Source organism: Pseudoalteromonas sp. P1-26, from assembly GCF_001401795.1.
In the GTDB taxonomy this organism is placed as follows: domain Bacteria; phylum Pseudomonadota; class Gammaproteobacteria; order Enterobacterales; family Alteromonadaceae; genus Pseudoalteromonas.
Genome location: NZ_LKDX01000001.1, coordinates 1 through 56,834, shown reverse-complemented (window position 1 = coordinate 56,834; position 56,834 = coordinate 1). Strand labels below are relative to the sequence as shown.

Annotated in this window: 61 protein-coding genes (1 of these 61 running past the window's edge); 41 read left to right on the top strand and 20 right to left on the bottom strand. The window is 42.6% G+C overall.

Annotated elements, in window-relative coordinates:
* Both AN394_RS00300 and greB read right to left on the bottom strand, forming a co-directional pair.
* Nucleotides 1-190, bottom strand: the 5' portion of a protein-coding gene (locus tag AN394_RS00300; RefSeq protein WP_054562854.1) for a hypothetical protein. 116 nt of this gene lie to the left of the window's left edge; 190 of the gene's 306 nt are visible here — the first part of the coding sequence; it begins with the start codon at nt 188-190; its stop codon lies beyond the left edge, outside the window.
* A 114-nt stretch (nt 191-304) separates the two neighbouring features.
* On the bottom strand, nt 305-787 hold the full coding sequence (greB, locus tag AN394_RS00295; RefSeq protein WP_054562853.1) for a transcription elongation factor GreB: 483 nt from the start codon (nt 785-787) through the stop codon (nt 305-307).
* A gap of 166 nt (nt 788-953) precedes the next feature.
* Between greB and ompR the strand changes: the two genes are divergently transcribed.
* Nucleotides 954-1,673 (top strand): two-component system response regulator OmpR, encoded by a 720-nt coding sequence (gene ompR, locus AN394_RS00290; RefSeq protein ID WP_054554428.1) that lies wholly within the window; start codon nt 954-956, stop codon nt 1,671-1,673.
* A 5-nt stretch (nt 1,674-1,678) separates the two neighbouring features.
* Nucleotides 1,679-2,974 (top strand): two-component system sensor histidine kinase EnvZ, encoded by a 1,296-nt coding sequence (gene envZ / locus AN394_RS00285; RefSeq protein ID WP_054562852.1) that lies wholly within the window; start codon nt 1,679-1,681, stop codon nt 2,972-2,974.
* A gap of 113 nt (nt 2,975-3,087) precedes the next feature.
* On the opposite strand, the gene AN394_RS00280 is transcribed toward envZ, so the two are convergent.
* On the bottom strand, nt 3,088-3,669 hold the full coding sequence (locus AN394_RS00280) for a hypothetical protein (protein WP_054562851.1): 582 nt from the start codon (nt 3,667-3,669) through the stop codon (nt 3,088-3,090).
* Between the two features lie 164 nt (nt 3,670-3,833).
* Complete coding sequence (locus tag AN394_RS00275; RefSeq protein WP_055020520.1) at nt 3,834-5,876, bottom strand: glycoside hydrolase family 97 protein; 2,043 nt, start codon at nt 5,874-5,876, stop codon at nt 3,834-3,836.
* A gap of 160 nt (nt 5,877-6,036) precedes the next feature.
* On the opposite strand from AN394_RS00275, the gene AN394_RS00270 reads away from it, so the two are divergent.
* The 3 genes from AN394_RS00270 (at nt 6,037) to AN394_RS00260 (ending at nt 9,546) form a co-directional block, all read left to right on the top strand.
* Nucleotides 6,037-6,654 (top strand): methylamine utilization protein, encoded by a 618-nt coding sequence (locus AN394_RS00270; RefSeq protein WP_054562849.1) that lies wholly within the window; start codon nt 6,037-6,039, stop codon nt 6,652-6,654.
* Nucleotides 6,641-7,870, top strand: a complete 1,230-nt coding sequence (locus tag AN394_RS00265; protein ID WP_055020519.1) for a hypothetical protein — start codon at nt 6,641-6,643, stop codon at nt 7,868-7,870. The genes AN394_RS00270 and AN394_RS00265 overlap by 14 nt, the downstream gene beginning before the upstream one ends.
* Before the next feature lie 74 nt (nt 7,871-7,944).
* A complete protein-coding gene (locus tag AN394_RS00260; RefSeq protein ID WP_054562847.1) occupies nt 7,945-9,546 on the top strand; it encodes a methyl-accepting chemotaxis protein in 1,602 nt (533 codons plus the stop codon).
* A gap of 57 nt (nt 9,547-9,603) precedes the next feature.
* On the opposite strand, the gene speE is transcribed toward AN394_RS00260, so the two are convergent.
* Nucleotides 9,604-10,467 carry a polyamine aminopropyltransferase gene (speE, locus tag AN394_RS00255; protein WP_055020518.1) on the bottom strand — a complete coding sequence of 288 codons (864 nt, stop codon included), beginning with the start codon at nt 10,465-10,467 and terminating at the stop codon, nt 9,604-9,606.
* Between the two features lie 198 nt (nt 10,468-10,665).
* Here speE and speA point away from each other — a divergent pair, with 198 nt between their 5' ends.
* The 4 genes from speA to AN394_RS00235 are packed head-to-tail and all read left to right on the top strand — an operon-like array spanning nt 10,666 to nt 15,645.
* Complete coding sequence (gene speA / locus AN394_RS00250; protein WP_055020633.1) at nt 10,666-12,546, top strand: biosynthetic arginine decarboxylase; 1,881 nt, start codon at nt 10,666-10,668, stop codon at nt 12,544-12,546.
* A gap of 21 nt (nt 12,547-12,567) precedes the next feature.
* Nucleotides 12,568-13,446 carry an acyltransferase gene (locus AN394_RS00245; RefSeq protein ID WP_055020517.1) on the top strand — a complete coding sequence of 293 codons (879 nt, stop codon included), beginning with the start codon at nt 12,568-12,570 and terminating at the stop codon, nt 13,444-13,446.
* A gap of 28 nt (nt 13,447-13,474) precedes the next feature.
* Nucleotides 13,475-14,398, top strand: coding sequence for an acyltransferase (locus tag AN394_RS00240; RefSeq protein ID WP_055020516.1), 924 nt, complete (start codon nt 13,475-13,477; stop codon nt 14,396-14,398).
* Nucleotides 14,395-15,645, top strand: coding sequence for a mechanosensitive ion channel family protein (locus tag AN394_RS00235; RefSeq protein ID WP_054562843.1), 1,251 nt, complete (start codon nt 14,395-14,397; stop codon nt 15,643-15,645). Before AN394_RS00240 ends, AN394_RS00235 begins: the two co-directional genes overlap by 4 nt.
* On the opposite strand, the gene chrA is transcribed toward AN394_RS00235, so the two are convergent.
* Nucleotides 15,642-16,778 (bottom strand): chromate efflux transporter, encoded by a 1,137-nt coding sequence (gene chrA / locus AN394_RS00230; RefSeq protein ID WP_055020515.1) that lies wholly within the window; start codon nt 16,776-16,778, stop codon nt 15,642-15,644. The genes AN394_RS00235 and chrA overlap by 4 nt on opposite strands.
* Before the next feature lie 123 nt (nt 16,779-16,901).
* Between chrA and AN394_RS00225 the strand changes: the two genes are divergently transcribed.
* Entirely contained in the window at nt 16,902-17,681 is a 780-nt protein-coding gene (locus AN394_RS00225; protein WP_082401673.1) for an ABC transporter substrate-binding protein, read from the top strand.
* Between the two features lie 80 nt (nt 17,682-17,761).
* The gene (locus AN394_RS00220) at nt 17,762-18,394 is read left to right on the top strand and encodes an OmpA family protein (protein ID WP_054562840.1); all 633 of its coding nucleotides are present in this window, start codon (nt 17,762-17,764) and stop codon (nt 18,392-18,394) included.
* Nucleotides 18,395-18,455: 61 nt separating this feature from the next.
* On the opposite strand, the gene AN394_RS00215 is transcribed toward AN394_RS00220, so the two are convergent.
* Nucleotides 18,456-20,228, bottom strand: coding sequence for an ABC transporter transmembrane domain-containing protein (locus tag AN394_RS00215; RefSeq protein ID WP_055020514.1), 1,773 nt, complete (start codon nt 20,226-20,228; stop codon nt 18,456-18,458).
* Nucleotides 20,229-20,305: 77 nt separating this feature from the next.
* Between AN394_RS00215 and AN394_RS00210 the strand changes: the two genes are divergently transcribed.
* The 6 genes from AN394_RS00210 (at nt 20,306) to AN394_RS00185 (ending at nt 29,571) form a co-directional block, all read left to right on the top strand.
* Nucleotides 20,306-20,710 (top strand): DUF3224 domain-containing protein, encoded by a 405-nt coding sequence (locus AN394_RS00210; protein ID WP_054562838.1) that lies wholly within the window; start codon nt 20,306-20,308, stop codon nt 20,708-20,710.
* Between the two features lies 1 nt (nt 20,711).
* Entirely contained in the window at nt 20,712-20,891 is a 180-nt protein-coding gene (locus tag AN394_RS00205; RefSeq protein ID WP_054554414.1) for a DUF4177 domain-containing protein, read from the top strand.
* Complete coding sequence (locus AN394_RS00200) at nt 20,891-21,508, top strand: LysE family translocator (RefSeq protein ID WP_054562837.1); 618 nt, start codon at nt 20,891-20,893, stop codon at nt 21,506-21,508. Before AN394_RS00205 ends, AN394_RS00200 begins: the two co-directional genes overlap by 1 nt.
* A gap of 187 nt (nt 21,509-21,695) precedes the next feature.
* The gene (locus tag AN394_RS00195) at nt 21,696-24,590 is read left to right on the top strand and encodes a TonB-dependent receptor (protein ID WP_055020513.1); all 2,895 of its coding nucleotides are present in this window, start codon (nt 21,696-21,698) and stop codon (nt 24,588-24,590) included.
* Nucleotides 24,591-24,612: 22 nt separating this feature from the next.
* Nucleotides 24,613-28,929, top strand: a complete 4,317-nt coding sequence (locus AN394_RS00190) for an alpha-1,6-glucosidase domain-containing protein (protein WP_055020512.1) — start codon at nt 24,613-24,615, stop codon at nt 28,927-28,929.
* A 99-nt stretch (nt 28,930-29,028) separates the two neighbouring features.
* Entirely contained in the window at nt 29,029-29,571 is a 543-nt protein-coding gene (locus AN394_RS00185) for a PH domain-containing protein (protein WP_055020511.1), read from the top strand.
* Here the strand turns inward: AN394_RS00185 and AN394_RS00180 are convergent.
* Both AN394_RS00180 and AN394_RS00175 read right to left on the bottom strand, forming a co-directional pair.
* Nucleotides 29,568-29,912 carry a rhodanese-like domain-containing protein gene (locus AN394_RS00180; RefSeq protein WP_054562833.1) on the bottom strand — a complete coding sequence of 115 codons (345 nt, stop codon included), beginning with the start codon at nt 29,910-29,912 and terminating at the stop codon, nt 29,568-29,570. The genes AN394_RS00185 and AN394_RS00180 overlap by 4 nt on opposite strands.
* A 1-nt stretch (nt 29,913) precedes the next feature.
* Nucleotides 29,914-30,102 (bottom strand): DUF2892 domain-containing protein, encoded by a 189-nt coding sequence (locus AN394_RS00175; RefSeq protein ID WP_054562832.1) that lies wholly within the window; start codon nt 30,100-30,102, stop codon nt 29,914-29,916.
* A gap of 133 nt (nt 30,103-30,235) precedes the next feature.
* On the opposite strand from AN394_RS00175, the gene AN394_RS00170 reads away from it, so the two are divergent.
* From AN394_RS00170 to AN394_RS00160, 3 genes are read left to right on the top strand one after another with little or no spacing between them, the layout of a single operon-like run.
* Nucleotides 30,236-30,541: a metalloregulator ArsR/SmtB family transcription factor gene (locus AN394_RS00170; RefSeq protein WP_054562831.1), complete on the top strand. Its 306-nt coding sequence runs from the start codon at nt 30,236-30,238 to the stop codon at nt 30,539-30,541.
* Nucleotides 30,542-30,544: 3 nt separating this feature from the next.
* A complete protein-coding gene (locus tag AN394_RS00165; protein ID WP_055020510.1) occupies nt 30,545-33,832 on the top strand; it encodes an efflux RND transporter permease subunit in 3,288 nt (1,095 codons plus the stop codon).
* The gene (locus AN394_RS00160) at nt 33,822-34,883 is read left to right on the top strand and encodes an efflux RND transporter periplasmic adaptor subunit (RefSeq protein ID WP_055020509.1); all 1,062 of its coding nucleotides are present in this window, start codon (nt 33,822-33,824) and stop codon (nt 34,881-34,883) included. Before AN394_RS00165 ends, AN394_RS00160 begins: the two co-directional genes overlap by 11 nt.
* On the opposite strand, the gene AN394_RS00155 is transcribed toward AN394_RS00160, so the two are convergent.
* Genes AN394_RS00155 through AN394_RS00145 form a run of 3 tightly spaced genes read right to left on the bottom strand, consistent with a single transcriptional unit; the run spans nt 34,876 to nt 36,808 of the window.
* Nucleotides 34,876-35,553 (bottom strand): nitroreductase family protein, encoded by a 678-nt coding sequence (locus AN394_RS00155; protein WP_055020508.1) that lies wholly within the window; start codon nt 35,551-35,553, stop codon nt 34,876-34,878. The two genes, AN394_RS00160 and AN394_RS00155, sit on opposite strands and share 8 nt — an antisense overlap.
* Nucleotides 35,554-35,582: 29 nt before the next feature.
* The gene (locus tag AN394_RS00150; protein ID WP_235576226.1) at nt 35,583-35,945 is read right to left on the bottom strand and encodes a DUF5329 domain-containing protein; all 363 of its coding nucleotides are present in this window, start codon (nt 35,943-35,945) and stop codon (nt 35,583-35,585) included.
* Nucleotides 35,946-35,953: 8 nt separating this feature from the next.
* A complete protein-coding gene (locus tag AN394_RS00145; RefSeq protein ID WP_055020506.1) occupies nt 35,954-36,808 on the bottom strand; it encodes an endonuclease/exonuclease/phosphatase family protein in 855 nt (284 codons plus the stop codon).
* A 175-nt stretch (nt 36,809-36,983) separates the two neighbouring features.
* Here AN394_RS00145 and AN394_RS00140 point away from each other — a divergent pair, with 175 nt between their 5' ends.
* Together AN394_RS00140 and AN394_RS00135 are read left to right on the top strand one after the other, a co-directional pair.
* On the top strand, nt 36,984-37,298 hold the full coding sequence (locus AN394_RS00140) for a Bor family protein (RefSeq protein ID WP_054554401.1): 315 nt from the start codon (nt 36,984-36,986) through the stop codon (nt 37,296-37,298).
* Complete coding sequence (locus AN394_RS00135; RefSeq protein ID WP_054562825.1) at nt 37,295-37,618, top strand: Bor/Iss family lipoprotein; 324 nt, start codon at nt 37,295-37,297, stop codon at nt 37,616-37,618. Before AN394_RS00140 ends, AN394_RS00135 begins: the two co-directional genes overlap by 4 nt.
* Here AN394_RS00135 and AN394_RS00130 read toward each other — a convergent pair whose 3' ends face one another.
* From AN394_RS00130 to AN394_RS00115, 4 genes are read right to left on the bottom strand one after another with little or no spacing between them, the layout of a single operon-like run.
* Nucleotides 37,619-38,857 (bottom strand): ABC transporter permease, encoded by a 1,239-nt coding sequence (locus AN394_RS00130; protein ID WP_054562824.1) that lies wholly within the window; start codon nt 38,855-38,857, stop codon nt 37,619-37,621.
* On the bottom strand, nt 38,850-39,557 hold the full coding sequence (locus AN394_RS00125) for an ABC transporter ATP-binding protein (RefSeq protein ID WP_054562823.1): 708 nt from the start codon (nt 39,555-39,557) through the stop codon (nt 38,850-38,852). The genes AN394_RS00130 and AN394_RS00125 overlap by 8 nt, the downstream gene beginning before the upstream one ends.
* Nucleotides 39,557-40,723, bottom strand: coding sequence for an efflux RND transporter periplasmic adaptor subunit (locus AN394_RS00120; RefSeq protein WP_054562822.1), 1,167 nt, complete (start codon nt 40,721-40,723; stop codon nt 39,557-39,559). The genes AN394_RS00125 and AN394_RS00120 overlap by 1 nt, the downstream gene beginning before the upstream one ends.
* Nucleotides 40,724-40,771: 48 nt before the next feature.
* The gene (locus AN394_RS00115; protein ID WP_054554396.1) at nt 40,772-41,482 is read right to left on the bottom strand and encodes a YIP1 family protein; all 711 of its coding nucleotides are present in this window, start codon (nt 41,480-41,482) and stop codon (nt 40,772-40,774) included.
* Nucleotides 41,483-41,652: 170 nt separating this feature from the next.
* On the opposite strand from AN394_RS00115, the gene AN394_RS00110 reads away from it, so the two are divergent.
* Nucleotides 41,653-42,546: an aldo/keto reductase gene (locus AN394_RS00110; protein WP_054563032.1), complete on the top strand. Its 894-nt coding sequence runs from the start codon at nt 41,653-41,655 to the stop codon at nt 42,544-42,546.
* A 64-nt stretch (nt 42,547-42,610) separates the two neighbouring features.
* Here the strand turns inward: AN394_RS00110 and AN394_RS00105 are convergent, their stop codons facing one another.
* The 4 genes from AN394_RS00105 to AN394_RS00090 form a co-directional block, all read right to left on the bottom strand.
* Nucleotides 42,611-43,288 (bottom strand): TorF family putative porin, encoded by a 678-nt coding sequence (locus AN394_RS00105; protein ID WP_054562821.1) that lies wholly within the window; start codon nt 43,286-43,288, stop codon nt 42,611-42,613.
* A 288-nt stretch (nt 43,289-43,576) separates the two neighbouring features.
* Nucleotides 43,577-44,743, bottom strand: a complete 1,167-nt coding sequence (locus AN394_RS00100) for a hypothetical protein (RefSeq protein ID WP_054563031.1) — start codon at nt 44,741-44,743, stop codon at nt 43,577-43,579.
* 151 nt (nt 44,744-44,894) lie between these two features.
* Nucleotides 44,895-45,095, bottom strand: coding sequence for a helix-turn-helix transcriptional regulator (locus tag AN394_RS00095; protein WP_054562820.1), 201 nt, complete (start codon nt 45,093-45,095; stop codon nt 44,895-44,897).
* Nucleotides 45,096-45,103: 8 nt separating this feature from the next.
* Complete coding sequence (locus AN394_RS00090) at nt 45,104-45,523, bottom strand: hypothetical protein (protein WP_054562819.1); 420 nt, start codon at nt 45,521-45,523, stop codon at nt 45,104-45,106.
* A gap of 230 nt (nt 45,524-45,753) precedes the next feature.
* On the opposite strand from AN394_RS00090, the gene AN394_RS00085 reads away from it, so the two are divergent.
* From AN394_RS00085 to rplQ, 18 genes are all read left to right on the top strand, one after another.
* Nucleotides 45,754-47,697, top strand: coding sequence for an AsmA family protein (locus AN394_RS00085; protein ID WP_055020632.1), 1,944 nt, complete (start codon nt 45,754-45,756; stop codon nt 47,695-47,697).
* A 275-nt stretch (nt 47,698-47,972) separates the two neighbouring features.
* Nucleotides 47,973-48,341, top strand: a complete 369-nt coding sequence (gene rplN / locus AN394_RS00080) for a 50S ribosomal protein L14 (RefSeq protein ID WP_010378257.1) — start codon at nt 47,973-47,975, stop codon at nt 48,339-48,341.
* A 10-nt stretch (nt 48,342-48,351) separates the two neighbouring features.
* The gene (gene rplX, locus AN394_RS00075) at nt 48,352-48,666 is read left to right on the top strand and encodes a 50S ribosomal protein L24 (RefSeq protein ID WP_054554391.1); all 315 of its coding nucleotides are present in this window, start codon (nt 48,352-48,354) and stop codon (nt 48,664-48,666) included.
* Nucleotides 48,667-48,682: 16 nt separating this feature from the next.
* Nucleotides 48,683-49,222 (top strand): 50S ribosomal protein L5, encoded by a 540-nt coding sequence (gene rplE / locus AN394_RS00070; RefSeq protein WP_054554390.1) that lies wholly within the window; start codon nt 48,683-48,685, stop codon nt 49,220-49,222.
* 10 nt (nt 49,223-49,232) lie between these two features.
* On the top strand, nt 49,233-49,538 hold the full coding sequence (rpsN, locus tag AN394_RS00065; protein WP_054554389.1) for a 30S ribosomal protein S14: 306 nt from the start codon (nt 49,233-49,235) through the stop codon (nt 49,536-49,538).
* A gap of 21 nt (nt 49,539-49,559) precedes the next feature.
* A complete protein-coding gene (gene rpsH / locus AN394_RS00060) occupies nt 49,560-49,952 on the top strand; it encodes a 30S ribosomal protein S8 (RefSeq protein WP_054554388.1) in 393 nt (130 codons plus the stop codon).
* Nucleotides 49,953-49,965: 13 nt separating this feature from the next.
* Nucleotides 49,966-50,499: a 50S ribosomal protein L6 gene (gene rplF, locus AN394_RS00055; protein WP_054554387.1), complete on the top strand. Its 534-nt coding sequence runs from the start codon at nt 49,966-49,968 to the stop codon at nt 50,497-50,499.
* 9 nt (nt 50,500-50,508) lie between these two features.
* Nucleotides 50,509-50,859, top strand: coding sequence for a 50S ribosomal protein L18 (rplR, locus tag AN394_RS00050; RefSeq protein ID WP_036974021.1), 351 nt, complete (start codon nt 50,509-50,511; stop codon nt 50,857-50,859).
* Nucleotides 50,860-50,868: 9 nt separating this feature from the next.
* The gene (gene rpsE / locus AN394_RS00045) at nt 50,869-51,375 is read left to right on the top strand and encodes a 30S ribosomal protein S5 (protein ID WP_036974018.1); all 507 of its coding nucleotides are present in this window, start codon (nt 50,869-50,871) and stop codon (nt 51,373-51,375) included.
* 3 nt (nt 51,376-51,378) lie between these two features.
* Nucleotides 51,379-51,561: a 50S ribosomal protein L30 gene (rpmD, locus tag AN394_RS00040; RefSeq protein WP_016710201.1), complete on the top strand. Its 183-nt coding sequence runs from the start codon at nt 51,379-51,381 to the stop codon at nt 51,559-51,561.
* A 4-nt stretch (nt 51,562-51,565) separates the two neighbouring features.
* Nucleotides 51,566-52,000, top strand: a complete 435-nt coding sequence (gene rplO, locus AN394_RS00035) for a 50S ribosomal protein L15 (protein ID WP_054554386.1) — start codon at nt 51,566-51,568, stop codon at nt 51,998-52,000.
* A gap of 10 nt (nt 52,001-52,010) precedes the next feature.
* On the top strand, nt 52,011-53,339 hold the full coding sequence (secY, locus tag AN394_RS00030; protein ID WP_036974013.1) for a preprotein translocase subunit SecY: 1,329 nt from the start codon (nt 52,011-52,013) through the stop codon (nt 53,337-53,339).
* Between the two features lie 22 nt (nt 53,340-53,361).
* Complete coding sequence (gene rpmJ, locus AN394_RS21565; RefSeq protein WP_002959476.1) at nt 53,362-53,475, top strand: 50S ribosomal protein L36; 114 nt, start codon at nt 53,362-53,364, stop codon at nt 53,473-53,475.
* A 128-nt stretch (nt 53,476-53,603) separates the two neighbouring features.
* The gene (gene rpsM, locus AN394_RS00025) at nt 53,604-53,960 is read left to right on the top strand and encodes a 30S ribosomal protein S13 (protein ID WP_054562818.1); all 357 of its coding nucleotides are present in this window, start codon (nt 53,604-53,606) and stop codon (nt 53,958-53,960) included.
* A gap of 13 nt (nt 53,961-53,973) precedes the next feature.
* On the top strand, nt 53,974-54,360 hold the full coding sequence (rpsK, locus tag AN394_RS00020; RefSeq protein WP_036974009.1) for a 30S ribosomal protein S11: 387 nt from the start codon (nt 53,974-53,976) through the stop codon (nt 54,358-54,360).
* Between the two features lie 21 nt (nt 54,361-54,381).
* Complete coding sequence (gene rpsD, locus AN394_RS00015; RefSeq protein WP_036974007.1) at nt 54,382-55,002, top strand: 30S ribosomal protein S4; 621 nt, start codon at nt 54,382-54,384, stop codon at nt 55,000-55,002.
* 24 nt (nt 55,003-55,026) lie between these two features.
* Entirely contained in the window at nt 55,027-56,013 is a 987-nt protein-coding gene (locus AN394_RS00010) for a DNA-directed RNA polymerase subunit alpha (protein WP_004589198.1), read from the top strand.
* A gap of 39 nt (nt 56,014-56,052) precedes the next feature.
* Nucleotides 56,053-56,454: a 50S ribosomal protein L17 gene (gene rplQ, locus AN394_RS00005; RefSeq protein WP_004589197.1), complete on the top strand. Its 402-nt coding sequence runs from the start codon at nt 56,053-56,055 to the stop codon at nt 56,452-56,454.
* Nucleotides 56,455-56,834: the final 380 nt, after the last annotated feature.

Sequence of the window (56,834 nt, the reverse complement as noted above, 5' to 3'; positions counted from 1 at the left end):
CAGGTGTATGTTTATCGAGGTCGGTATCTAAGTTGGCAGGGTCTGCACTATCACACGCAATAAAGTGAGCGGTTGGCGTAACACTGTCTGAATGGCTCTCTATATCACTGGCGTAAGATATCAAACTCACACTAATTAATAGTGCGAATACAATGGCATTACTCATTATGCGTTGTATTGCGTTTGACATACTTACTACCTTCTAAAACTCAAGTAATGATTTATCTTGAGTACCTTTAGTTATAGATCACATTTTTAGACTAAACAATCACTAATTAACGCTTTCTGAATTTTCTGGCAAAAATTATTTCGCATCCGGATAAGTTATCTCATTGATATACCATTCTTTTGCGCCTTCAGGCGTGTTCACCGAAAAGTCATCATCAACCTGTTTGCCAAGTAGCGCTCGAGCCATAGGTGCATCAATCGAAATGTAATCTTTGCGCTCGTAAATTTCGTCGGGGCCAACAATACGAAAGCGCTTTGTTTCGCCTTGCTCATTCTCAATTTCGACCCAAGCACCAAAAAACACTTTTCCCGCTTGCTGTGGGTTGTAGTCAACAATTTTAAGATCTGGCATGCGTTTACGAAGATAGCGTACACGGCGATCTATCTGTCGTAAAACACGCTTATTAAATTGATAATCGGCGTTTTCAGAACGGTCGCCTAAGCTTGCTGCCCAAGTAACAATTTTGGTAATTTCAGGGCGCTTTTCATGCCATAAGTAGTCATGTTCTTGTTGTAATTGCTGATACCCTTCTCGGGTTATTAAATTTGTCTTTGCCATTTTATTCAGCCTAAAAAGAAAACCAGCCGCAAGGTATAAAAGTCTTTTACCTTTGTCGAGTCGGATTTTGAAATGTTCAGTAACAATCTAAGCGCGTAATTCGTTTTTTATTCTTAACTTTTTCATTTATATTAATAAGTAACATATTACAAAAAGAATGAAAGTTATGGGACACGAAACGACAAAAGTATTGGTTGTTGATGACGATATGCGCTTACGTAGTTTGCTAGAGCGTTACCTTGTAGAACAAGGCTTTATTGTTCGCTCAGCAGCAAATTCAGAGCAGATGGATCGCTTATTAGAGCGTGAGAACTTCCATTTGATAGTATTAGATTTAATGTTACCAGGTGAAGATGGGTTATCAATTTGCCGTCGTTTACGTCAAAAAGAAAATGACATTCCAATTGTAATGCTTACAGCCAAAGGCGATGAGGTTGACCGTATAATCGGTTTAGAGCTTGGTGCTGATGATTACATCCCTAAACCATTCAACCCACGTGAACTGTTAGCGCGTATTAAAGCAATTTTACGTCGTCGTGCTAAAGAAGTGCCAGGTGCGCCGGCTGCCGAAGAAAACGAAATTAGCTTTGGTGACTTCACACTAAACCTTGCGACCCGCGAAATGAGCCATGGTGATAAAACAATGTCGTTAACCAGTGGTGAGTTTGCGGTATTAAAAGCGTTAGTGACTCATCCTCGTGAACCGCTTAGTCGCGATAAATTGATGAACTTAGCACGTGGCCGAGATTACAGTGCGCTTGAGCGCAGTATCGATGTTCAGGTTTCACGCTTACGCCGTATGATTGAAGTGGATGCCGCTAATCCTCGTTATATACAAACAGTATGGGGCTTAGGCTACGTATTTGTGCCAGACGGTGAAAAATAACAGTAATGGGCATGTTTCCACGTAGTGCGTTTGGACAAACGGTATTTTTGGTTGCGGCTCTGCTGTTAATCAATCAAATTGTCTCTTATATCACGGTCAGTTTTTATGTTGTTAAACCAACTATAGAACAAGTAAACCTCATCCTTTCGAAACAGGTGAAAACCGTGTTTATCGAATGGGAAGAAGGGGTTGAGGTAAGCAAGGAAGCCTCAGACAAGTTTTTTGAGATCACCGGCATCGAAGTGATGACCCAACGTCAAGCGATGAGTGAGGGGTTGGCTGAAACTCGTGAGTATTCAATGCTATCGCGCAGTATGTCGAAAGAACTCAATGGCTCTGCTCGGGTACGAATAAGCCAAACCGATCCACTTGTTTATTGGGTTGAAGCACCGCAAGCACCTGGTTATTGGGTGCGCGTGCCGCTCACCGGCCTGCAAGAAAACAACCTGAAGTTCTTAACCTTTTATTTATCGAGTATTGGCTTTTTAAGTGTACTCGGTGGGTGGTTGTTTGCCCGCCATCTCAATAGACCTTTAAAGGCACTGCAACAAGCCGCTGTTAAAGTAGGGGTGGGTGACTTTTCTACCAAGCTTGAAGAGCAAGGCTCTACTGAAGTTATTGAAGTAACCCGTGCGTTTAACCAAATGTCGCGTGGTATTGCAGCTCTTGAGAATGACCGTCGGTTATTAATGGCAGGTGTTTCCCATGACTTGCGTACGCCGCTTACACGTATTCGCCTTGCCACCGAAATGATGTCGGATGATGAAGATTACCTGCGTGAAGGGATCATTCATGATATTGAAGACATGAATGCCATTATCGACCAATTCATTGAATATTTACGCCACCACAAACGTGAAGAACTTGAGCTAGAAGACTTAAACGCGATTGTTTCTGAAGTTGTCGAAGCTGAACAAAAACATCATCGCACTATTACTTTTAAAGAGAATCCGAGCTTAAGCGAAGTGCCAGTGAGTATGGTAGCGATAAAGCGTGTTGTTACTAATATGATTGAAAACGCAATTCGCTATTCAGATGGTGATATAGAGGTTGAAACCCGCGTGAGCAGTAATAAAAAGTTTGCCATGGTCGTGGTTAACGATCACGGCCCGGGGATCCCAGAAAGCGAACTTGAAACTGTATTTGAACCGTTTAAACAAGGTGATGCCGCTCGCGGTAGCGAAGGCAGTGGCTTAGGCCTTGCGATAATTAAACGTATTGTCGATATGCACGGCGGCCGAGTACAACTACTTAATCGTCCAGAAGGTGGCCTAAGCGCGCAAATCTATTTGCCTTTTTAAAAGTATTTAGCTTTAAGCCTTAAGCTATAAGTTTCAAGCAGCCCGAGTGGGCTGCTTTTTTATGGGTGGAGATTTACAGAGCAGTTAGTTACTTATAATTTAAGTTGCCACAGTTATGAGTTATCAATAAAACTAGTTTTAAAGTGCTTTCTTGCTTTGAAAGGTGCTGAAGCAATGATGAAATTTAAAGAAAGTAACAAGATAACTATTAAGATAGTTAGCCAGTTTAAAGCCATCTGAATGAGAGTTGGTGGTTTATAAAAGCCAAAATGCATGAAGTCGGCAATTAAAATTTTATTCTTATAAATTAAGCTGTTACAAAAATTGCCAAGTGCAAAAAAAGATACACTAACCAGAAATAGCATAGCAGTTATAGTTGCCACTTTGAGCTTTAAAATATTTACCTTTATATATTTCGTTAAAAAATATAGAAATACTAAAAACGCAATACTGCTTACAAAGAGCGTGGCACCTAGCCCTAGAGTTAGTAGATTTGAAACCACCCATACTGGCTTTACAGTTATTGGCAAATCATTCGGATTTATGTCGTCAGTCACTAAAAAGATGTAAATAGACATATAAGTCAAAATACTGATTACAGTGATCGGAATATGCCAAAGTAATTCACGCTTTTCTTTTTTTCGAGCTGTTTTATGTGCGGTATTTCTCTGTGCAAGTCTTTCTAAAGGGTCCATTCTTTACTTACCTGAGTAATCATTCAAAAAATTTACCTTTGAGAAAGGTGATTTGCAAGTAACCATAGCCAATACTCGTCCTCCTATTTCTCAAAACAATAAAAAAGCGCGACATCAAATGCCGCGCTCTTTTTTCTTGAAGCTTAAAACTTACAGCTTTTAGCTTAGATTGCTTTAAATCGAATCGCTGTGCCGCCGCTGGTGGCAAGCTTTAACGTTAGCTTATCATCAGCAGTAACAATGCGTTTTTCTACTTTTAAGTCGTAAGGGTTATTTACCCATTCGGCTTTGTCACCGTCACGGTAGATTTGCGCTTCAAACTTTTTACCTTTATCTAAGAAGTCTAACTTCACTTCTAAAGTGCGAGCTTTTTCGTCTGTAACAGCACCTAGATACCAGTCGTTACCTGAGTATTGATCACGCTTGCGTTCTTTACGTGCAAACACAACGTAATCGCCAACTTCACCTTGTAGTGCAATACTTTGTTGCCAATCAGTTGGTACATCCTGAATAAACTGGAATGCATCTGGCTTCGCTAAGTAGTTACGTGGTAAATCTGCCGCCATTTGAATTGGGCTGTACATTACAACGTATAGCGCTAATTGCTTCGCTAGGGTTGTTTGTGGGCGGTTGGTATCAGCACCTAAACCGTTAAAGCCCATATCAAAAATACCTGGCGTAAAATCCATTGGGCCTGCAAGCATACGGGTGAAAGCTAGCATTGGAATATGCTCTGGTGGGTTCGGTGGTGTCCCCCATGCGTTAAACTCTTGACCACGGGCACCTTCACGAGCAATCCAGTTCGGGTATGTACGACGTAGGCCGGTATCTTTCACAGGCTCATGTGTGTTGATACTAATTTTATGCTTTGCAGCTAGTTTTACGTTGTGTAGGTATTCATTAACCATGAACTGACCATCGTGCCATTCTTTGCGTACAATGCCGTTTTCATCGATACGCTTGATGTTACCACCGTCGGCGACATAACCTGTTTTAACTTGGCTTACATTTGATTTTTCGTATAACGCAAATGCATCTTCCATTTGGTTACGGTAGTTGCTCACGTTGCCCGAAGTTTCGTGGTGACCAATTAATTGTACGCCTTTTTCTTTGCCGTAACGTGTCAGCTCTTCAATATCAAAGTCGTCGTAAGGTTGTGTGAAGCTAAATACGTCACCGTTAAAAAACCAGTCGCCATCCCAGCCAATATTCCAGCCTTCAACTAACACGCCATCGAAGCCATATTTAGCAGCGAAGTCCATGTAATACTTAGTGTTTGCAGTGGTTGCTCCATGAATTTTACCGCTACCCCAAGTATTTTCATTGATGTGCATACCCCACCAAATACCTACGTATTTACCGGGTTTTACCCAAGATACATCACCCAGTTTATTTGGTTCGTTTAAGTTTAAGATGATATCTGAGTTGATTAAATCAACGGCTTCATCACCAATTTGAATTGTACGCCAAGGAGTATTAAATGCGCCTTGTTTTTTGACCGCTACACCGTCTGACCAAGGTGTTAGATCGGCTTGGAAGGTACCATCACGACGTTGATTTAAAACCATGCCTGCATAATCAACAAGGGCAGCTTCGTGAATACTGATATGCACACCCTCTTTATTTTTTATAGTAAATGGTGTGTGCACAAGTGCTGCTTTATGAAGTGGGGTGGTGTTATAAACATATTCATAACGGTTCCAACCACGAGCGGGGATCCACCAAGCTGTTGCATCTGATGAATCTGTAATAGCAAACTCTGTAAGCTCTTTAGTGATTTCTACATCATCATAGCCAGCTTGTTTTGGTAATTCGTATCGAAAGCCTACACCATCATTAAAAGCACGAAAACGTACCGTAAATGTGCCACCTTGTGGTTGTGGTTTTTTAAAGGTAACAGCGACTTCGTTATGGTTATCAACCACAGTTTGGCGTTCACCCCAAGGTTGCTCCCAGCTGCTTTTTACCGAATCAGTGGTTTGGCTGCTAATTTTATAACCTTCACTCATTGCTGGTTGTTGTTTAAAAACAAGGCCTAACGAAGAGTTAGCAATGACTTGTTTACCGGCAAAGCTGATTTCGTAGCTAGGTGTGTGTTGCTCATCTGAGATAGTTACTTTGATCTGCCCATCAGGTGAACTGACGGTTGTGGTTTGTGCTAGGCAAGTACCTGAAAAGGCTGCTAACATTAAGGCAGTTAATCGCATTGTTGTTCCTTGGCGGCTTATGATTATGGATTGTTGTCATGTATTCACATATATCCTTAAAGCATAAAGTGACTTGCTGGTTAATACGAGAGATCTGCATACGTATTCAACAAAGTGAACGCGGCGATATCCAGCCCAGCACCTAAAAAGGTTTAGCAAAATGACAAGAATAACCCTCTTGCTACTACTATTGTTTAGTCAATGTTTATTGGCACAGCAAATACAGATAGTTGATAAGCAGAATCAACCTGTCAAAAATGCAGTGGTTTGGCTTAAAGGCTCAAAACAACTCACATCTCTTGATAGTCATTACACGATGAGCCAAAAAAAACGTGCCTTTGTGCCTCATGTGTTGGCAGTGCCACAAGGGGCTAATGTTGAGTTTCCTAACCTTGATTCAATCATGCACCACGTTTATTCATTTTCTAAAGCAAAGCAATTTGAGTTAAAGCTTTACCACGATAAACCAGAAAAACCGATTAACTTTGCACAATCGGGGGTTGTTGAGCTTGGCTGTAACATTCATGACTGGATGCTGGGTTACATTGTGGTTGTAGATGGGGGTATTTATGGGCAAACAGATGAGCAAGGTATGGTTGAGTTAAGCTTACCAGAAGGTAAGTTTACTTTGGCTGTTTGGCATGACCGCTTTAATGATATCAGCACACCAGAAACCATCGATATGACTAACAATGCAAAGTCATTGAGCTACCAGCTAAAACAAGCCTTATTACCAAAACTAGAATTAAGCAGTGACGAGTTTGATGATTATGAATAAATGGCAAGCTTTAGCACTGGCGAGTGTTTTTGGGTTGCCTGCAGTGGCATTTGCTGAGCATGATGGGCTGGTAACTGTTTCGGCTGTGCGTGGTGACCAACTAGCGAGCTATCAGCGCAAAGGAATTGGCTTATACCGTTATGACCAAGAGCATGATGGTGTTGTGATATCCCAAGCTATGCTGAGTAGTCGTTTTGAGTTAACGAGTGATTGGTCTGCGCATACAGTGCTTAACGCCCATCCTGATCCTGAACTAACAGTCGGTTTTACTCAGGCTTATTTACAATATCAACCGCTCACTGCAAGTCGTTACAAATGGGCTGTTAAAGCGGGTGGCTTTTATCCAAAAATGTCACTTGAAAACCCACAAAGTGGTTGGATGTCACCTTATAACTACACTAATTCTGCGATTAATAGCTGGATTGGCGAAGAGGTGCGGGCCTTTGGTTTAGAGGCAAACATCAAGCGCCCAGGTAGAAAATTTAGAAGTAACCATAGCTTTGAAGGCTTTGCTGCGGTTTTTAAAGGTAACGATCCAGCTGGAACACTCTTGTCATGGCGAGGGTTCGCTATGCATGACAGGCAAACCACATTCAATGAACAAATCGACTTTGCTATTCCACATTCTTTTGAGTGGACGCAGTTAGATAAGCAAGCTGAGTATGTTGAGCCTTTCGAAGAAGTCGATGGGCGCTTTGGTTATTACGTCGGTGCACATTGGGATTATCAAAAAAAATCGCAATTACGTGTTTATTATTATGACAACAATGGCGATCCAGGTGCGTTGAATACCCGTACTGGTCAGTATGCGTGGGATACACGTTTTTTAAGCGCGGCATGGTTATATAAGTTTAATAAGCAAACCCGCATTATTGTTCAGATCCTTGATGGTAAAACTGCGATGGGTACAAATCGTGGGGTAGACAATGATTTTTATAGTCATTTTGTTCTATTAAGTCACAAGTTGGACCAGCATCGTCTCACAATTAGGTATGATTATTTTAAGGTTAGCGATCATGATGATTGGCAATTTGATCCTAATCAAAGTCGTGGAGAAGCTTTAACCGCAAGTTGGCGTTATCAACTGTCGACCAAGTGGCAAGTAGGTGCTGAATATTCAGTGCTGAGCAGTGACGCTCAAAATAGACCTGGTATGGGATTTAATGAGCATAACTCGCAGCAGCAATTACAACTTTCAGCGAGCTGGCACTTTTAATTTCATACACTTTTTCAGTTTTTCTACTAACATTCTAATGAACGTGCTGATTAGAATTTGAATTAGGATAATGTATGAAGTTACAAAGCATTCGCGTCAAAAGTTCTTTGCCTATTGTGCTACTCGGCATTGCTATCGTCATTTTAATTGCTGGCTATACCTATCTAATTAACCTTCAAAAAGAAGCGATTGATGCACAGTCAGAACGCTTCTTAAATGCGGTCTCTGTGGTTGTTAATGCTGACCGAGACCTATACCAAGCTAAAGTGGCAGAGCTGCAACTCGTTACCCTAATGAAAGGGGATAAAGGCCAACTTACTGACCATCAAGAAAATGCCGAACAGGTTAAAGACCGTTTCAAGCAATATTTATCTTATATGTCGCCATATTCTGAGGTGACCGGTCAGTTTCGTAACTTTGATAGCGCATTTGACGCTTGGTATGCAGCATCAACAGCTCATATTAATAACCCAGCAAATGCTTCACAAAAACAAGCGTCTGAGCAAAGCTTTTCAGCACTACGTGATATTTTAGATAAAGCCGGAGAAGCGGCAGACAAAACCTCTCAAGCAGAGACAGAAAAGCTGATGGATAAAGTAATAGGCTTTAAAGTGATGCTTATGGTGATGATTGCTGTGGTTTTAGCTGTTGCTGGTTGGTTTAGTTATTTTGTGCCGCGCCAGCTTACAAAACAAATTAACTTTGTCACAGAGCGGATTAACGAAATAGCCTCTGGAGATGGTGATTTAACAGGTCGTATCAATGTTAAAACGCAAGATGAGTTTGCTGAGTTAGCAACCGCATTTAATCGTTTTTTAGATAATCTGCAGCAGTTAATCAAAGATATTTTAGAGCAAGCGAAAGAGCTACACAATCTAGGTAACGACTTAGATAACTTTGCTAATCAAAACCATCAAGTTAATCAAAAGCTCAGCCAAGCTTCTGAGTCGATAGTCAGTGCTGTACATGAAATGAGTGTAGCAAGTCGCGAAGTAGCTAATGTGGCGCAAAACTCATCTCACGAAGCCGATAATTCACAACAGCTAGCTAAACAAGGTTTAGCTGCGGTTGATAATTCAAGCCGTAAAATTATTGCGCTATCAGACAACATGGAGCATGCCAGCCAGCGTTCAACTGAGTTACAACAAAGCTCAGACAACATTGCTAAAGTGCTTGAAGTTATTCGTGCTATTGCTGAGCAAACTAATCTACTTGCACTGAATGCAGCAATTGAAGCGGCCCGCGCCGGAGAGCAAGGGCGAGGTTTTGCGGTAGTAGCTGATGAGGTTCGTACCCTTGCGACTCGCACGCAAGATAGCACTAATGATATTCAAACTATGGTCGAGCAGTTTGCTACAAGCGTAGAACAGTCGCTGCAAGCTATTAACAGTGGTAAGCAATATGCCGATGAAGCGGTTGAGTCATTCACACAAACCAATGATGTGCTTAACTCAATGCAAGAGTCATCAGTTAAGGTAAATGATATGGCGATGCAGACAGCGCAAGCGACTGAAGAGCAAACTGCTGTGGCAGATGAAATTAGCCAAAATTTATCAGACTTAAATGACCAAACCCAACAAGGGGGCGGCTTAGCAAGTTCAACACAAGAAGTGGCTAATCGTATGAACCAACTCACTGATGAGCTCAATCATTTAGTGAATCGATTTAAAGTCTAATTATAAACCAACAAAAAAGGGCTCAATGAGCCCTTTTTTACATCTAGCTAAAAACGCTTACTTTTTCTCAAAAGCACGTTTCATATAATTTGGTGTCGCTAATGCGCCGTGGTGAATACCTGCATTATAGTACTCTGTGCTTTGCGCCAGTGTATTTGCATCATCTTCACGAAACCCTGCGAATGCTTCTGACTTACGAGCAAGGGTTACTGACCATAAACCGCTTGGGTAAATTGGCTGTGGGAAAGGCAGCGTTTGTAGGTCAACAAAACCCACTTCTGTCATTGCATCACGCATTTCTACTAATAGTGGCATATGCATAAGTGGTGATTCACTTTGCTGAATTAAGATGCCCCCTGAGCGAAGTGCAGTTAAACAGCTAGTATAGAAAGCGTGGTTGAATAAACCTTCGCCCGGACCAACTGGATCTGTTCCATCAACAATTACTACATCGATTGATTCTGGCGCTGCTTCACGCATGTACTTGATGCCGTCGTCAAACATCACTGTTGCGCGAGGATCTTGGTTTGATTCACACAGCTCAGGGAAGTATTTAAGTGACATTTGTGTCACGACTTCGTCGATATCAATTTGCGTTACGCTCTCAACACCTGGGTGTTTTAAAACTTCGCGTAAAGTACCGCAGTCACCACCACCAATGATCACAACATTTTTTGGATTTGGGTGTGCAAGCAATGCCGGATGGCTGATCATCTCGTGATAAAAAAAGTTTTCACGGCTACTTACCATAGTACAACCGTCAATAATCATCAGATTACCGAAGTCAGTTGTTTCGTACATTTCTACTTTTTGAAATGGCGATTGCTGTTCATCAAGCTTTTTAGTAATGCGTAATGAAAAGGCACTACCATCACGGTCACTAATTTCAGTGAACCAGTTGTTTTGATCTAAATTAGCCATCTTGCTTATACACTTTTGGTTAATGGTAAAAAAGGGGGGCAATTTTGCCAGTGCTTGACCAATTGCTCAATCAAATTTTAATCAGTATAGCGAATATTTTTTATCACTTTGGCATATAGCGCAATTTTTGTTAGCGTGGTCAGCCCTAGCGTATTAAAATGTGCGTTTATATTTAATGAAATTACAGAAGATATAGCCATGACTTGGGGTTTAGACAAAGCACGCGATACATACAATGTTGCTCATTGGAGTGACGGTTACTTTGACATTAACGCACAAGGTGAGCTGGTGGCTTACCCTGATGGCGATCAAACAAAAGCTGCGGTGTCTTTATCTGAACTAACCGAGCAATTCAAAAAGCATGGTCTTACTTTACCTGTACTAGTACGCTTTACCGACATTTTACAAAATCGTGTTGATACCCTAACGAGTGCTTTTACCAAAGCCTGTAATGCCCGTGAATACCAAGGTAGTTATACCTGTGTTTACCCAATCAAGGTTAATCAGCAGCGCTCTGTGGTTAGTAAACTACTTGCTCATCCAAGTGGTTTAGTCGGCCTTGAAGCCGGCTCAAAGCCTGAACTTATGGCGATTTTAGGTGTAGCACAAGAGCCAATTACCATTGTTTGTAATGGCTACAAAGACAGTGAGTTTTTACGTTTAGCCTGTATCGGTCAAGGCATGGGCCATAAGGTTCATATTGTTGTAGAAAAACTGTCTGAACTAACCACCTTATTGGCTGAAATTGATGACTTAGGTATTGAGCCATCAATCGGTATTCGCATTCGCTTAAACTCGGTTGGTAAGGGCAAATGGCAGAATACCGGTGGCGAAAAAGGCAAGTTTGGTTTAACTGCAGGCCAAGTGCTTTCTGCTATTGAGCTACTTAAGTCACGTAATAAACTCCATTTAATGCAATTGGTGCATTTTCATATCGGCTCTCAAATTGCCAATATCCGTGATATTCATCGAGCACTGCGTGAATGTGCCCGCCATTTTGCAGAGTTAACGCAGTTAGGCGTGCCACTTAATACAGTTGATGTTGGTGGCGGTTTAGGTGTTGACTATGAAGGGTCTGGTTCACGTAGTTCGTGTTCAATGAACTACAGTGTTGATGAATATGCACGTAATGTAGTGAATGCATTTGCTGAAGTATGCCAACAACATGATCTTAAGCACCCAGCCATTATTACTGAATCTGGCCGTGCGTTAACTGCGCACCACGCAGTATTAATTACAGATGTTATTGATGTTGAGCGTGCACCTAACCATGCGAATCCAACGGCGCCTGAGGCTGACAGCGTATTAGTGTTAGATGAAATGTGGCAGTGCTTACAGCGTTTAACGCCGCGAATGGCACTAGAAATTTATCATGATGCAATGCATCTATTTAGTGAAGCCCATGACCAATATGTGCATGGCCTACTCACTATGCTTGAATGGGCAAAGCTCGAGCAGCTGTATTTCACCATTTTACACCGTGTTCGAGCATCTCTCAGCGAGAATGCCCGTGCCCACCGTGAAGTGTTAGATGATTTAAACGAAAAGCTGGCCGATAAGCTATTTGTTAATTTCTCATTATTCCAATCACTGCCAGATGTTTGGGGTATTCAGCAGTTATTCCCAGTAATGCCAGTAGAAAACCTTCATCAGCCATTAACGCAGCGTGCCATAATTCAAGACATTACCTGTGACTCTGATGGACAAATTCGTAACTATGTTGAAGGTACAGGTATTGAGAGTAGTTTACCTATTCCTGAGTACAAGCAAGGTCAGCAATACCACATTGCGATGTTCTTAGTGGGTGCGTATCAAGAAATTTTAGGTGATTTACATAACCTATTTGGCGACACAGATTCAGTGCATGTTGAGCTTACTGAAGCGGGTTACCAGCTGACTAACGCAATTAAAGGCGACAGCGTTAAGGACGTATTAAAGTTTGTTGATTATGATAGCGACATTCTTGCTGAAAACTTTGCAAAACGGGTTAACTCACTGGCAATTGATGAGCAATCTAAGGCACAATATTTGTCAGAACTAAATGCAGGCCTTGCTGGCTATACGTATTTTGAAGATTAAGCATTAAAGGAATAAGTAGTAATGTCCATGATCCGTTGTGTGTTCAGTTTTATATTTTACACCCTCAATACACTTTTTTGGTTTGTGCCCATCTTTATTTGTGGCGTGATTAAACTGATCCCAATTAAACCTCTACAAAAAGCAATGAGTTGGATAGCTAAGCAATGCGCCACTATGTGGGTGAGTTGCAACAGCATCAACCAAAACATATTTGCTTCATATAAGCTAAACGTGACAGGTCTTGAGCAACTAAAAGCGAAAGACTGGTACTTGGTGATCGCAAATCATCAAAGCTGGGTAGATATCGTTGTAATGCAACGCGTGTTTAATCGCCGCATACCGTTTTTAAACTTTTTCTTGAAAAAAGAACTGATCTACGTTCCTTTTTTAGGTCTTGCTTGGTGGGCATTGGATTTCCCATTTATGACTCGCACGAGTAAAGCTCAGTTAAAGAAAAACCCTAAATTGCGTGGTAAAGACTTAGAAACAACGCGCAAAGCTTGTGAAAAATTCAAAGAAATGCCAGTAAGTATCGTTAACTTTGTTGAAGGTACGCGTTTTACACCGCAAAAGCACTCGCGCCAAAATAGTCCTTTTGAGCACTTATTAAAGCCAAAAGCGGGTGGTGTTGCGTTTGTTATGCAAGCAATGGGTGAGCAAATTTCCAAAGTGGTCAATGTCACTATTCATTACCCTGGTGGTATTCCTAGCTTTGTAGACTTTGCCAGTGGTCGTGTAAAAGAAGTCGAAGTGCGAGTCGAGGTGATGGAAGTAAGCCCTAATTTAATCGGTGATTACACCGGTGATGCTGAGTTTAGAGTTAACTTTCAAGCTGAATTAAACCGTATTTGGAATGAAAAAAACCAGCAGCTAGCCGAGTTAGAAGCAAAAACGCAGTAGTATTGCTAATGCAGTCGAGAGCACACTTATGTTAAAGAAATTTTTACCAAATTGGTTAACAGGCGTTCTAGTTAGCATTGTCTTGTTTGCTAATGTAATTATTTGGGGCACGCTTGTGCTGCTCTTTGGTGTGCTTAAATTAATACTGCCATTTAAAGTGGTTAGCGACATTCTTCATGCGGCCTATCGCGGTTGGTGTAAAGGTAACCGCTTGGCTTTGTGGTTAGGTTGCCCCACAATCGATATTGATATTAAAGGCAAAGTCAGTACAGATGGTTGGTACTTACTTATCTCTAATCATATGAGTTGGTTAGACATTGTTGTTCTAAGTGCGATTGATGTTTTACCCGCGCCAAAGTTCTTTTTAAAAGATGAGCTGAAGTATGTGCCATTCATTGGCACCGGCGCGTGGGCCATGGGTATGCCTTTCATGAAACGTGTTAGCAAAGCACAGCTGGCAAAAAACCCTAAGCTGAAAGGTCTCGATGTTGAGCGCACTAAGCGCAGTTGCCGCGACTTCCGTAGTCACCCGACAACCATTATCAACTTTGTTGAAGGTACGCGCTTTACATGCCAAAAACACAAAAAACAAAATAGTCCGTTTACTTATCTTTTAAAACCTAAAGCGGGCGGTATTGCATTTGCCCTTGAGGTGTTAGGCGAACAGTTTGATGCATTATTAAATACCTCGATTATTTACCAAGGCGAGGGCGACCATATTTGCCGTAATCTGATGCGTGGCCGCCTTAATGTGATCAAAGTTGAAATGCACGTACAAGCAATTAGCGCAGAGATGATTGGTGATTATCAGCATGACCGCGCATTTAGAACGGCTTTTCAACAATATATTAATGAGTTATGGTTGCAAAAAGACGCTCAGCTACTAACTTATCATCAAGCCCAACAAGCTGAGTACCTTGCCAACATCAATAAAGAGGTTGAAGCACCATGAAGCAAACTCACCTGCAAGAGCTGGTGATGCCTTGGTTTGAATCAATGCCAGACGCGGCGCTGTTAAGTGCATTAACGGCTACAGCGATTGGCGTTGGCTCATTACTATTAATTTATATGTTTACCCGTCGACTGCTGTTGCCGGGTATTCAAAAGGTTGTTACACGCCTGTCTCCAGAGCGCATAGGTGCGCTTACTCCAATGCTCAATAAACTGAATCGTCGTTTTGCGGGGATATTGTGCTGCGTACTGTATTTGGCAACCTTTGATTATGTATATCCAGTTCATGATGTCGCTGCGTTGGTACTTAAAACCGTAGGTCAAGTTGCATTGATCATTTATGGTGGCTTCATTTTAAGTAGTGTGGTGAGCATTGCTGGTGGCATTTATAACCAACTTGATTTTGCCCGCGATATTCCGATTCAGGGTTTGATCCAAGTTGTAAAACTTATCACCTTTATGGTTTGCGCCATTCTCATTGTGAGCATTTTGCTAGAGAAGTCGCCAACTTATATTTTGTCTGGCTTTGGTGCGATAGCGGCGGTGACCTTACTCGTATTTAAAGACACCATTTTGGGATTTGTCGCCAGTATTCAAATTGCAGCTAACCGATTAGTGACATATGGCGATTGGATCCAAGTGGATAGCTATGGCGCGGATGGCGAGGTTATCGACCTTGGCTTAAATACGGTAAAAGTACGTAACTGGGATAACACCATTACAACCATTCCGACTTATATGCTGGTTGCTGGGTCATTTAAAAACTGGCGTGGTATGCAAGAGTCGGGTGGTCGTCGTATCAAGCGTTCTTTAAACATTGATATGAACAGTATTCGTTTGGTTGATGATGCGTTTCGAGAGCAAATTGATGCTGCTATTCCACTTAACGACTATATTCGTGTTTCAAGCTTGCCCGATCCGGTGACAAACCTTGGCTTGTTCCGTCGTTATGCTGAAGGTTACTTAAAACAACATGAAAAAATTAATCGTGATTTAACCTTAATGGTGCGTGAGCTACAACCGATGAATCACGGGTTACCTATTGAGTTTTACTGCTTTAGTGAAGATAAGCGCTGGATTTCATACGAGCACTTGCAAGCAGAGATTATGGATCACCTGCTTGCTGTGTTGCCAATCTTTGGACTCAGACCATATCAAAGTGTTACTGGGCAGTTAAATACAAGCGAAGCTCAAACAGGGCTAAAACCAAGTATTAAGGTTGCTAACCCTGTGCGCGAAAAAACTTAAAACTGACTAGCTAGCACGCTCAGTGCAATAAAGCCTAACAATAGCCACCAAATAGGTGGCTTTGCCATTCTTAGCCACGTAAATGCTGCAATGACTAAAGCTACTTGCCACAAACTTTGCACTGCCGATTGCCAAATAGGTGAATAAAGGGCGGCAGCTAAAAAGCCCACTACGGCCGCATTTAACGCTGCAATACTGCCCGCAAAGCGAGGCTTATCAGCCAGTTGTAGCCAGCTTTTCATAAAGGCTAACATCAATAAAAAGCCCGGTAAGAAAATCATGATGGTCGCGACAATGGCACCTATAAGTGGCGTATTTGGCGATACTTGTGCGCCTAAGTATGTGGCTATTGTGAACATCGGTCCAGGTATGGCCTGAGCACTGGCATAAGCTGATAAAAACTGCTCGGTTTCAAGGCTCGGCACGCCAGCTTGTAAAATGGGTAACACAACGTGGCCGCCACCAAAGACCATAGCGCCAGTTTGGTAAAATGGGGCAAACAAAGAAAATCCTTCGCCTAAAGGTAAAAAGCTGATCAGTAACAAGACTGTAAATAAAAAAAGCGGTAACCAAGCAATTTTCACAGGTTTATGTTCTTGGTTCTCTGGCAGTTTAAGCTGAGGATAAAACCAACCTATGGCCGCAGCCGCAATCAGTACTAAAATTTGACTCGATAACTGTGAGAATACAATCAGTGCAATCGTGCTCAATACCGCGATTAGCTTATGTAAGTGGTTTTTGCAAAAGCTCATTGCCATACTGTAGGTCGCATCGGCAACAATCACCACAGCAAAGAGCTTAAGCCCGGCAATTACCGCAAAGTAAATATCACCAAATTGGTGAGCACTAAGAGCTAGAAAAAACATAATTAAAAATGAGGGCAGGGTAAAGCCAATAAAAGCACACAGGCCTCCCAGTACTCCTCCTTTTTCAACCCCCATAGCAAAGCTAACTTGGCTTGAACCAGGGCCTGGTAATGCTTGGCTTAGGCTTATCAATTGCGCATAGCGCTCAGCAGTGAGCCATTTTAAGTTATCAACAAAGTGGCGCTTAAAATAACCAAGGTGTGCCGCAGGACCGCCAAAGCTCATACAGCCTAATAAAAAGAATTGTTTAAAGATGATAAATAACATTACTGTTGCCGTTACAGGATGATTGTTTCTATTATGACAAAATTGTATGACATTTTTGTGGTTTTTATGACACAAGGCCGTCTACAATATAGAGAACGAGTGAACGTAGTTATGAGTATTACTATGAAACGCTATATTACCAGTTTATTGTTATTACTTTGCAGCAGCTTTGCACTTGCAACCTCTTTTGAGAAAGTTGTGGTGGCTGTTGATCATGCGCCTCCTTATGGCATGGTCTCTGAAGATGGTAGAGTCAGTGGCGCAATAGTGGATATTATGCGTGAAATGCAGCGTACCTTGCCTATCAAGCTTGAGTATGTCGCTTGCCCGTTTTCTCGTTGTTTAAAAATGCTCGAGCAAAATGAGCTAGATGTAATGGGCGGGCTTATTCGCACAGAAGCGCGTGAGCAAAAAATGCAGTTTCTTACTCCACCATACATGATGCTGTCATCTTCTTTTGTGTTTTATGCCAGAGCCGATAGCGAGCTTAAAATAAACAATTATCAAGACCTAGTCGGTAAGCGTATTGCGGTAATGCGAGGCGCTGCGCACTTTCCTCGTTTTGATAGCGATAAAACACTCACCAAAGTCGAAGCGTTAAGCGAACATAATGCTTTTGATATGTTATTAAAGGGCCGCGTTGAGTTGGTAATTGCTGTTGAAACCACAGCTGATCATGCCTCAGTGTTTTTGCAGCGACCTTCGCAAGATATCGTAAAAATGCCTTATCGCTATAAAGATGTTATTTATGGTCACATTGCCCTTAGTAAGCAGTTTGCAAGCTCGGGTTTAGCCGAAAAAATTCAAGAACGCCTCAATACGTTAGTCCTCAATGGCCGTTTAACAGAATTGGTCAAAAGTTATAACTTACCTCCGGTTACTGCTGTAGCAATCGATAAGTAACCCATTCTTCATAGTTTGTTCATAGACGTTCATTCATAATTGTTAACAATTCAATTTGAATAATTGCCATGGAGAGATACATGACTTTTACAAAATCAGTTTTAACAGTGGGCGTATTAGCCGTTCTATTAACAGGTTGTGAGACTACGAATACAGGTAAAGGCGCTGCGATTGGTGCTGCTACAGGTGCAGTACTAGGTAAAGCAACTGGTGACCATGACGATAAACGTATTTTCATTGGTGCGGCTATTGGTGCATTAGCAGGTGCAGCCGTTGGCGATTATATGGATAAGCAAGAAGAAGCATTTCGCGATGAGCTAGCAGGTTCAGGTGTTGAAGTGGTTCGTGAAGGCGACAATATTCGTCTAGTGATGCCATCAAATATTACCTTTGCAACTGATCAATCTTATATTTCTTCTGGCTTTCATAGCACCCTAGACGCAATTGCTAAAGTAATGAATAAATACGAAAAAACCTACTTAAGCGTTGAAGGTCATACCGACAGCACAGGTAAAGATAGCTACAATATGACGTTATCTCAACAACGTGCGCAAAGCGTAAAAGATTACTTAGTTAATCATCAGATTATGTCTGCACGTATCAGCACGCGAGGCTATGGTGAAACACGTCCTGTGGCGAGCAATGACTCAGCAAATGGCCGAGCTTTAAACCGCCGCGTAGAAATTCAGATCGTACCGAATACACAAGGTTAGATTTTATATCTAGATTTGTGGTCAGGTTTGATATGCCCTTTCAAACCTGACATTTCCCTTCTTAATCTCGATTAAACTGTAATTCGCACAATTGTTTATACAATGGGTTAGTCTCAAACAATTGCTGATGCGTACCCGTTGCAATAATTTCTCCTTTATCCATCACGACAATCACATCGGCGTGTTTAACTGTGGCTAAACGATGGGCAATAATCAGTGTTGTTCTGTCTTTCATTAGATGCTCAAGGGCAGCTTGTACATGAAACTCACTTTGTGCGTCGAGTGCACTGGTTGCTTCATCAAGCAATAAAATGGCAGGGTCTTTTAATATTGCGCGCGCTAGTACTATACGTTGTTTTTGCCCACCTGAGAGCCTAACACCTTGCTCCCCTAAAAAGCTGTGGTAACCATCTGGTAGTTGCTTAATAAACTCATCGGCATGGGCATATTTAGCCGCAGCATATACTTGCTCGTCGCTGGCGCTTGGGTTGCCATAACGTATGTTATGCATTACGTCTGAGCTAAATAAAATTGGGTTTTGTGCCACCATCCCCATTTGCTGGCGTAAGCAATCAAGAGAAAGTGCTTTTATGTTTATTCCTGCCAGCGAAATACTCCCAGAACTTGGGTCATAAAAGCGCTGTAGTAATTCAAATAATGTTGTTTTACCAGCGCCTGATGGGCCAACGATTGCAACAGTTTGCCCCTGTTTTACTTGTAAATTCAGCGCATTTAAAGCGGCTTTATCTGGCCTTGAAGGGTAATGAAAAGACACATCATTAAACTGAATAGCAGGGTGATTAAGCTTGTTTTCCTCAAGTTGTGCATCATGATTTGTATCTGGACTTTTTATCATGCTTTCAACGGCGAGTAGCTCTAATAATCGTGCAGCTGCACCTGCTGCTCTTTGCAACTCACCGTACACTTCGGCAACGGTTGCTACAGACATCGCCACCATAATCGCATAAAACACGAAAGCACCTAGCTCACCACCTGTCATGGTGCCAGCTAATACGTCGCTGCCACCAACCCAAAGCATCACGCTAATAGCACTAAAGGTCAGAAATATTACCGCTGCAATCAAAAACGAGCGCTGTTTGATTCGGCTCTTCGCTACTTGAAACGCTTTGTTGGTTTCTTCGCTAAATGCGGCTTTTTCACGCTCTTCGTGACTATAACTTTGCACGACTTTGATATTTTGAATGATCTCACCAGCATAGGTGCTGATATCGGCAATGGCATCTTGGCTTGAGCTAGCCAGCTTTCTCACTTTTCGGCCAAAAATCATCATCGGCAGTAGTACCACGGGTACGCAGGCAACAACCACAAGAGTTAGCTTTAGGTTGGTGATAAGTAGCATAGCCAAGCCACCAATCAGCATTAAGCTACTGCGTAATGCCATCGAAAAAGAGGAGCCAATGATAGATTGCAACAAGGTGGTGTCGGTGGTTAGTCGCGACATCAGTTCGCCGCTGCGGTTTTCTTCAAAGTAGCTTGGGTGTAATGTAACGATGCGATCAAACACGGCTTTACGGATATCGTTACTGACTCGCTCACCAATCCACGACATTAAATAAAAGCGACAAAAAGTACCTACAGCCAATAAGCTTATTAAACCAATCAATACCATCACCGCTTGTTGAAGCTGAGCTTGTGAGCCTGCAATAAAGCCATGGTCGATAACAAATTTAACGCCTTGTCCGAGTGACAAGTTAACACCGGCCGTAAGCAGCAAGGCGCCAAGGGCTGCAAACACCATCCATTTATAGGGCTTTATAAAAGCTAAAATCGGTAACAGGCTACTAAATGCGGCCTTTTCTTTATTGTTAGACATGCTAGATTCTTGTTGGTGAATAGGGTATAGATATGGTTATCAATGCTCTAAAAATCAACAGTTATTAAGGGATTAGTATGGAATCTACAACGATCAGTGGTCAATTCACCGTAAAGTTAAACCCAATTGGCGGCTATGCCACAGGGCAAGATGGCGTAAATTTGGGACGCATGTCGATTGATAAACAGTTTTCAGGTCCATTAGAGGCAACAAGCCAAGGCGAAATGCTCAGTGCCATGACTGCAACTCAGGGCAGTGCAGGTTATGTAGCGATTGAACAGGTCGTAGGTAGCTTAGAGGGTAAGCAAGGCAGTTTTGTACTACAACATTTTGGCACTATGGATAAAGGGGCTGACCGATTGATTTTAGAAGTGGTGCCTGACTCTGGCGCAGGAGAGCTTGAAGGTCTCTGTGGTAAAATGGCAATTCGAATTGAATCGGGTATTCATCATTATGACTTTGAATACCAACTGATGGACTAACATGCAAAAAGTAGTTGAGTTTAAAAAGAAGCGCTTTTTCGGCGGTATCGATATTGATGCATTAAATCAACGGGTGTTCGAATTAGGTCAAGCTGGCTGGCAAGTGAAAACAATCACCACTGCCACTGGGGTTTATGGTCAGATAACATCCGTTTTATTACTAATTGAGAATAACGAATAATGACACTAACTGAGTGGTTGAGTTTAGTCTTAATTTGCGTGATGGGGGCAATGTCGCCGGGGCCGAGTTTAGCTGTGGTTTTAAAACACAGCTTACATGGCGGTATGAAGAACGGCATGTTAGCGGCGTTGAGCCACGGTATTGGGGTTGGCTTTTATGCATGTGCCTCGTTACTAGGTTTAGGTGCGCTGATGACTCAGTTACCAACGCTTTATCAAGTGCTGGTCTATGGTGGTGCAGCCTATCTTGCATATTTGGGTATTCGTATTCTGTTAGCTAAATCCAGCTCGCAAACACTGAATGTTGAGCAGACTAAGCCTAGCCCTCGCAGCGCGCTGCAAGATGGCTTTGCTATTGCCTTTTTAAACCCAAAACTTGCGGTATTCTTTTTAGCACTGTTTTCGCAATTTATTGACCCTGAGAACCTGACTTTGCAAGTTGGTTTAATCATGTGTTTAACGGTATTTGTGCTTGATACAGGCTGGTATCTACTTGTTGCACTGTTAACCGAAATATCAAAAAAGCGTTTTGGTTTCACCAAGACAAATCCATGGCTTGAAAAATTGCTAGGGGTGATCTTTATTGCCTTAGCTGTTCGTGTTGTTATTACCCTATAAATCCCTCTATATTGCGATTACATCACTAATAAAAAAGGGTTGTGATCGCTGCTCTCCCCAGCAACCTCCTATTGCATACGTATTCATCACACAATATTTACCTTTTGGTTACACTTTATTGGTTGTTTTTTGACAACAACAATAACCACAAATACAACACCTCCAACGACAACAGGGTGGAAATCCAATGGGGAAATTCAAGCTAAGTGCGCTTATGCTGGCTTTAGTGGCAGCAAATAGTGCAATAGCGGCGACGGAAGAAGAACGCACATCAGCAAAGGAAATCGATCCTGAGCTAGAAGTAATCGAAGTGCGCGGCTTTAGTCGCAGCTTAATTCAATCATTAAATCAAAAACGCTTTAGCGACACTGTCTCTGAGCAACTATCAGCTGATGACTTAGGGGCATTACCTGATGTGTCTATGGCTGATGCATTAACACGTCTACCGGGGATCTCGGCGGTACGTACCGGTGGCCAAGCTGCCGAAATCAACATACGCGGTTTATCTGGTGGATTTGTTTTTTCGACATTAAATGGTCGAGAGCAAGTATCTACTAGTGGTAGTCGCAGTATTGAGTTTGACCAATACCCGTCAGAGTTAATCAGTTCCGCGGCGGTCTACAAGTCGCCTAAGGCCTCACTTATTGAAGGGGGCGTAGCAGGTACGGTAGAGCTACAAACAGCCAGCCCATTGGATAATGACCAGCAACACAAATTTACTGCGAATGTGCGTGGTATGTATAACGACCGTGCTTCAGAGGTATTTGATGCCACGGAGTATGGCGACCGTATTAGCTTTTCTTACCAAGGCAAGTTTCTTGACGAGACGCTAGGTGTCGCAGTGGGTTACGCGCGCTTATTCCAACCAAGTGTGGCGACTCAGTTTATCGGTTTAGCATATAACGGTAATAAAGATGTTGATGGGCTAGCAAATGATACCGATGGCCCTGCAGATAACCCTGCTAATGAATACATCAGTGAAGGGTTTGAGCTTCAGCACTTAGGTGGTGAAGAAACCCGTAATGGTTATTTAACCTCAATTGAATGGGTGCCAACCGATAACTTTAAACTAAAAGGTGATGCGTTTTTATCACGTTTTGATAGCGAATCATTTGCCCGTGGTTTTCGGGTTAAGTTTGGTGGTCCGTCTGCGGTGTATGCTAACCCAGTGCTTGACGGTAATGCGGTGATTGGTGGTGCAATTAACCGCACATCAAATAGCTTTACCCGTGTTGAAATCGTTAATGATGATAACCAAGACTTTGATGAAGTAGACAGCTATGGCATTAATGCCGATTGGCAAGTTACTGAGCGTTTAAACGTCAATGCTGACGTGTCGCTATCACGTGCGAAAAGTAATTTCCGCAATGGTTTACTGTGGGCATTGGTAGCAGAAGATGCCACCGTTGAGAACCCTGTGTTCGATACCAATGTATCGCTAAACTATCAATTGAACGGCTTAAACTTGCCTGATGTAGGTTTTAACCAAGCCGACGCATTTAGCGATATTGACCGAGTTATGGTCAGTAAATACGGTATTTACCCGTATGAAAATGAAGATGAAGTAAAAGCATTTCGACTCGATTTTAAGTATGAGTTAGAGAATAACTGGTTTAGCTCAATTGAATTTGGCGCTCGTTATTCAGACCGTGAGTACAGCAATAATCGCTCTGTATTTGAATACGGTAACGATGGTGCATTCTCCTCGACTCAACCACCGCTTCGTCTTACTGATGACATGACTACAGTAGTCGATTGGCAAGGCGAGTTTAGTTATTTCCCATCATATTTAGCGATAGATTTAGATAAAGCACTCAACGCATGGTTTCCTGATGGAACTCCGCAGCCAGTACAGACCTGGGGTAACGCCGATGGTGTTGTGGATTTAGATGGTGATGGTGAGCCAGATGCGCAAGGCTATACCACTAACTACTCATGGACCATGTTACAAAGTGGCTCAGTGTATGAAGAAGTAGTGTCAGCCTATCTTATGCTTAACATTGATACTGAAATTGGCACTCTACCCGTTACAGGTAATATCGGTATTCGCCGAGTAGATACCGATCAGTCAGCGACGGTACTCGAAAACGTCGGTGGCGATCCGCAGCTCGGAGCGCAATATATTGTTGATGACAATGGCATTGTTAACGACCTTTATGCGCCAAGCGTGTTAGGCATTAAATACACAGACTACCTGCCTTCATTAAATCTGAACTTTAAAGTGAGTGACGCGACACAAATTCGTTTTGCTGCGGCAAAAGTGATGGCGCGCGCTCCGATTAACCGTTTAGCGGGTGATGCCAGTGCATCGGTTAACAATGACGGCGAAATTAACGGTTCAAGTACTAATAACCCATTCTTAAAACCTTTCTATGCTGATCAATACGATATCTCGTACGAGCAATACTTTGAAGACACCGATGGTGCACTGGTTGTTGCTGCGTTTTATAAGAATATCGACTCATTCATAGATACGGTAGCTATCGAGAGCTTTGACTTTAAGGGTAATGGTTTTAACGTACCAGAATACATTGTTGACCCTGTCAGCGGTGAGCAAATCGAAACCACAAATGGGGTGTACACAACTGCGGTTAACAATGCCAAAGGCGGTTATATTCGTGGTATTGAGCTTGCCTATACGCAAGTTTTCTCTTTCTTACCCTCGCCGTTTGAAGGTTTAGGTATTAACGCCAGTTACTCGTATACCGAGAGTGAGGTGCAATCTATTACCGATTTAGGTGGTGATTCTGTGTCGCAAGACTTGCCTGGCCTTTCAAACAATGTCTTTAACGGCACACTTTTTTACAGCTATGAAAACTTTGAAACACGTTTGAATGTGCGTTATCGCGATGATTTCGTTTCAGAGCAAGTTGCTGTCAATGAGCAAGTGGTGAATTTTGATGCAGAAACGGTTGTCGATTTCCAAACGTCGTATCAGTTCACAGATTCATTCGGCATGTTATTACAAGTGAATAACTTAACCGATGAACCAACACAAAGCTACTTTGGAACAACCAGTAAAACAGGCACCACGCAATTTTTTGGTCGTCAGTTTTATCTAGGTTTTACCTATAACCATTGATCAGTAAGTTGGAGATAATAATATGAAAATAATAGCTAATTTTAGCCGCTTACTGATTGCATGTAGCATGGTATTGCTAACTGCATGTGGTGGTGGCGCTAGTAACGATATAGATTCTGGGCAAGTTTTATTGACCTGTAGTGTCCCGCAAGTTCCCAATGAAGCGGGGACTGAGTGTGTTGATCCACCACCGATTAGTTGTCCGGCACCAACGGTACCCGATGAGAATAATGAAAGCTGCGTGGTAGGCGCTGATCCCACTTTGCCTGATCCTGTGGTTTTCCCTGCAGATGACGAAGCCATCTTATTCTATAACCGCACCAGTGATGATGCCTACGAAGGTTATCGATTACACTCATGGAATAACGATGACTGTGATGCGTACGCAGCGCCGTTTGATGCCACTGATTGGGCCAATGGGCATGAATACGATGGTATTGATCCTAACTATGGCGCGTACTGGATTGTAAAACTAAAAGAAGGTTACAACGAGTGTGCTAACTTCATCGTGCATATTGGTACCGAAGGGTCTGGCAAAGCGTTTGGTGATGTTGATTTAAAAATGCCATTGATGCAGGACGATGAAAAGTTCCAACGTATGAACTTTACCATTCATGGTGAACCATCAGTATTTGAATATCCAATTGTTAGCTTAGGTGAGCGCCCGGTGAGTATTTCTGGTGCTTCAGCGCATTGGATTGATTTGTCTACTGTGATTTACCAGCCAAGTAATGAGCTGACAAGTATCATTAAATTACACTCATCAAACAGTGCTGATTTAGCTGTCGATGAAGATACCGGTGAGTTAAATGGTCAAGTGGTTGAGCTTACATCGACATCTTTAAGCGATGAACAAATCGCTAAAGTGCCGCACCTTGCTGGATGGAATGCATACCAAGGTAACTGGGATGCTGCGTCTGCAAAAGAGCTTATTAAACAACAACTGGTTGTGGCAGGCTATGATGCTGATGGCAAGCTAACAGAAGCCACTTATGTGCAAGCCGCTAAAGCCCTCGATGACTTATACACTAGTGGCGAAAGTGATGCTAATGAAGCACAACTAGGTGTGCATTACGCCAATAATGGCATTGATGTGTCGGTATGGGCGCCGACTGCAAGCAATATGAAATTAGCGCTTTATGATGCTGATAAAACAGAGCTTGAACAACTTGCTATGACCTTTGATAGCACAACGGGTATTTGGTCTAGCAATGTCGATATCAGTCACGATCGCCATTACTACCGCTTTATGTTTGATGTTTATCACCCAGCGACTAAGCAAATTGAAAGCTTATGGAGCACAGATCCTTATTCATTAAACGTTTCAACCAATGGTCTATATAGCCAACTGATCAACCTTGATGATGAAGATACTAAACCAACTGGCTGGGATGAGCGTATGGTGCCAACGGTTGATTACCCTGAGCAAGCGGTCATTTACGAAGGTCATGTGCGTGATTTTAGTGTACGGGATGAAACCGTCAGTGAAGCAAACCGTGGTAAGTATCTTGCGTTTACTGAGCTTGATAGCGCACCAATGCAACACCTCAAAAAGCTGGCAGATAATGGCTTAACCCATTTCCATTTACTACCACTGACAGATATTGGCACCATTGATGAAGATGCCAGTCAGCGTGTTGATATTACTGCAACCTTAGGTGATTTATGTAGCCGCATTGACGATGATGCTGATGCATGTAAAACCGAAGATAAGAGTGCTTTGATTGTTGATTTAATGGCGTCATATCTACCAGGCTCTGATGATGCTCAAGCACTTGCCAATGCAATGCGTGGTGTTGATAGCTTTAACTGGGGTTATGATCCGCATCATTTTATTGCACCTGAAGGTTCTTACGCTTCATCACCTGAAGGTATTGCACGAGTCAAAGAGACGCGTGCGATGATCCAGTCTTTACAAGAAATTGGTTTACGTGTCGTGCTAGATGTTGTTTATAACCACACGACCTCTTCAGGTGTTTGGGATAAATCAGTGTTCGATAAACTCGTTCCGGGTTATTACCACAGATACAACGAAACCTCTGGTGATATCGAACGTTCAACATGCTGTGAGAATACCGCTACTGAACATGTCATGATGGATAAGTTCGTTACTGACTCTATGGTGATATTAGCCCGCGACTTTGGTTACGATAGCTTCCGCTTTGATGTGATGGGGCATATGCCAAAAGCCTCAATTATGGCAGCGCTTAATGCAGTGCAAGCAGTTGATCCTGATACCTACTTCTACGGTGAAGGATGGAACTTTGATGAAGTCGCAGATAACCGTTTATTTGTGCAAGCTAAACAAATGGATATGGCTGGCACAGAAGTAGGTACCTTTAATGACCGTATTCGTGAAGCAATTCGTGGTGGTGCATTCTTTAGCAATAATGTCACAGATGGCAATTTATCTGAGCAAGATACGTTGCGTTTATCACTGGCAGGTAACTTACAAAACTACATTCTTAAAGACTTCAAAGGTAATTCAGCAAAAGGCAGCAGCTTTAGTTGGGGTGGTCAGCCAGCAGCTTATGCCCTTGACCCAGCTGATAGCATTAACTATGTCTCTAAGCATGATAACGAAACACTATGGGATCAGCTGCAATATAAGCATGGTACTAACTTAAGTATTGAAGAGCGTGTGCGTGTTCACAATATGGCTTTAGCTATGCCGCTGATGAGCCAAGGTATTCCATTTATGCAAATGGGTGCTGATATGCTGCGTTCTAAATCAATGGATCGTAACAGCTATGATTCTGGTGATTGGTTCAACTTTGTTGATTTCAGTATGGATACCAATAACTGGAATGTAGGCCTACCTCCTGCGCAAGATAACCAAGCGAAGTGGGGCGAAATTGCACCTATTTCAGCAAATCCTAACGCACAAGCGATGGCAAGCGATATTGAGTACGCAAGTAATATATTTACTGAATTCTTAGCAATTCGTAGTGCCAGCCCACTATTTAGTTTAACCACAGAGCAAGACATTTTAGACCGCGTTGGCTTCCACAATATTGGTAAGCGTCAACAGCAAGGCTTAGTCGTGATGAGTATCGATGATGGTATTGGTTTGACTGACCTAGATAGCCAATACGATGCCATTGTCGTGGTGATGAACGGTACGGAGCAAAGCTTATCGCATACAGTATCAACGGCTGCGGGTTTTGAGCTTCACCCTGTTTTAAAAGCGAGTGTTGACTCAAGTATGTCAGCAGCAAGTTTTATGGCTGGTGAAGGCGAAGGTACCTTTAATGTTCCGCCTTATACTGTAGCTGTGTTTGTGAAACCACAAGGTGATGCACAAGGTGAAGGCTTAAGTGCCGATGCGACTGTGGGTGCGCCAGATATTGTGCCATTTGGTAGCACAACAGTTTATGTTCGTGGCTCGTTAAATGACTGGGGTACGGCAAATAGCTTTGAATATGTGGGTAATGGCGAGTACAAAATTGCGATTCCTCTAACAGCAGGTAGCTATGAATTTAAAGTGGCTTCTGAAGATTGGTCTACTGTTGATTTTGGTGCGCTTTCTGCCGATGTTGCTGAGGTGATCGAAGGTGAAGATGAGCCATTGACACGCAGTGGTGCCAATATGACCTTTACGGCGGCAATGGATGCTGTTTATGTGTTCTCATTCGATGCCACAGACACCGATAACCCAGTGCTTAACGTCTACAACGAAGAGCCATTTGTTGGCACGCCAATTTATGTGCGCGGTGACTTCAATAGTTGGGATACCAGTGATGAATTAATGTACCAAGGCAAAGGTGTTTATACTTTCACTAAACAATTAACTACAGGTAGTTATAGCTTTAAGTTTGCTTCAAGTGATTGGAATACCGTCGATTATGGCTCAGGTGAAAGTAGCGCAGCAGTAACTGTAGGTACAGAAAAATTACTCGCAGTAAAAGGTTCAAACATGACCATTGATATTGCCAGCGATGGTCAATATCAGTTTGTGTTTGATGCTAGTAACCTTGAAGAGCCACTCATGACCGTATTTAATGCAGAAATGTTTGGTGACACTCAAGTCTATTTGCGAGGCAGCATGAATAATTGGGATCCAGTGGATCCGTTAATTTATACTGGCGATGCTTTATATAGTACGACACTGGCACTTGAAGTGGGAGAATATGGATTCAAAGTCGCTTCAAGTGACTGGAACACCATAAATTATGGCGGTAGTGGTGATTCACCCATCGCTATTATTGGTGAAGCGACCTTATTAGAAGCCGTTGGGGGTGATATCACCTTGAGTATTGCAGCTGCTGGCGATTATCGTTTTACAGTGCAAGGACCTGATCTGAGTAAACTAACAGTGACGGTTGAAGCAGTGGAATAGCTTTCCCTGCAGTACCCTTAAGCCGGGCTTTTGCTCGGCTTTTTTTGTATTTAATGAAAAGTTTGTATATTGTCATAACTCTCTATCAAGGAGCCTATGATGACAGAAACCAGTTTATTGAGTGCCAGCTTTGATCCAAAAGTAAAACAGTATTGGTTATTACTGGGTATTTTTACCTGTGTGATTAGTATGGTAGGTATCCCTTTCATTCCCATTGTTGCGTTAATAATCTGGCTGGTGGCAGGGCGTATTTTAGCGGCGATGTCAGCCACGTTGCTAACGCGTAAGTTAGTGGTAAAACGCGGTGTATTCTTTAAAGAAGAAAAATCGATCCCACTTGAAAAAATAACCGATGTGGCACTTAGCCAAGGTCCTTTGATGCGTCAATTTGGTCTTTATCGACTGAGTTTTGAAACGGCAGGTCAATCAGGGCAAGGTGCATTGGTATCATTACTCGGAGTGGTTGATGCTGAGAAGTTTCGCGAGGCAATCTTGAAACAAAAAGATGAAATGACTCAAAGCAGCAGTGCTAAAGCTGAGCATCAACCTGAAGATACTCAGTTAGAACTGCTGCGCTCACTTACTTATAGCGTAAAAAACATTGAGCAAATGTTAGTTACGCTATTAGATGAAAAGCGTTAAAAAACCTGACAGATTTGTTCTGCATTACAGGTGATTACAGTGACATTTTCGTAGCCAACACGAGTCAGTGCTTCGGCACTTAGTGTGGCGCGGGCACTACTTGCACAGTGTAAGTAAATGGGTCTTGCAGGATCTTTTTCAATTTCCATTAATTTCATTTCAAGTACACCACGCGGGATATTAATTGCACCTGTTGCTGCTTTAGTTGCGTGCTCAGCAGGTTCTCGTACGTCTATTAATAAACCGTGGTTTTCGCTTAATTCTTGTTTTGCTTGGTCAGCGCTAATGCGGCGCTGGTTTGGGGCAATAATTTTCATTAAGTCAGGAATTGGGGTCAGCATACTAATCCTCCATGCCAAGTTTGCGTAAAATGGTGATCATTGGGCACCACTTAGTGAATGCCGATTGAATTAAGTTTAGAGCAATAAATACCGTAAACCAAATCCACAGCGGACTGTGAAACTGTTGTAGCAACAATGAAATACAGATCATTACACCAGCAATTAGGCGAAGCGCGTCATTTAGTTTCATAATAAGACCTCGATAACAGAGTGATGTATTTAATATATTAGATAACACTACATTAGTAAATTCTAATATTAGACTTTTCTAATATATCAATCTATACTTTAGCGGTATTTTAAGAATATAGAGTAGTGTGATTATGAACATCGATTTTGCGGCTATGGCCGACAATGTGGAACAAGCAGAGCAAATGCTAAAGATATTGGCGAATAAAAATCGCTTGATGATCTTATGTTCGCTGCAAGATGGTGAAATGAGCGTGAGCGAATTAAACGAAGCTGTGCCGTTGGCGCAGTCTGCATTATCGCAACACTTAGCGGCGCTGAGAAAAGCTCAGATAGTTGCGACTCGACGCGAAAGCCAAACTATTTATTACCGCGTGGTGGATGAAAATGTGGTATCAATTTTAGCGACCCTACATGGCTTATTTTGCAAAGGTAATTAAGCAATGAATGCTATCGATAATGCAGTAAAAAACAGCTTGAGCGGTCGCCTCCCTGTCATTATTTTTATTATGTCGGTGCTGCTTGGTTTAATGGCATTAAAGCAAACACCCCGTGAAGAAGAGCCGCAAATTGTGGTTCCGATGCTTGATATATATGTGGCAGCGCCAAACGTTGAAGCGCCAGAAGTAGCAAGGCTGGTAACTGAACCATTGGAAAAGTTATTGGCGCAGTTAACGGGCGTCGAGCATATTTACTCGACTACACAAAGTAATGCTACTGTTGTTACTCTTCGCTTTGAAGTTGGTCACGATCGTGAGCAAGCCATCCTCGACACTTACGCTAAACTCTATAGCTATCAACACACGATGGCGTCAGTGATCAGCTCATGGCAAATACGTCCGGTTGAAGTGAACGATGTACCCATTGTGATGCTGGGCTTATTTAGTAAAGATCCAAAACTTTACGATGATTATCAACTTACCCGCTTTGCTAACGAAATCGCTAACAGTTTACAGCGCATCGAAAATACCAGCGAAGTGAAAGTGATTGCAGGTAGAACTCGTCAATTAACGATTAACCTTGATGCAAGTGCTCTTGCTGCACACCAAACAACATTAACCGATGTGTATTATGCGCTTAGCGTATCTAACCAATTAGTGAATGTGGGCAGTGTTGTTGAGGGTAAGCAGCAAATTGCCTTACAAGTGGGTGATGTTTTACGCTCTCAATCTGCGATTGAACGGCTTGTTGTCAATGTGGTGAACGGTAAGAGTGTTTATCTAAGCGATGTGGCCCAGGTGAGTGATGGTCCAAGCGAAGCACAAAGCTATCAATGGCTGGCTCATTCAGATAACCAACAACAACTTCCTTTAGTGACCATTAGTGTCGCTAAGCAAGCAGGTACCAATGCGGTAGCTGTAGCCAACGAAGTGCACAGCATGATGGACAGTTTATCGGCTAATTTACTACCAGATGAAGTTGGCTACACCGTACTGCGTGACTATGGCCAAACAGCGAACGAAAAAGTAAATAACCTTACCTCGAGCTTAGTGTTTGCGGTATTTACCGTGGTTATTTTTGTTGGCGTATTTTTAGGTTGGCGACCAGCGATTGTTATGGGGCTAGCGGTACCTATTTGCTACGGCATCACCCTGACACTTGATTTTGCCTTTGGCTATACGATTAACCGAGTCACGCTGTTTGCATTAATACTTTCTTTAGGTCTATTGGTTGATGATCCCATTACTGGGATAGACAACATAAGTCGCTTTTTAACAAAAAAAGGCGATAAAAAACAACGCATAGTTGATGCCATGAGCGAAATTCGTGTGGCGCTGTTTATGTCTACATTGACCATTATGGTGGCATTTATCCCACTTGCATTTATCACCGGCATGATGGGGCCGTATATGGCACCGATGGCATTTAATGTGCCGGTTAGTGTGATGGTTTCGACCATAGTGGCATTTTTTGTCACGCCATGGTTAGCCATGAAATTACTTAAAGCGCCAGTCGATGACAGCATGCAACTAGAAGCTAACCCCCATAGCTTATACGAGCGCATGTTATCGCCATTACTTGAGTCTAAAGGCCGCGCCAAACTCGTTTTATGGACCACATTAGCTTTGTTTGTCGCCAGTGCTATGTTACCCGTAATGCGTGCAGTGCCTCTAAAGCTATTACCGTTTGATAATAAAAACGAGTTGCAAGTTTTAATTGATATGCCAGAAGGCACGAGCCTTGAGCAAACCGCCGCTTTCACTAGACAAGTACAAACCATCACTTGGCAATTAAATGAAGTAAGTGAGGCGGCAGCCTATGTTGGTCAGCCATCAAGCATGGACTTTAATGGTATGGTGCGTGGTTACTATCGACGTGAAGCTGCTAATTTAGCTGAACTCAGAGTATTACTGCTCGATAAAACTGAGCGTGATCATCAATCTCATGGCGTGGTCATGCGCTTGCGTGCCGCATTAGCGCCACTGGCAACCGATGGCATTGTAATTAAAGTGGTTGAAGTGCCACCGGGTCCGCCGGTTTTAAGTACCTTAGTGGCCGAAGTTTACAGTGAGCCATTTGTTGATACAGAGACTCACTATCAAGCAGCACTTGCCGTTGCAGCAAGATTAAAGCAAGAGCAGCATGTGGTTGAGGTTGATACCAGTATTGCTGCCAATGCGCCGTTACAACGTTTTGTTACTGATAAAAGTAAAGCGTCATTGTCGGCGGTGTCTACGCAAGATATTGCCCAGACCTTAGCCATTGCCTCGCATGGGCAAAATGTTGGGGTGTTATATGTTAGCGGCGAAACAGATCCTGTCGATATAAAGCTGCAACTACCATATCAAGACCGTAACCAATTTGCTCAATTGCTGGCTTTACAAGTGCGTGGCGATAGGGAACTTGCAAAAACCAGTGACGAATTTGGGCTGCAAAGTGCACCGCGGCCGCTGGTGGCGCTATCTGAGTTAGGTGAATTTCAGCATCAAGAGGTTGCCAAGCCAATTATGCGTAAAGATCAGCGTAATGTTGTATATGTTATGGCTGAGCTAAATGGTCGTACACCCGCTGAAATTATTGCTGACGTTAACGCCGACTTAGGCATCAGCACTGACGAATTTAGCCAAACAGATTGGCAAAGTAGGCACTTTTTCAATAATGGTGGTGGCCAAGCTTGGCAATTACCTGCTGGCACTGACGTGACCTTTAGTGGTGAAGGTGAATGGCGAATTACCATTGATGTATTCAGAGATATGGGGATTGCCTTTGCGTTTGCGCTCACTGCAATTTTCATCATCTTACGCATTCAAACAAACTCTGCGAGTTTGTCACTGATCATCATGTCGGCTATTCCATTAACCGTAATAGGGATAATGCCGGGCTTTTGGCTATTAAATCAATTTGGAGAGCGCACTATTGCTGGTGCTCCAGAGCCGGTGCTATTCACCGCAACAGCCATGATAGGCATGATTGCACTTGCTGGTATTGTGGTTCGTAACTCACTTATTTTAGTTGAGTTTATTAATCAAGCTCGCGGCCAAGGTATGGCAATTAAACAGGCTTTAATCGCCGCAGGCACCGTGCGTATGCGCCCTGTGTTACTGACTGCGGGAACCACCTTATTAGGTAACTTGGTGATCACCCTAGATCCGGTATTTAGCGGTCTAGCTATCGCAATTATTTTTGGTATTGTGGCATCAACATTGTTCTCATTATTTGTTGTGCCGCTGGTTTATTATTTAGTGTTTGCAAAGGATGCAGCCAAAGAGGAACAAGCTCATGCAGGGTAAATCAAAACTTATTGGTTCAATCATCGCGTTATCTGTGATTATTGTGGCGGTACTTTACATGGCAGGCAGTTTTTCTGATAAGCAAGCTGCAGGCATGAAAAACCCATCGGCAAATGATTACACTGGCCAGTTAGTGACAGTGACACTGGCAAATATTGCTCGTGATGAAGTTGTACCGGGCACCGTGATTGCAAAACAAAATACGCAAATCTCTTCTCGTGTAATGGCACAAGTTGAGCGTTTAAATGTACGCGCTGGCGATACTGTAAAACAAGGTGACGTGCTAATTACCTTGCAGCAAGATGACTTTAAAGCTGGGCTTGCTCAAAGCGAAGCACAAATAAATGCAATTAATGCCTCGCTGACTCAAGCGGAGAAACAACTAAAGCGTATTAACGACTTATACAAGCAAGGCTTGGTATCTGTTAGCGAATACGACGATGCAAAAGCAAGGTTCGATAACTTAACTGCGAACCTAGCGATTGCTAAGCAGCAGCAAACACAAGCGCAAGTTGCACTGAGTTTTACGCAAATTAAAGCGCCGATTTCAGGTGTTGTGGTTGAGCGTTTTGCAGAGCCTGGCGATACCGCAACGCCTGGCACGCCATTACTCGCACTGTATAACCCACAACAATTGCAATTAGCATTTAATGTCAGAGAACAACAAGCAATTAAGTTGAATATTGGTCAAACTCTAACGGTTAAACTACCTGCTTTATCTACGTCAATGCCTGCCACAGTGACAGAAATTGTGCCTGTTGCTGATAGTGCTGCGCGTAGTATGGAAATCCGTTTAGAAACAGATGCGCAAACTGGGTTAATGCCTGGGCTTTATGCGCAATTACTATTACCGCTCGCCACTGAAAAAGGGGTGTTGATTGAGTCAAGCTGGGTGCACCAATATGGCCAATTGAGTATGGTCTATTTACTTGAAAATAATCAGATAGTGCGCCGCTTCGTTCGCCTTGGCGAAATGCTCGATGGCAAGCAGCACATCGTTTCAGGTTTAAACCCAGGTGATGTGCTGGCTGTTGATTTTAAAACTAAATAAAGGTCGCTATTTCGTCTAGCGACTTTTTCACTAAGGCATGCTCAGGGATGGTTGCATCTATCCCTGGGTAGCCTGCAATTAGCAGCATGTAAGGGCGCTCATTATCTTTATCACGGCCACAAATCTCAGTTAAAAAGCTCATTGGCTTTGGTGTATGCGTAAGGGTGGCAAGGCCAGCTCTGTGTAGTGCTTGAATTAAAAAGCCGGTTGCTAGGCCAACAGATTCATGAACATAGTAATTGGTATTTTTGTCATCGGCAGAAATACCACCTTTCTTTTGACTAAACACGGCAATTAGCCAAGGCGCATGCTCAAGGTAGGGCTTACTGGCATCTGTGCCAAGTGGTTTTAAGGCATCTAACCATTCTTCACCTGCGCGACCTTCATAAAATGAGCGCTCTAGTTTTTCAGCGGCTTCTCGAATTTGTTTTTTCACATCGCTGCTGTGTATTGCTACAAAGTGCCAAGGTTGATGATTGGCACCGCTCGGTGCAGTGCCAGCCGCTCTAATACAGGTTTCGATTATTTCTTTTGGCACTGGGCGGTCGCTAAAGCTGCGAATACTGTGGCGACGCTGACTCACGGCTAAAAACTCTTCGGCGCGTTTAAGCATCTCTTCATGAGGGTACTCAATAAAGTCATTGAGTGGCTGATTTTTGTGTTCTTGCATGGCTTTTCGCTTCTTGTGTGTTGATGATTTTAATTATGAATATGTTGGTTTCGGCGGTACTCTTTTAATTCATTGCTCAACCAATCTTTTGCATTGAGTAACGACCCATTGCTGAGTCTTACTTTATAGGGCTTACCGCTCCATGAGCTTTTACTCGCCAGATTCTCGATAAACTTTTCGGCAGTTTTTGCATAGCGGGTTGCTTTTCGATACTTCATAGCAAGGTGTTCGGAAGCATCTTGGCTTGAGTGCTCTGTACCATTGCGAATAAATACCGCATCGCTTTTAGCTACAAAATCAATGAGGTGATTTATCTCTTGTTCTGGGGTGGCTGCATCACTGAATTGACTAATGCTCAATAATATTAACGCGATAAACCAATATCTTCTCATACATAATCTCATAGCGTTTGATGCTCTATCGTCAAGGTTGCAATTATTGGGTTATGATCTGAGCTTGCAAGCTCAGGTACAACGGTAGTTTCTATTTTGACACCACGCACCCATACTTGGTCAAGTGCTAATCCAAATGCTTTGGTGCGCTTATCATCTAAATAAATAGCTTCGTGCAAACCTAGCTGGGTCAATGTTTGCTGTAATAAGGCTTGGCGTTCATCACTCCAGGTATTGAGATCACCGGCAAATACAATAGGGCCTTTATGCGTTCGCATAATAGCGGCTGCATCGTCGAGCTGTTGCTTAAAGTCACTAACGCCAATCGTAAAGTTAATGGCATGTAGGTTAATACTGAGTAATAACTGTTGTTCAGGCAGCGCATACTCCACAATATTGGTGGCTTTTGGGCTACGTAGCCAAGGCTCTTTATGGGTGAGTGTACAATGTACAGTAGCTGGCCAGCGGCTGAGTGTCATAACTCCTGATTGCACGCTGCCGCTCTTATACCCTTTAGCAAAGCGCCAGTAAGGTTTTAGCTTTGTAAGTGCAGGTTCTTCGATAGCTTCTTGTAATAACACAATATCAGCATCGGCATTTAGGTTTTGTAAATCTGTGAGTAAGCCATCTATTTGTGCTTTGTAGATATTCCAACTCAATAACTTGAACTGATAGGGCAAAATATAATGTTCAGCGTAAGTTTGCATGCGGCTTTGCGCTAATTGCTGTTGGCAATTAGCAAGGTTCACAGCGGTTTTGGTTATACCTTGTTGCTCATCAGAGCTAGGATCGCTTGAAAAGCTATACCAAGACAGCACACTTAAACACACAAGTAATAAAAATATACGCAGATATGCCGTCATAATGACCTTTAGTTACTTTCCTTGAGAGTTAGTCGTCGATAGCCTCAGTTTAGTTCAAAGGCTAAATGTTAGAAACTGTAGTATTTCCTACAATTTTTATACGCTTTCTTACCCAAAATGAGTACTCATATTCTTATACTTACTGAGCTTAACAACTCAGACAAAGGAACTACTCATGAAACAAATGGCCTGTATGCTGCTTGCCTTATCGGTGACAGCGTGTTCATCAGTCACCATAGTGCCAGAAAAAACAACCAATAAATTAGCCACTAAAGCTGATTACCAAGATAGCCGCCCATTCTTTTTGTGGGGCCTCGTTGGTGAAGAGCGCGTTGATGTAAAGGCTATTTGCCAAGATAAAAAAGTTGCCCAAATGCAATCGCAACAAACATTCGCTGATGGCGCATTAGGACTTGTTACACTCGGAATTTATGCTCCTCACACAGTAAAAGTATGGTGTGAGCAACAAGCACAGGAGCAACAACTATGAAAAGCCTACTAGTAACAACTGTGTTAGTGGCAACCTTAAGTGGTTGCACAAATATCTACTTTGATAACGGCAGTGCTGCACAAGCCAATAAAGCGCCTGCAACAGAGCAATGGCATCATAACTTTGCCGCAGCGCTTTACGAAGGTTCAAAGCCTGTCGACTTATCTGAGGAGTGTCCTGATTCCGAATGGCAAACCGTTCACACTTATAAGTCGTTCACCAATGGCTTAGCTGAAGTTGCAGTAAACCAAGTTGGGCCTATTTGGTACCCGAAAACAGTTGAAATAAGCTGCGCTCAAGTACCTTATAAGCCAGACTAGTTATTCATAACGCAGCGCATCAATTGGGTTTAAGCGTGCCGCTTTAATAGCGGGCGCTAAGCCAAACACAATACCAATCAATGAAGTAAAGCCAAATGACAGCATAATCGCCCAACCCGGTATGTAGGCATCTGGCATGCTCGGCACTGATAACGAAATCAGTGCCGCAGCACCATAACCAATCGCTAAACCAATTAAACCACCAAACAGTGATAGCACCACAGCTTCAACTAAAAATTGCAGCATAATAAAGCCAGGTGTTGCACCTAATGCTTTCAAGGTGCCGATCACACGCGTACGTTCTGTTACCGAAACCAGCATGATATTCATCACTCCAATACCACCAACTACCAGGCTGATACCCACTATCCCCGCGGTAATTGCGGTAGCACTTCCGGTAAATTTATCGATATTAGCACGGGCTTTTTCGGCAGTTTCAAATTCAAAGTCGTCATCTTCACCGTCTTTCAGTTTATGTAATTGACGTAAGATACGGCGAATTTTACCCAATACTTGCGCTTCGTTAGCATCATCTTTCAAACGAAACATCATTTGTACATTGGTATCAACACTGCCGCCTTCTAGCGCACTCATGGTACTTATTGGAATATTAATGTAATCGTCTTGGTCAAAACCTAATAAACTACCTTGTTTTTCAGCAACACCAATAATGCGAAACCACTCACCACCGAGTTTGATATACTCACCTACAGGGTTTTCAGGCAGGTTAAGCTTTTCGATAATTGAAGGGCCAATAAACGCCACTCGACGGCGTTTTTCATCATCTTCTGCGCGAATAAACCGCCCGAGTTCTGGGTAGGTGCGATAAGCTTTTTGGTAGTCTTGCTCGGTGCCCATTACCCGTGAAGCATGACTTTTATTGCCATACTCTGCTGCACCAGAAAAGCGCCAAGTAAACATTAGCGCAGTAAAGGTTTCGGCTTCTTTCACTCGGGCTTTTAGAGTTAAAAAGTCGCTGTAGGTTAACTTTGCTTGTTGACCTACCATTTCTTTTTCTACGCTAGTGTAAGGTTTTATATTGGTGACATCGGGAGACATATCAGCAAGCTGATCATTAATTTGCTTGGTAAACCCTTGCATCACTGCCACCACGGTCACAACCGCTGCAACACCAATAATAATGCCTAAGCAGGTAAGGGCACTGCGCATCGCATTGGCTTTAATTGCCATCAGTGCGGCTTTTGTACCTTCCATTACAGCGATAGCAGATTTAAACATGTTGTCTTGTTCCTTCGCCTTTACGGGTATCACTAACAACCTTGCCATCAACTAAGCGAATAACACGTTGGCAGTGATCAGCAATATCTTGTTCATGAGTAACCAAAATGATGGTGTGCCCTTCGTTATGAAGTTCATCAAACAGCGCCATGATTTCAGTGGTGGTTTTACTATCTAAGTTACCGGTAGGCTCATCACCAAGTAGAATGTGGGGCTTAGTAACCAGTGCGCGAGCTATAGCGACACGTTGACGTTGGCCACCAGAAAGCTGGCTCGAAAGGTGATTTACCTTATCGCCAAGACCAACCCGTTGTAATGATTCGAGCGCTTGTTGCTTTCGCTCTTTGGCAGAAATAAATCGATACACTAAGGGCTGCATAACATTTTCAAGGGCGGATGCTCGTGGTAATAAGTTAAAGCTTTGAAAAATAAAGCCAACACTTTCATTACGCTGATGAGCAAGCTCCGTTTCGGTCATGCGCTTTACTAGCTTATCTTTTAAATAGTAGTCACCACTGGTGGGAGTATCTAAGCAGCCAAGCAAGTTCATCAGGGTTGATTTACCTGAACCCGAAGGGCCAATAATGGCAACATACTCATTTTGTGCAATTTCAATATTAATATCATCAAGGGCTTTGAAAACTTGTTCGCCCATTTTGTATTGTTTATTGATATTACTGAGTTTGATCACCGCAGACATTAGTTAGCACCTTTTTCAGGGCTGTTTTTAACGGCTACCGTATCACCCTCTTTTAGTGAGCTAAGTGGTCTAGCTGGGCCGATAACAATACGATCTCCTTTTGCAACACCGCTGGTTAGTGCTTGTTCGATATCTGAAGAAATACCTACCGTAACAGCTGTTTTAGTTACTGTATTATCTGCATTAAGCTTCCAGACAAAGTAGCTATCATCCTCTTTTTGAATAGCTTCAATAGGCAGTTTTAAGCCATTTTCGGCAATGCTTGTGGCGATTTCTGCGCGGCAGCTCATTCCGGCATAAAGCTGGCGGTCAGTGGCATCAAGCAGTACTTTGACTTTAAATGATAAGCCCTGAGAACCGGCTTGATTTTTTGCTGATGTGCCAATGTTTATTACTTTGCCAGTGAAAGGTTGATTTGGGTAAGCGGCGGCATAGATATCTGCATGTTGGTCTAATTTGATACCGGCAATATCGGTCTCATCCACTCGAAGCTCGGCTAATATTGCGCTTGGATCAGCTACTAGCATCAAGTCTGAGCCAATAATGTTAGTTGTTCCCGCAATAACAGTTTCACCTTCTTTAATATTTACCGAAGCAAGTAGGCCACTCATTGGAGCGCGAAACACGCTTTTATTTAAACGGTCTTCAGCAATCAATAACGATGCTTGGGCTTGGTTGTAAGCTTCACGTCTTGCTTCAATATCTATTTTTGCTAAATCGCGGGCATTTTGTAGGTTTTCATACACTTCTTGGCCTGCAAGGCCCACTTCATAAAGCTCTTTCTGGCGGCTTAGTTGACGCTCGATATTTTTTAATCGGGTTTCGCTATGCTTTATATCGATTTCGGTCGCGCGAAGCACGGCCTTGTTGCGTGCAACTTCAGATTCAAACGCGGTCGTATCTAGGCGCATTAAAATATCGCCCTCAGTGACACTTTCGCCTTCTTCAACAAACACTTTCGCTACACGGCCTGTCACTTCTGAGCGCAGTTGCACTTGGGTATTAAACACGAGGTTGCCAGAGGCTAAAATTGAATCGGCAATATTGCCTTGTTCAACTTCTGCAATATGCATTTCTGGTGCATCTTTATTGCCTGTGACTTGTTTTGAAATCAGTAAAGCGACAAATGCTGTAACAGCGAGGCCAATAATAATGGCTTTTTTCATGTTACTTCCTTGGTAGTTAAGAGCGGCATATCGCCGCTCAAAGCAGAATTAAACGAGAGCGATTACAGTCCAAATACCGTAAATAACAATACTTGGTAGAGCTGCAAACAGTAGCGCTTTATTGAAAGTGAAATTAGTCCAGCTCTTTAAACCGATAGCTGCGATGAAAATACCCCAAATAGAAAAGATATTGAGACTTTCAAGTAAGGTGTAGAATGGGTGGCCAATTTCTAAACCAATTAAAAGTTGGTTAATCGAAGCATAGTTAAATAACGTCTGTGAGATTTGGTCGGTACTCGCAGTTAATACTAAGATGAGTAAACCAAGACTTGAGATAATCATTGGCATCATGGTCCACACACCAAAGCCATACCACGCACCATAACCGTAGTTAGCTTCTGGATCTTGCTTAGATACAAATAGGTAGTAGCCTGCCATTAGAGCATTAATAACAGCCAAACCAATGATGCCACCAAACATAGCAAACCATACTTGCATATCTATGGTTTGCTCCATGCTTTGGCGAATCATTTTTTGTTCTGCAATGGTGGCATCAACACTGGCAGCAGCCACTTGTTGATCGATTAAAAACTGCGGGTCAGCTTTATTGTAAAAAGCAAACATGCTGGCAGCGAGGATGCCGGCAAGTAAAATAAAGGCAACAAAAGACCAACCTTTTGCTTCCTTTAAACCATTAAAGGCTTTGCTCGGGCTGATAAAAATATCAACCAATGCGGTCATGACATTTGATGATTTCATTTTTTATTCCTTGTTTTATAACATTTGTTTTTAGGTACTAAAATATCCTGTTTAGTAACAAATTAGCAATTTGTTTTGTAACTGTATGTTAACAGCTGTGATTAGTAAATCTGTGATATGGTTAAAGGATTAATTTGAGTCGAATTTATTAGGAATAGTAGGTCGTTATGGTGAATAGCAATGGTCGTTGTATTGATGAGTTGGTATTAGGATTCTGGCGCTTGTTAGATTGGCAGATAACGCCACAGCAATGCTTAAGTTTTTTAGAAAATGCAATTGAGATGGGTGTGTCACATACCGATCATGCTGACATCTATGGTGAATACGGTTGTGAAGCCGAATTTGGTAAAGCACTTAAACTAAAACCAAGTATTCGTGATGAAATCAAAATAATCACTAAATGTGGTATTAAGCCTGCGTTTGCCAGCCTAGGATTACAAGGCAAAGCAAACCATTATGATTCAAGTGCCGCGCATATAATTGCCTCAGCACAGCAGTCACTTAAAAACTTTAACACTGATCGTTTAGATGTATTACTTATCCATCGCCCTGATTACTTAATGAACGCCGATGAAATGGCACAAGCATTTAATACCTTAAAAGCAAATGGTGACGTGATTGATTTTGGTGTATCTAATTTTACCCCATCGCAACTTAGCTTGTTGCAGTCGCGTTTAGATTTTGAGCTTGTGACTAATCAAATTGAGTTTTCACCTTACGAAATGAAAGCCCTTGATGATGGTAGCTTAGACCAATGCCAATTGCTCGATATCAAACCTATGCTTTGGTCACCATTAGCTGGGGGTCGTATATTCTCAAGTGATGATGAAAAAGCGGTGCGTTTACGTGCAGTGTTGGAGCAAGTTGGTGCTGAAATTGGCGCCACAGCCATTGATCAAGTTGTTTATGCTTGGCTGTTAATGCACCCAAGTGCACCGTCTGTGGTACTTGGTACGGGTAATATTGAGCGTGTTAAATCAGCTGTTGAAGCTAAGCAGCTTACTATGAACCGTGAACAATGGTATCGCATTTGGCAAGGCTCAACCGGGCATAGTGTACCTTAATATATAGCCCAAAACTAGAAAAGGGCCTTAACGGCCCTTCGTGTTGCAGCAAGTAACACATTCTTTATAAAGTGAAGTCAACCGCGTAAGCGACATACACTTTTAGATCTGAACCATCAATGTCGTTGTCTGAAAGACCGAAAGTAAAGCCGTCTTTCGACACTGAAACACCGTAGTCGATGATGTCATCATCACCAATGAAATCCCCTGAGTAATGGCCTAAGTGAAGGGCCATTTCTGCACCGGTACTGCCAACTGGGAAACTGTAGTCAGCATTTAAATATAGAGAGTCACCAAAATCTGTACCGTCACCGCTTGCTGCTGATGTTGCTAGGACTGCTGCACCAAAGGTGAAGCTACCCATGCTAATGCTACCGTAGATTTCTGAGAAGTCTGCATCTGTGTAAGACGCTGCATCTGGGTATGCATAATAAATGTAGCCAACATCGTAGCTAAAGGTTTCATTGATTTCACCGCCAAAACCAGCATAAAGGTCTAGCTCGTAAGTCATGTCGTCAGCCCAGCTAGCATTCGATACCCAAGTACCCGCATAAAAGCCAGATTCACTTGCGTAGTCGATACCACCTTGGATTGCAGCATCACCACCGCCTTGCTCTTGACCACGCCATAAGTAGTTTGAAGTTGCCGCAGCGTTTGCTGTAACTTCTGCATAGCTATATGTTGAGCTCAAAGTTAATAGCGCAAGGGCGCTTGCTGCGACCGTTTTTTTTAGTTTTAGCATGTTTCTGTATCCTGTTGTTATGTTGATTTTGTCCCATTTTCAGATTGCAGTCTGGTTATTATTTGAGGACATTTTCTATGTGTTGTCTGGATACGATATTGCACTGGTTGTGCCAAGTTAATTCCGAGCGGGATATTTTATGCTTAAAGGCTTTAAAAACAGGCTTTTAAACTTGTTTAATTGTGAAAAGGATGGTTATTTGAATTGTTCATGCGCACATGTGTGGTGCAAAAAATAACCCGGTTGCACAATTGCGAAGCAACCGGGTTTTGCTTATTTGAGAGTAACTTAGCCGAAAATTGCACGCATTAGAGTAATGGTTTCTTCAACACTGCGGCCTTTTTCAACTTCACTGATGATTGAATCGCGCTTAGCTTTGATATGTTCAGGGATATCATCACTTGCTAATGCTCGGTCCACCAGTATCTCTGCTGATTCTTTGCCACGGCGTACGGTCTTTTTACCTGCTGAGCTTGTGGTACTCTTAGGTTTGTTTAACAACTTAATATAGTTAGAGTTATCAGCGGTACTTTTATCTGCATAATAAAAGAAGCTAGGCAATAGGGCTTTGATTTCAACCAGAGATTGTTCAAGCTCATTTGCTGCACTGGCCATTTTGAACCAAGGCATGCTATGTATTGCTTCGACAACATCTTGCCAGTAGCGCTCAAAATCACGGTTATTAAGCTTAGTAATGCCTAATGCCGCACAAAGGGCATCAAGTTTACTATTTACGATTGGTGTAAACACGTCAGGTCGGCGCATCGCAAGCAAGCGAGTAGCAGGAGCAAGCGTTGGCTTTTCATCGCTGCCATTAAATGCCATGAAGTAAGCGACCATAAAATGCTGATAATGTTCTTGCGTTACTTCACCCTCAAGTGGAATGTGTACAAGCGCCTCATCGAATGCACCTGGCAAATCACTCAACATTTGGTGGAAACCTTTTGCGTTCTTAGTAGAAGCAAACCATTCAACGTCGAAGTTATAGCTGCTTGGATCAAGCGAGGCACTGTGTTTACCTGAAAACGCTAAACGGTCTTCTGGGATCATCTCTTTTAGGGATTGCGATTTAATTGCGGCAATGTAATTAGCTAAGCGTAGTTGCTCATCAAGGGCTACAAGCTCTTTATGCTGCTCGATGAAGCCTGCAATAACAGGCCATGGCGCAACCCTTAATGTTTTTAACTGCAAAAAACTGATTGCAGAAATTAATAAGTCATGAAGTTTTTTAAGAGTGGGTAATTGCTTATCTTCTAACAGATCGTAGTTAATGCGATCACGGCTTGCACTTAATAGCTCATAGCACCAACCTAAAAAGTCTTCAGGGTGGTTTTCTACTTTAACTGCCATAAGGTTTAAGCTGATATCAGAGGCTTGCTTGAGGATATTTTGATAAATTTGACTTTCTTGCTCGCCAAGCGCCATTTTTGACGGTGAAATAAGCAGTTTCTTCATGCTTAATCGATACTCCAGTTTTGACCAAATTGGGTTGTTTAATTTTAGTACACAGGGTGCAAAAACAACAGGGTCGTGCATCATACCGAAGTAATGGAATGATGCAATCTTACTGATAATTTATAAGTAAGATTGCGGCTGATGTGGTTTATTAATCATTGTCATCGAGTGTAAATAATTGCTCAACACTGAGTTCAAAGTGAGTAGCAATTTTTAACGCGATAATCACCGAGGGTATAAAGCGGCCGGTTTCAACTGTGCTGATGGTTTTACGTGATACTGCAATGGCATCAGCAAGTTCTTGCTGCGATAACCCCTTATCTTTACGAAATTTAGCGATATTATTTTGCACTTTTATACCTAGTCTCTACTTTGCCAAAGAATTGATACGCCATATATCAAACACATCAAAGCAAGGTAAAATGTGGCCATCATGCTATGAGATACATTTAAAGCAAGTTCATCAGACAATAAAAAAATAGCCCCCATGCTAGAAAGCAATCCAAGCACTACATGTTTATAAGCGATGGTATCAATCGTATTTAAAAATTCATCCTTATACGTAAGGCGATAACCAAGTTTCCATGTAAATCCCCCTCTAATTACAAACATAAAGAAAGATCCTAAAAATGCGGTACCGCCAATAAACAGTAACGGTGCTGATGTTTGCTTGAGCATTGGGTAAACACTAATAATTAATAACGTGACTCCCATGAATATTGAAAACCATGCGTTATGACTCATAAACTTTTCTTCTGTTTTGATATCTTGCTTAGACATAATCGTTTCCTTTTATTTTAAACTCAAATGTAACCTACAGGTATCAATATAACCCTAAGGTATCATGCGGTCAAGATTTTTTTGTAACCTATAGGTATCAAATGGTTTCAGCGCTGATTCATATTCTTGTACCTAAGCTTGTTCACAAACCTTTTTATGTGTTGGGCAATGCAATTGCGCCTAACTCCCGCTATGATAAGAACATTGTTTGCCCATTTTTAAGGATGATTATGAAAACCTTACTGAAAATCGTTGGTGTCATCTTCGTATTACTGATTGCATTGGTAGTCGCAGCACCATTCCTAATACCTACAGACGCGATATTTAATAAAGTATCGGAGCAAGTAGAACAAACCACAGGTCGTAGTCTGACTATTAATGGCGATAAAAAGCTGTCGGTATTTCCATCATTAAAACTCGAATTGAATGATGTGCACTTTGCCAATATGCAAACAGGCTCACAAAAAGATATGGCAAGCATGCAGCAACTTGCTATCCGTATCCCGTGGATGTCGTTATTTGGCGGTGAGTTTAAACTTGATAAATTCGTTATTAACGAACCAACAATTTTGTTAGAAACCGATAAAAATGGTAAAGCAAACTGGCAATTATTTGATGCGGTTGCTGAGCAACCACAGACAGAGCAGCAAAAGAGTTCTGGCGCTGTTAACTTACCAGATAACTTTGACATCGAACTTGGTGAAGTAGCAATCTACGGTGGTACTTTCACTTATCTAGATGGTAAAACCGGGGCAAAGCAACAGATAAGCGATTTAGAATTAGCAATCCTATTACCTTCTCTTCGTAAGACCTTAGAGTTAAAAGGCGGTATTACCTATATGGGTGAGCGCTTTGATTTAGATGTCACGCTAGATACACCTGTTAAAGCGATTGAAGGCGAAACCTTTAATGTAAGCACTGAGGTTGATTCACGCTTAGTCGATTTGAATTTTAAAGGTGCAATTGCAGAAATGGGTAATGACGTGCAAGGGCTTCTTTCTGTCAGTGGTGACTCAGTGAAAAATATTGCGAGCTGGCAAGGTGTTGAACTTAATGCAAAAGAAACTGCGTTTAATGCATTTAATGTAAAAGGGTCAATGCATCTAAAAGGGCAGCAGTTTAAGCTTACAGAGCTACTTGCCACCCTAGATGAGCTGCAAATTAAAGGTAAAAGCGATATTAAGCTTGGTGATCGTTTAGCTGTGAATGCCGATATTGATTTAGGTATGCTTGATCTAAACCCTTACCTACCAGAGGGTGTAGCTAAAGAAGAGCAAGCAGAGCCTGCAGCAGATGCGCCAGCACAACCAATTGTTTGGGATGATACTGCAATTGATATGAGCGGCTTAAATGCACTTGATGCAAATGTAGTCGTGCGTTCAAGTGGCTTAAAAGCCAATGATATTACCCTTGGTGAAAACCAGTTAACGGTGAACCTAAAAAATGCCGTGGCTAAAATTAGTCTAGACAAGTTTGTTGCTTATGAGGGCAATGGTAAAGGTGTGATAACCGTAAACGCCAAGCAAACACCTTATAAAATTAGTACTAACTTTTCTTTAGATAAAATTGATGCGCAGCCATTACTAACTGATGCGGCTGGTTTCGATAAGTTGATGGGTAAAGGCTCTCTAAACTGGGATCTAACGACCACAGGTCAAAGCCAAAAGAGCTTTATCAATGCTTTAAATGGTAAGTTAGGCTTTGAGTTTGCTGATGGTGCGGTAAAAGGGGCCAACATTGCAGAGATGGTTCGTAAAGCAAAAGAGCTTATCAAAGGTAACTTAAGCGCAGTATCAGAAGGTTTAGATACTGGATTTGATAACTCACAGCAAACAGACTTCTCAGCATTGCAGGGCAGTTTTGTATTCACTAACGGTGTTGGTGAAAATAAAGATCTGTCGCTACTTAGCCCGCTTATTCGCATTACAGGCTCAGGTAAAGTTGATTTACCTATGACGAATGTAGACTATCGCTTGGTAACGGGGATTGTTGATTCAATCGAAGGGCAAGGCACGACCGATGATAGTACCGGCTTTAAAATTCCACTGCGTATCAAAGGCCCATTCCATGATGTTGGTTATAGCTTAGATGTCAGTGATGCGGCGAAAGAAGAAGTCAAAGAAAAAGCCAAAGATAAAATTAAAGACAAGTTAAAAGGTCTATTTGGTAATTAATAAAAATTTAATTAAACTCAAAAACAGGGCGCATTTGCGCCCTGTTTGTTTTATAATCAATAACAAACCAGCAAGCTGCTGTAATTCTTCAATGCAGGCATTGCGATTAATTCCAAATTAATTAAAAAATAACCTACCACTTCCTTGCCATTGCTGCTACAATTGCCCGCCCTTAAGAGACAACTTGCTTGTTTTTTGAGTGGAATTTAACCGAAATGTCTTGATTTTAAACAAAATTAAGGCGTGTTGTAATTTCTACACCGGAGGTCATTAACATGATCCAAATGCAAACTCAGCTGGACGTTGCTGATAACAGCGGCGCTCGCAAAGTGCAGTGTATTAAAGTCCTTGGCGGTTCGCACCGTCGCTATGCAGCGGTTGGCGATATCATCAAAGTTTCTGTAAAAGAAGCTATTCCTCGCGGTAAAGTGAAGAAAGGTGATGTTAAAAACGCGGTAGTTGTGCGTACTAAAAAAGGCGTTCGTCGTCCGGACGGTTCTTTGATCCGTTTCGATAGCAATGCGGCTGTTATCTTAAACGATAACTTACAGCCAATTGGTACTCGTATCTTCGGCCCTGTGACTCGTGAACTTCGTACTGAAAAGTTCATGAAAATCGTTTCACTAGCACCAGAAGTACTATAAGGAGTCTATCATGGCAGCAAAAATCCGTCGTGATGACGAAGTAATCGTACTAGCAGGCAAAGACAAAGGTAAGCGCGGTAAAGTGCTTTCAGTTGTTGCTGAATCTGGTCGAGTATTTGTCGAAGGCATCAACTTAATCAAGAAGCACCAAAAGCCTGTTCCTCAGTTGAACCAAGCTGGCGGTATTGTTGAGAAAGAAGCGTCTATCGACGTATCAAACGTTGCGATCTACAACTCGGAAACGGGTAAAGCAGATCGTGTAGGTTTCAAGATTGAAGATGGTAAGAAATTACGTATCTTTAAATCTACTGGTAAAACTATCTAATAGTTGGAGTAGAATGATGGCGAAACTGCATGAAGTATATAAAGACAAAGTAGTTGCTGAGCTTCAAGAGAAGTTTGGTTTCAGCTCTGTCATGCAAGTCCCTCAGATCGAAAAGATCACATTAAACATGGGTGTGGGCGAAGCTCTAGCTGACAAGAAGATCCTAGATAACGCTGTTGCGGATCTAGAAGCAATCTCTGGTCAGAAACCTCTAATCACTAAAGCACGCAAATCAGTTGCAGGCTTTAAAGTGCGTGAAGGTTACCCAATTGGTTGTAAAGTAACCCTACGTGGCGAGCGTATGTGGGACTTTTTTGAGCGTTTGGTTTCAATCGCTATCCCACGTATCCGTGACTTCCGTGGTGTAAGTGCTAAGTCTTTTGATGGACGTGGTAACTACAGCATGGGCGTACGTGAGCAAATCATCTTCCCAGAAATCGATTATGATAAAGTAGACCGTGTTCGCGGTATGGATATCACAATCACTACTTCTGCGAAAACAGATGATGAAGGCCGTGCGTTGTTAGAAGCGTTTAACTTCCCATTCAAGAAATAAGGGTAGGGTTATGGCAAAGAATTCTATGAAAGCACGCGAAGCAAAGCGTGCGAAATTAGTTGCTCAGTTCGCTGAAAAGCGTGCGGCACTAAAAGCTATCATCAGTGATGTTAATACATCTGACGATGATCGTTGGGACGCGGTATTAAAGCTACAAGCTTTACCACGTGATTCTAGCTCTTCACGTCAACGTAATCGTTGTAACGTTACGGGCCGCCCACATGGTTACCTTCGCAAATTCGGCATGAGCCGTATTAAAGTTCGCGAAGCAGCTATGCGCGGTGAAATTCCTGGCCTTAAAAAGGCTAGCTGGTAATAGTATCACGGGAGTAAGACTATGAGCTTGCAAGATCCTATTGCGGATTTGTTTACACGTATCCGTAACGGTCAGTCAGCGAAGAAAGTATCAGTAACGATGCCAACTTCAAAACTGAAAGTAGCAGTAGCTAAAGTATTAAAAGATGAAGGTTATATCGCAGATTACGCTGTAAGCGGTGAAGCGAAGCCTGAGCTTTCTATCGATTTAAAATATTTCGAAGGCAAAGCTGTTATTGAAAACATCCAGCGTGTTAGCCGCCCTGGTCTACGTATCTATAAGAAACGTGACGAATTACCTAAGGTAATGGGTGGTCTTGGTATCGCTATCGTATCAACTTCTAAAGGCCTAATGACAGACCGCGCAGCACGTAGTGCCGGCGTTGGTGGTGAGATCATTGGCTTTGTAGCTTAATCGGAGGGGAACTATGTCTCGCATAGCAAAGGCACCAATCAATGTTCCTGCCGGTGTAGAAGTTACATTAAAAGGCCAGGACATCACAGTTAAAGGCAAAAACGGTGAATTAACTCGTACTATCAACGACGCTGTTGAAGTACAAGTTAACGACAACGTTATTACAACTTTACCTCGTGAAGGCGTAGCTAATGCATGGGCACAAGCAGGTACTGCTCGCGCTCTAATCAACAACATGGTTGTTGGTACGCATGAAGGTTACGAGAAGAAACTTCAGTTAGTAGGTGTTGGTTACCGTGCAGCAGCTAAGGGCAAAGTATTAGACTTAACTCTTGGTTTCTCACACCCAGTGAATTTCGAAGTACCAGAAGGTATTACGATTGAAACACCAAGCCAAACAGAAGTTCTAGTTAAGGGCGTAGACAAGCAGTTAGTTGGTCAAACAGCTGCTAACATCCGTGCATACCGTAAACCTGAGCCTTATAAAGGTAAAGGTGTTCGTTACGCGGACGAGAATGTACGCCGTAAAGAGGCTAAGAAGAAGTAAGGTAAGACGATGGATAAAAAAACAGCTCGTCTACGTCGTGCTAAACGCACTCGTAGAAATTATATTGAACAAGGCACAACGCGTCTTGTTATCCACCGCACGCCACGTCACATTTACGCTCAAGTAGTTACTGCTGAGGGTACTGTACTGGCTGCTGCTTCTACTGTTGAAAAAGCAATTAGCGAAACAGTTAAAGGCACAGGTAACGTTGCAGCTGCTCAAGCAGTTGGTAAAGCGGTTGCTGAACGTGCAGCTGACAAAGGCATCGAAAAGATTGCTTTTGATCGCAGTGGCTTTAAATATCACGGCCGTGTGAAGGCGCTTGCTGATGCAGCGCGTGAAGCCGGTCTGCAATTCTAGGAGTAGACAATGGCTAACGTAGAAGCAAAGCAACAACAGCCTGATTTGGCTGAAAAGCTAATCGCGGTAAACCGTGTGTCTAAAGTGGTTAAAGGTGGTCGTATCTTTAGCTTCACTGCACTAACAGTAGTTGGTGACGGCGCAGGTAAAGTAGGTTTTGGTTATGGTAAAGCACGTGAAGTTCCAGCTGCTATTCAAAAAGCAATGGAAAAAGCACGTCGCAACATGATCAGTGTAGACCTTAACGGTAACACGCTACAGCACCCAATCAAGGGTCGCCACGCGGGTTCTAAAGTATACATGCAGCCTGCTTCTGAAGGTACAGGTATCATCGCCGGTGGTGCGATGCGTGCAGTACTAGAAGTAACTGGTGTACAGAACGTATTGTCAAAAGCATACGGTTCAACTAACCCGATCAACATCGTTCGTGCAACGATTGCTGCTCTAGAGAACATGAACTCTCCAGAGTCAATCGCTGCTAAACGTGGTCTTAGCGTTGACGAAATCACGGGGTAAACCATGGCTAATAAAACTGTAAAAGTAACACAAGTAAAGAGCTCTATCGGTCGTTTACCGAAGCATAAAGCTACATTACGCGGTCTTGGTCTACGTCGTATCAATCACACTGTTGAGTTAGAAGACACAGCATGTGTGCGTGGTATGATTAACCAAGTTTCTTACATGGTAAAGGTTGAGGGTTAATTCGATGCATTTGAATACACTTTCACCTGCTGCTGGTGCAAAAACTGAAAAGAAACGTCTAGGTCGTGGTATTGGTTCTGGTCTTGGTAAGACTGGTGGCCGTGGTCATAAAGGCCAAAAATCACGTTCTGGCGGTAAAGTTCGCGTTGGTTTCGAAGGCGGTCAAATGCCTATGCAACGTCGTCTACCTAAATTTGGTTTCACTTCACGTAAATCATTAGTATCTACTGAAGTTAACCTTTTTGAAATCGCTAAAGTTGAAGGCGATGTAGTAGACGTAAACGCGTTACAAGCAGCTGGTCTAGTTAAAAAGAACATCCAGTTCGTTAAAGTAGTTAAATCTGGCGAAGTTTCACGCGCAGTTACCGTTAAAGGTCTTAAAGTGACTAAAGGTGCTCGCGAAGCTATCGAAGCTGCCGGAGGCAAGGTAGAAGACTAAGGAAGTACTAATGGCTAAACCAGGTCAAGATATGAAAAGTGCACAAAGTGGGCTTTCGGAATTGAAGCGTCGATTACTATTTGTATTAGGTGCTATCATTATTTACCGTCTAGGTTCATTCGTGCCGATCCCTGGGATTGACGCCGCTGTACTTGCCGATTTCTTCGAGCAACAAAAGGGCACCATTGTTGAAATGTTTAACATGTTCAGCGGTGGTGCGCTTGAGCGAGCTTCAGTGTTAGCACTGGGTATTATGCCGTATATCTCGGCTTCGATTATTACGCAACTATTAACGCATATGTATCCGCCGTTTATAGAGCTTAAGAAAGAAGGTGAGCAAGGGCGTAAGAAAATTAGCCAGTACACACGCTACGGCACGCTTGTGCTTGCTACAATCCAATCAATCGGTATTGCTACCAGCTTACCGGGCATGATGGACGGGTTAGTTGTTAACCCAGGCATCGGTTTCTACTTCACTGCTGTAGTGAGTTTAGTAACTGGTACTATGTTCCTAATGTGGTTGGGCGAACAAATTACAGAACGTGGGATCGGTAACGGTATCTCAGTTCTGATTTTTGTTGGTATCGTAGCTAACCTGCCGTCTGCTATTGGTTCGACAGCCGAAATGGCGCGCCAAGGTGATCTGAATGTACTTGTACTGTTATTGATTGCTGTAATCGTATTCGCTGTTACTTACCTAGTTGTATTCTTTGAACGTGGTCAACGTCGTATCGTCGTTAACTATGCAAAGCGTCAACAAGGTCGTCAGGTATTTGCTGCTCAAAGCACGCACTTACCACTGAAAGTAAACATGGCGGGTGTTATTCCACCAATCTTTGCTAGCAGTATAATTCTGTTCCCTGGTACAATTGCAAGCTGGTTCGGCCAGGGTGAAGGTCCGGTCGCTGATGTGCTACAAGCAATCGCTACAACGTTGACTCCAGGTCAACCTTTATATGCGATGGTTTTAGCTGCGGCTATTATCTTCTTCTGCTTTTTCTACACCGCGTTGGTATTTAACCCGCGTGAAACAGCAGATAACCTGAAAAAATCTGGCGCATTTATCCCAGGTATTCGTCCAGGTGAGCAGACATCTAAATACATTGATAAAGTGATGACACGCCTGACATTGGCAGGTGCTTTGTATATAACCTTTATCTGTCTGGTGCCCGAATTCATGACTATGGCATGGCAAACGCCATTCTATTTCGGCGGTACATCAATTTTGATTATCGTTGTTGTAATCATGGACTTTATGGCACAAGTACAGACGCATCTGATGTCACATCAGTATGATTCTGTGCTGAAAAAAGCAAACCTTAAAGGCTACGGTCGATAAGGTCATTTTACGGAGTTGAGCAATGAAAGTACGTGCTTCCGTTAAGAAAATATGCCGTAACTGTAAAGTTATTAAACGTGCTGGTGTAGTACGCGTAATTTGCAGTGAGCCTAAGCACAAGCAAAGGCAAGGCTAATTAAACAGTCGTGCAGGCTGAGTTATTTACTCGGCCTGTGTTTTTAGTTGTGATTTGGTCTTCGTTTGAGTATCCTTACGGGCTTTTCAAACAGATGATTACCAAATTCAAATATAGGAGATGTGTTAGTGGCCCGTATCGCTGGCATTAACGTCCCTGATCATAAACATGCAGTTATCGGTTTAACTGCTATTTATGGCATAGGTAAGACTCGCTCTAAGGAAATCTTAGCAGCGACTGGTATCGCCGAGACCACAAAAATCGGTGAACTTTCAGACGAAACACTTGACGTATTGCGTGAAGCAGTTGGCAAGTACACTGTAGAAGGTGACCTTCGTCGTGAAGTTACATTAAATATCAAGCGCCTTATGGACCTTGGTTGTTTCCGTGGCCTACGTCACCGTCGTTCGTTACCACTACGTGGTCAACGTACTAAGACTAACGCGCGTACTCGTAAGGGTCCTCGCAAGCCTATCAAGAAATAAGGTGGGGTAGATTATGGCTAAAGCACCAATTCGTCGTAAGAAGGTTAAAAAGCAAGTTGCTGATGGTATGGCTCACGTTCATGCTTCTTTCAACAACACTATTGTAACAATTACCGACCGTCAAGGTAATGCACTATCTTGGGCAACAGCAGGTGGTTCAGGTTTCCGTGGTTCACGTAAATCTACTCCATTCGCGGCTCAGGTTGCTGCAGAGCGTGCAGGTACTGCTGCTCAAGAATACGGTTTAAAAAATCTAGAAGTTTTCATCAAAGGTCCAGGTCCAGGTCGTGAATCTGCTGTACGTGCTTTGAATGCTGCTGGTTACCGTATCACCAACATCACTGACGTGACGCCAATCCCTCATAATGGTTGTCGTCCACCGAAGAAACGTCGCGTTTAACAATAGGTTAGGAGAAATAACATGGCAAGATATTTGGGCCCTAAGCTCAAGCTGAGTCGTCGTGAAGGTACTGACCTGTTCCTTAAGAGCGGCGTAAGAGCTATCGACTCTAAGTGTAAACTTGAGACTGCACCTGGTCAGCACGGCGCTCGTAAAGGTCGCTTATCTGATTACGGTTTACAGCTACGTGAAAAGCAAAAAGTACGTCGTATCTACGGTGTATTAGAAAAGCAATTCCGTAACTACTACAAAGAAGCTGCTCGCCTTAAAGGTAATACAGGTGAAAACTTGTTACAGCTTTTAGAGCAACGTTTAGACAATGTTGTATATCGCATGGGTTTTGCTAGCACACGCGCTGAAGCACGTCAGTTAGTAAGCCACAAAGCGATTTTAGTTAATGGTCGTGTTGTGAACATTCCTTCATACGTAATTACTCCAGAAGATACTGTTGTAATTCGTGAGAAGTCAAAAACACAAGCACGTATCATCGCTGCTCTAGAGTTGGCTGAGCAACGTGAAAAGCCGACTTGGGTTGAAGTTGACGGTAAGAAAATGGAAGGTAGCTTCAAGCGCCTACCTGAGCGTTCAGATCTGTCTGCGGACATTAACGAACAACTAATCGTCGAACTTTACTCTAAGTAAAGTTAAGAGTTAAGAGAGGATAAAATGCAGGGTTCTGTTACCGAATTCCTAAAACCAAGGTTAGTCGATATCGACGCTATCAACCCAACGCGTTCTAAAGTAGTTTTAGAACCATTAGAGCGTGGCTTCGGTCACACTTTGGGTAATGCCTTACGCCGTATACTGTTATCATCTATGCCTGGATGTGCAGTAACTGAAGTAGAAATCGACGGTGTATTGCATGAGTACAGCGCGAAAGAGGGCGTACAAGAAGACATCATTGAAATTCTGTTAAACCTTAAAGGTCTAGCAGTAACTTTAGAAGGCAAAGATGAAGTTTTTCTGACCCTGACTAAATCTGGTGTAGGCCCTGTGACTGCGGCTGATATTCAGCACGATGGTGATGTAACTATCGCCAACCCAGATCACGTTATCTGTCACCTTACGACAGATAGCAGCGAGATCAGCATGCGTATTCGTGTTGAGCGCGGTCGCGGTTATGTGCCGGCATCTAGTCGTTTATCCTCTGATGACGATGAGCGTCCAATTGGTCGTCTGCTGCTTGATGCATCATTCAGCCCAGTTGAACGTATTGCGTACTCGGTTGAATCAGCCCGTGTTGAGCAACGTACAGACTTAGACAAGTTAATCATTGATATGGAAACAAACGGCACTTTAGATCCTGAAGAAGCGATCCGCCGTGCGTCTACTATCTTAGCTGAGCAATTAGATGCATTCGTAGATTTACGTGATGTAACTGAGCCAGAAGAGAAAGAAGAGAAGCCAGAATTCGATCCTATTCTGCTTCGTCCAGTTGATGATCTTGAGCTAACAGTACGTTCAGCAAACTGTTTGAAAGCCGAGCAAATTCAATATATCGGTGATTTAGTTCAGCGCACTGAAGTTGAGCTTCTTAAAACGCCTAACTTAGGTAAGAAGTCTCTAACTGAAATTAAAGACGTGCTAGCTTCACGTGGTCTTTCTCTAGGTATGCGCCTAGAAAATTGGCCGCCTGCAAGCCTAGCTGAATAATCTAAATCACTATATTAGTTTAGTTAGAAGGATAGGGTCATGCGCCATCGTAAGAGTGGTCGTCAATTAAACCGTAACAGCAGCCATCGCAAAGCGATGTTCAGCAACATGGCTGGTTCTTTGGTGAAACATGAAATCATCAAAACAACTTTGCCTAAAGCTAAAGAGTTGCGCCGTGTAATTGAACCTTTAATCACACTGGCTAAGACTGACAGTGTAGCAAACCGCCGTTTAGCGTTTGCTCGCACGCGTGATAATGAAGTAGTTGGTAAATTATTCAGCGAAATCGGTCCACGTAATACAGACCGTCCTGGTGGTTACACTCGTATTCTTAAGTGTGGCTTCCGTGCTGGTGATAATGCACCAATGGCTTATATTGAACTAGTTGGTCGCCCAGCGACAAACGAAGAAGTTCAAGAAGACGCGCAGTCTGCAGAGTAAGTCGTAAAGACACCAAAAAGCCGAGCTTATGCTCGGCTTTTTACTTTCTAAAATTCACTACTAAACTTCACTACTAATAAAACAGCTCTATCAACCCCAAACAGTACCATACAATCTTGAAGCACCTAGCACCTAGCACCTAGCACCTAGCACCTAGCAATTAAGATCACATATAATGATCAATTCGCGTTCCTTAATAGTTAAATCACCTTCTATAAAACTTAATAACAAGCATATTTATAAAATACACTGCCTAAATAGCCATAATGTGAGTGGTTTAGTGTTATTTTCACCCGTTTCGTTCGTATTTTGCGCGAACAGTCATTTTTTTCATAAAAACTTCAAAAAACAGTTGATCTCAATTCGGATCTCCCTATAAT

Coding starts and splice junctions, on each gene's coding strand:
- envZ (WP_054562852.1), top strand. CDS start 1,679: ATGGGCATGTTTCCACGTAGTGCGTTTGGACAAACGGTATTTTTGGTT.
- rpsE (WP_036974018.1), top strand. CDS start 50,869: ATGGCTAACGTAGAAGCAAAGCAACAACAGCCTGATTTGGCTGAAAAG.
- rpsN (WP_054554389.1), top strand. CDS start 49,233: ATGGCAAAGAATTCTATGAAAGCACGCGAAGCAAAGCGTGCGAAATTA.
- AN394_RS00105 (WP_054562821.1), bottom strand. CDS start 43,288: ATGCTAAAACTAAAAAAAACGGTCGCAGCAAGCGCCCTTGCGCTATTA.
- AN394_RS00260 (WP_054562847.1), top strand. CDS start 7,945: ATGAAGTTACAAAGCATTCGCGTCAAAAGTTCTTTGCCTATTGTGCTA.
- speE (WP_055020518.1), bottom strand. CDS start 10,467: ATGGCTAATTTAGATCAAAACAACTGGTTCACTGAAATTAGTGACCGT.
- AN394_RS00200 (WP_054562837.1), top strand. CDS start 20,891: ATGACACTAACTGAGTGGTTGAGTTTAGTCTTAATTTGCGTGATGGGG.
- AN394_RS00185 (WP_055020511.1), top strand. CDS start 29,029: ATGACAGAAACCAGTTTATTGAGTGCCAGCTTTGATCCAAAAGTAAAA.
- speA (WP_055020633.1), top strand. CDS start 10,666: ATGACTTGGGGTTTAGACAAAGCACGCGATACATACAATGTTGCTCAT.
- chrA (WP_055020515.1), bottom strand. CDS start 16,778: ATGTTATTTATCATCTTTAAACAATTCTTTTTATTAGGCTGTATGAGC.
- AN394_RS00210 (WP_054562838.1), top strand. CDS start 20,306: ATGGAATCTACAACGATCAGTGGTCAATTCACCGTAAAGTTAAACCCA.
- AN394_RS00090 (WP_054562819.1), bottom strand. CDS start 45,523: ATGTCTAAGCAAGATATCAAAACAGAAGAAAAGTTTATGAGTCATAAC.
- AN394_RS00225 (WP_082401673.1), top strand. CDS start 16,902: ATGAAACGCTATATTACCAGTTTATTGTTATTACTTTGCAGCAGCTTT.
- rpmJ (WP_002959476.1), top strand. CDS start 53,362: ATGAAAGTACGTGCTTCCGTTAAGAAAATATGCCGTAACTGTAAAGTT.
- AN394_RS00220 (WP_054562840.1), top strand. CDS start 17,762: ATGACTTTTACAAAATCAGTTTTAACAGTGGGCGTATTAGCCGTTCTA.
- AN394_RS00010 (WP_004589198.1), top strand. CDS start 55,027: ATGCAGGGTTCTGTTACCGAATTCCTAAAACCAAGGTTAGTCGATATC.
- AN394_RS00280 (WP_054562851.1), bottom strand. CDS start 3,669: ATGGACCCTTTAGAAAGACTTGCACAGAGAAATACCGCACATAAAACA.
- AN394_RS00275 (WP_055020520.1), bottom strand. CDS start 5,876: ATGCGATTAACTGCCTTAATGTTAGCAGCCTTTTCAGGTACTTGCCTA.
- AN394_RS00240 (WP_055020516.1), top strand. CDS start 13,475: ATGTTAAAGAAATTTTTACCAAATTGGTTAACAGGCGTTCTAGTTAGC.
- AN394_RS00245 (WP_055020517.1), top strand. CDS start 12,568: ATGTCCATGATCCGTTGTGTGTTCAGTTTTATATTTTACACCCTCAAT.
- AN394_RS00235 (WP_054562843.1), top strand. CDS start 14,395: ATGAAGCAAACTCACCTGCAAGAGCTGGTGATGCCTTGGTTTGAATCA.
- rplE (WP_054554390.1), top strand. CDS start 48,683: ATGGCGAAACTGCATGAAGTATATAAAGACAAAGTAGTTGCTGAGCTT.
- rpsH (WP_054554388.1), top strand. CDS start 49,560: ATGAGCTTGCAAGATCCTATTGCGGATTTGTTTACACGTATCCGTAAC.
- AN394_RS00215 (WP_055020514.1), bottom strand. CDS start 20,228: ATGTCTAACAATAAAGAAAAGGCCGCATTTAGTAGCCTGTTACCGATT.
- rpsK (WP_036974009.1), top strand. CDS start 53,974: ATGGCTAAAGCACCAATTCGTCGTAAGAAGGTTAAAAAGCAAGTTGCT.
- rpsD (WP_036974007.1), top strand. CDS start 54,382: ATGGCAAGATATTTGGGCCCTAAGCTCAAGCTGAGTCGTCGTGAAGGT.
- AN394_RS00175 (WP_054562832.1), bottom strand. CDS start 30,102: ATGAAACTAAATGACGCGCTTCGCCTAATTGCTGGTGTAATGATCTGT.
- rplN (WP_010378257.1), top strand. CDS start 47,973: ATGATCCAAATGCAAACTCAGCTGGACGTTGCTGATAACAGCGGCGCT.
- AN394_RS00125 (WP_054562823.1), bottom strand. CDS start 39,557: ATGTCTGCGGTGATCAAACTCAGTAATATCAATAAACAATACAAAATG.
- ompR (WP_054554428.1), top strand. CDS start 954: ATGGGACACGAAACGACAAAAGTATTGGTTGTTGATGACGATATGCGC.
- AN394_RS00180 (WP_054562833.1), bottom strand. CDS start 29,912: ATGCTGACCCCAATTCCTGACTTAATGAAAATTATTGCCCCAAACCAG.
- AN394_RS00155 (WP_055020508.1), bottom strand. CDS start 35,553: ATGCAAGAACACAAAAATCAGCCACTCAATGACTTTATTGAGTACCCT.
- AN394_RS00120 (WP_054562822.1), bottom strand. CDS start 40,723: ATGAAAAAAGCCATTATTATTGGCCTCGCTGTTACAGCATTTGTCGCT.
- greB (WP_054562853.1), bottom strand. CDS start 787: ATGGCAAAGACAAATTTAATAACCCGAGAAGGGTATCAGCAATTACAA.
- AN394_RS00140 (WP_054554401.1), top strand. CDS start 36,984: ATGAAACAAATGGCCTGTATGCTGCTTGCCTTATCGGTGACAGCGTGT.
- AN394_RS00100 (WP_054563031.1), bottom strand. CDS start 44,743: ATGAAGAAACTGCTTATTTCACCGTCAAAAATGGCGCTTGGCGAGCAA.
- secY (WP_036974013.1), top strand. CDS start 52,011: ATGGCTAAACCAGGTCAAGATATGAAAAGTGCACAAAGTGGGCTTTCG.
- AN394_RS00150 (WP_235576226.1), bottom strand. CDS start 35,945: ATGAGAAGATATTGGTTTATCGCGTTAATATTATTGAGCATTAGTCAA.
- AN394_RS00270 (WP_054562849.1), top strand. CDS start 6,037: ATGACAAGAATAACCCTCTTGCTACTACTATTGTTTAGTCAATGTTTA.
- AN394_RS00130 (WP_054562824.1), bottom strand. CDS start 38,857: ATGTTTAAATCTGCTATCGCTGTAATGGAAGGTACAAAAGCCGCACTG.
- AN394_RS00195 (WP_055020513.1), top strand. CDS start 21,696: ATGGGGAAATTCAAGCTAAGTGCGCTTATGCTGGCTTTAGTGGCAGCA.
- rplX (WP_054554391.1), top strand. CDS start 48,352: ATGGCAGCAAAAATCCGTCGTGATGACGAAGTAATCGTACTAGCAGGC.
- rplQ (WP_004589197.1), top strand. CDS start 56,053: ATGCGCCATCGTAAGAGTGGTCGTCAATTAAACCGTAACAGCAGCCAT.
- AN394_RS00190 (WP_055020512.1), top strand. CDS start 24,613: ATGAAAATAATAGCTAATTTTAGCCGCTTACTGATTGCATGTAGCATG.
- AN394_RS00085 (WP_055020632.1), top strand. CDS start 45,754: ATGAAAACCTTACTGAAAATCGTTGGTGTCATCTTCGTATTACTGATT.
- rplF (WP_054554387.1), top strand. CDS start 49,966: ATGTCTCGCATAGCAAAGGCACCAATCAATGTTCCTGCCGGTGTAGAA.
- AN394_RS00135 (WP_054562825.1), top strand. CDS start 37,295: ATGAAAAGCCTACTAGTAACAACTGTGTTAGTGGCAACCTTAAGTGGT.
- rplO (WP_054554386.1), top strand. CDS start 51,566: ATGCATTTGAATACACTTTCACCTGCTGCTGGTGCAAAAACTGAAAAG.
- rpmD (WP_016710201.1), top strand. CDS start 51,379: ATGGCTAATAAAACTGTAAAAGTAACACAAGTAAAGAGCTCTATCGGT.
- AN394_RS00160 (WP_055020509.1), top strand. CDS start 33,822: ATGCAGGGTAAATCAAAACTTATTGGTTCAATCATCGCGTTATCTGTG.
- rplR (WP_036974021.1), top strand. CDS start 50,509: ATGGATAAAAAAACAGCTCGTCTACGTCGTGCTAAACGCACTCGTAGA.
- AN394_RS00265 (WP_055020519.1), top strand. CDS start 6,641: ATGATTATGAATAAATGGCAAGCTTTAGCACTGGCGAGTGTTTTTGGG.
- AN394_RS00165 (WP_055020510.1), top strand. CDS start 30,545: ATGAATGCTATCGATAATGCAGTAAAAAACAGCTTGAGCGGTCGCCTC.
- AN394_RS00145 (WP_055020506.1), bottom strand. CDS start 36,808: ATGACGGCATATCTGCGTATATTTTTATTACTTGTGTGTTTAAGTGTG.
- AN394_RS00115 (WP_054554396.1), bottom strand. CDS start 41,482: ATGAAATCATCAAATGTCATGACCGCATTGGTTGATATTTTTATCAGC.
- AN394_RS00170 (WP_054562831.1), top strand. CDS start 30,236: ATGAACATCGATTTTGCGGCTATGGCCGACAATGTGGAACAAGCAGAG.
- AN394_RS00205 (WP_054554414.1), top strand. CDS start 20,712: ATGCAAAAAGTAGTTGAGTTTAAAAAGAAGCGCTTTTTCGGCGGTATC.